The sequence below is a fragment of the Kribbella antibiotica genome, from assembly GCF_004349055.1.
Lineage (GTDB): Bacteria > Actinomycetota > Actinomycetes > Propionibacteriales > Kribbellaceae > Kribbella > Kribbella antibiotica.
Genome location: NZ_SMKX01000018.1, coordinates 1 through 57023 on the forward strand (window position 1 = coordinate 1; position 57023 = coordinate 57023).

Genomic DNA, 57023 nt, shown 5'->3' on the forward strand with positions numbered 1-57023 from the left:
CCCCCCACCTACGCCCCGATCAGCCCTTGCCGCCGGGGCTCGAACGCCTGACATTCTCCGGTAGTCGGCCGACAAGTTTTGGCGGCTGAGGGGACCGCGGACACCCGGTTGGGTATCCGCGGCCCCCAGTAGGTGTGGGTGGTTCAGCGGGTCAGGCCTTGGACCAGCGCTGGTTGGGGTTGTTGGTGCAGGTCTGGACGGATGCGGGCGAGCCGTTGGCGGTGTTGCTGGCGGTCAGGCACAGGCCGCCTTGACCGGTGATGGTGCCGTTGTCGTTGAGGTTCCACTGCTGGTTGGCGCCGCCGGTGCAGTCCCAGATCCGGGACGCGCTACCCGGTACGGCGTTGGCTGGCGCCTCGAGGCATTTGCCCAGCACCTGCAGGGATTGAGCGTTGCGGGTGAACTGCTGGTTGGCGTTGGTGTGGCAGTCCCAGACGACCGTCGCGGTGCCGTTGGCCGAGTTCGCGCCGGTGACGTCCAGGCAGCGGCCGGCGGACTCGCTGCGCAGGCGGAAGCTGGTCGGCGTCGGGGTGGTGTCGCCGGTGAAGAACTTCCACACCTCGCCCTTGACCCAACTGCGGGCACCGCTCTCACACCCCGCGCAACCGTCGACCGGCCCCTGCTGGTGGCCGCCGTCGAAAGCAGCCCAGACCACCGGATACCCAGCGCGGCATCCCGAGTAGGTGGTCGTGATGTGCGTGCGGCTGCCCGACGCCGGTTCGCGCGGACTCTGCGCCGTACAGCCGTTGTTGCGGACGAACCTGTCCCGCAGCCCGCGACCGCCGCCGATGTTGTCCGAGATGCCGTGGATTCCCATGTAGGCAAAGGGTTGCGTGCCGCCACTGCACCCGCTGATACCACCAGGGGCAGCGATTGCGGCGACCGCGCGGAAGGTCGTTGCTCTGGCGCAGGCGAGGGCGTAGCTCATCGCGCCGCCGTAGCTGAAGCCGAGGGCGAAGCGCTGGGTCGAGTCGACGCAGAGGTCGCTCTCGATCCGCCGGATCATGTCGTCGGTGAAGGTGACGTCCTCACCACCGGAGTTGCCCCAACCGTTGTTGAGGCCTTGCGGCGCGACGAAGATCGCGGTGTTGTTCGCCAGCGCCTTAAGGCCGTAGTGGGCGTAGACCTCGCCGTCGCTGCCACCGCCGGCGACCTGCTGCATCGTGCCGCCCAGCCAGTGGAATCCGAAGACCAGCCGGTACTGCGTGTTGTTGTTGTAGTTGTCGGGGACGCTCAGGATGAAGCTGCGGTTCTTGCCGTTGCTCTGGATGGTGTAGGTGCCGCTCCGCAGCGTCGGCGCCTTGCCACAACCGGGAGACCCTGCAAGCGGAACAGCGTCCGAGGACGCCGGCGCTGGCTTGGCTTCGGCCACCCCCGCGCCGGACAGGACCAGCGCGGCGACCGCGAACGGTGCCAGCCAGCGGCGGAGAAGATGTTGTTTCATGAAGTGCTCCTGTTCTCTGCGTCGTCGTTCACGTTCGGCTACGAACCGACACTGGTGAAGAAGTTCCACACCGCTGGGGCGGTCCAGGTCCGCCAACCCTCGCCACCACCGTCGATGGGACCAGGGCCGTGGCCGCCGTCGAAGGCTGCCCAGACCACCGGATACCCGGCTCGGCATCCCGAGTAGTTCGTGATGATGTGCGTGCGGCTGCCCGACGCCGGTTCGCGCGGGCTTTGCGCCGTACAGCCGTTGTTCCGGACGAACTTGTCGCGCAAGGACCGCCCGTTGGAGATGTTCAGCACCGAGTCGTTGATGCCGTGAATTCCCATGTAGGCAATCGGCTGGCTGCCGCCGCTGCATCCGCTCAGTTGCGCGCCGGAGTAGACCGCGACCGCGCGGAAGGTCGTCGCCCGGGCGCAGGCGAGGGCGTAGCTCATACCGCCGCCGTAGCTGAAGCCGAGAGCGAAACGCTTGGCCGTATCGACGCAGAGGTCGCTTTCGATCCGGCGCATGATGTCGTCGGTCAGCGTCACGTCCTCGCCACCGGAGTTGGCCCAGCCGTTGCCGATGCCCTGCGGTGCAACGAAGATCGCGCTGTTGTTCGCCAGCCGCCGCTGTCCGTAGTACGACCAGTTGTAGCCGTCGGTTCCGCCCGAGTCGACGTCACCGGCGGTGCCGCCGCGCCAGTGGTATCCGAAGATCAACCGGTACTGCGTATTGCGGTTGTAGTTGTCGGGCAGCCTGAGGATGAACGTTCGGTTCTTGCCGCTGCTCTGGATGGTTTTCGTGCCACTGGTGAGCGTCGGCGCCTTGCCACAGCCCGCGGACGCGGCCAGCGGAGCAGCCGCTGCGGGTGCCGGCTGGGCTTCGGCAGGCCCAGTACCGCCGAAGATCAGCGCTGCGGCGATGATCGGGGTCCACCATCGTGCACGGCGATGCGTCATGGTCATAGCGGGCTCCTCATGGTCGGGTCCAGCGTTGGTTGGTGCCGCCGTGGCAGGTCCAGACGATCAACTGGGTGCCGTCGGCCGTACTGGCGCCATTGGCGTCGAGGCATTTGCCCGACTGGCTGTTGAGCAGCGCTCCGTTGGCGGCGGCCGTCCACTTCTGGGCGGCGCTGCCGTTGCAGGTCGATAACTGCACCGGTACGCCGTTCGTCGTACCGGCGGCGGTCATGCATTTGCCGAGGGCGCGAAAGGTGTCACCGGCGGCAGCGGTCCATTGCTGGTTGGCGCCGTTGGTGCAGGTCCAGAGCTGGATTTTGGTGCCGTCCGCGGTGCTGCCGCCGCTCACATCCGCGCACTTACCGCCCGGACCGGTGATCGGCCCAGGGACCGGACCGGCGCCGCCAAGCTCCTTGATCCGGACGTTGCGGAACGACACATCGTCGCCGGTCCCGTGGTTCTGAAGGGCGATGTGGCCCGAGGTCAGCGACCGCACCGGGTCGGTGTTGGTGAAATCGTTGATCTTCACGCCGTTCAGGAACACCTGCAGCCGCTCGCCCTCGACGAGCAGTTCGTAGGTGTTCCACTCCCCCGGCGAGTTGAGTGCGGCGTCGCGAGCCGCGAGGTCGGCGCCCTTGACGCCGTAGATCGACCCGGTCGTCTTGTCCGGGGTGTCGGTGGCGTCGATCTGCACCTCGTACCCCTGGGTGAGGGCGGCGTTCGGGTCGCTGCCCGCCGGGAATCCGATCACCACACCGGAGTTGTCGTCGCCCGGCATCCGCCAGTCGAGCTTCAGCGAGTACGAGCGGAACTCCTTGGCGCCGTACCAGAGCATGCCCATCCCACCGGAGGAGGTCAGCGTGGCGTCACTGTTGGCGAAACTACCCGGGCCGGCCTGCGACCAGCCAGTGGTGGATCCGTTGTACAGCGTCGTGTAGCCGGTCTCGGGCCGGCAATCCGCCTTCGTCCGGTTGGCGGCGTACCGGATGCCACCGAGGACCTGCGACCGGAAAGCTGGTTCGGCATAGCTGGCTTGGGTGTGACCGTTGCCGGTGTAGAAGGACCGACCGGCTTGGACGTTCTTGCACCAGGTGATCGGATGGTCGCCGCCCATGGACCCACCCGAGTACGTCGATTCGTCCAGCGTGGCAAGCACTTTGGCCGACGAGCGGGGGTTGGTGCGGAAGTTGTACCACTCGTCGGTGCGAGTCCACGTCTGGCCGAGGTGCGCGGTCGCCGCGTGTGCTCGGCTCTCGACGCGCTCGGTCGCCTGCTGGATCGCAGGATGCGAGGCGAAGTACGCGCCGACCAGCTCGCCGTAGAACGGCCAGTCGTGTTCGGTGTCCGCGGCCGAATGGATACCGACGTAACCACCGCCGCCCCGGATGTAGGACTCGAACGCAGTTTGCTGGGTGGCGTTGAGCACGTCGCCGGTGTTGTTGAGGAAGACCACCGCCTCGTACCGCGCCAGGTTCGACGTACTGAAGGCGTTCGCGTCCTCGGTCGCGGTGACTGTGAACCCGTTGGCCGAACCGAGCTCGCGGATCAGCTGGATGCCTTGTGGGATGGAGTCGTGCCGGAACCCGGCGGTCTTGGAGAACACCAGAACGTCGTACGGCGGATCAGCCGCGGCGGTCGTCGTGCCGAAGGTGAATGCGTCCACGTCGAACAGGTAGCCCGTACCGCTGCCTGCGAACGTCAGGTAGAGCGTGCTGGTTCCGGCCGGGATGTTGGACAGCGAAGCGGAGACGTTGGTGAACGTTTCCCAGCCACCGGTGTTCGGAACGGTCGCAGTCCCCAGTACGGTGCCGGTCGGCGAACCGGTCCGCACCGACAGCGTGCCGCCCGAGCCGGCTGATGAAACCCTGGCGGTGAAGCGGGTCGCACCGGCGAGTGCATAGGGCTGGAAGGCGATCCAGTCACCGTTGTGGATGTCACCGACCGTCTTGCCACCCTCCGCAGTCGCCTTGTCGTACGACCTCGTACCGGACTGGCTGTTGTAGTGCTCCGCCTGGCGATGACGCGGCTGCAGGACGTGCTGGGTGTGGGTGGTGACCGCCGGCTGCCCGTTCGCGCCCTTGTCGGTGTATTCGGCGTCGAACACGGCGTACAGGTTCGCTGCTGTGTCGTGCTCACCGTCCTCAGGAATAGGCAGGTTGCCCGAGCAGCCGTTCTGCGACGTGATGAGGTGCGCATGGCTGTCATGTCCGAGTAGGTAGCTCAGCTTGACCCGGCTGCAGTCGATCGTGCCGTCCTCCGGGTCGGAGACGGTGATCGTGAACGGCTTGGTATCGCCGAAGCTGAACAGGCTGCCGTTCGCCGGGATATTCAGCGTGACCGTCGGCGCGGTGTTGCCGACAGAGATGATCACGCTCGCGTTGCCGGAGCGACCGGCCGGATCCGTCACGGTCAGCGTGGCCGTGAACTGGCCGTTGGCGGTGTAGGTGTGGCTCGGATTCGCCGCCGTGGAGGTGCTTCCGTCGCCGAAGTTCCAGGCGTAGCTCAGCGCGCCGCCCTCGGGGTCCGTGGAACCGGCCGACGAGAACGTCACGGCCAGCGGCGCGGCGCCGGAGGTGCGATTGGCGGCGGCTCGCGCGACCGGTGCCTGGTTGCCGGCCGGGTTGTACTCGATGCGGTAGAGCGCCGAGCTCGCGTCGCCGCTCCCCCAGCCGGTGCCGTAGTCGAGAACGTACAGCGCGCCGTCCGGACCGAAGGTCGAATCCATGACCTGCGTACCGCGCCAGGGGAACGGATTGATCTGTCCGGCCGAACCGTCGGAGTTCACGTCGATGACCTTGAGCCAGCGCCGGCCGAACTCCCCGGCGAAGACGTGGCCGTCCAGGGCCGGCGGGAACTTGACCGTCGACGGATTGGCCGCGTCGTACCGGTAGACCGGCGCGCTCATCGGGGACTCCGACCCGCAGCCGAAGGCCGCGAGCGAGCAGTTGTCGTACTTGATCCACGCCGCGCGCGCAGCGGGCAGGTTGGTCAGGCCGGTGTTGCGTGGCGAGTTGTTGACCGGCGCGGCACAGTTGAACCGCGCCCCGGACGGCCCGGACGGGAACGTGTATTTCACATAGGTCTCGTTGGTGGTGTTCGTGCCGGTGCAGTACGGCCAGCCGTAGTTCCCGGCCGACGTGATCCGGTTGAACTCGACCTGGCCGCCAGGGCCGCGGCTGGCGCTCGTCGTACCGGCGTCGGGTCCGTAGTCGCCGAGGTAGACCACGCCGGTGCCCTTGTCGACGTTCATCCGGAACGGGTTGCGGAAGCCCATCGCGTAGATCTCCGGGCGGGTGCGCGCGGTGCCCGGCGGGAACAGGTTGCCGGCCGGGACCGAGTACGACCCGTTCGCGTTGACCTTGATCCGCAGCACCTTGCCGCGGAGGTCGTTGGTGTTGCCCGCGCTGCGTTGCGCATCGAACGCGGGATTGCGGTTGGTGCGCTCGTCGAGCGGCGCGTAGCCGTCCGAGGCGAACGGATTCGAGTCGTCGCCGGTGGACAGGTAGAGGTTGCCTGCGGCATCGAAGTCGATGTCGCCACCGACGTGGCAGCACATCCCTCGGCTGGTCGCCACGTCCAGTACGGTGACCTGGCTGGCCGTGTTCAGAGTGAAGTCGGCGTTCAGGGTGAAGCGCGACAGCCGGTTCACACCGTTCCAGACCGAGAAGTCCGTGCCGTTCTCCGGGGCGTCACCGCCCGGTGTGGACAGCGGCGGCGCGTAGTAGATGTAGATGAACCGGTTGGCGGCGAAGTTCGGGTCCGCCGCGATCCCCTGCAGGCCTTCCTCGTCGTGCGAGTAGACCTGCAGGTTGCCGATCACGTTGGTCGAGCCAGTTGCCGTCGTACGGCGCAGTGTTCCGTTGCGAGCGGTGTGCAGGACCGACCGGTCCGGCAGCACCGCCAGCGACATCGGTTCGCCCAACTCGGCCACCCCGCGGGCCAGTTCGACCTGCTGGAAGTCGGCGGGGTTGACGGCATGCGCGGCGGCCTCGGGCGCCGCGCCGATCACGTTCGCCGTCGCAGCGGCGACTATCAGAATGGCGGCGGCGAACGCCGCTCTCAGATTGATTCTCATCGCAGGTCACACCCTTGATCTGAGTCGGGCGGGAAGGGTTGATCAGCAGGAGTTCGTCTGGGCGAGCAGGCCCATTCGCCAGGGCAGCTTCAGGTAGTCACCACCGGCACCGGGATCCTGTCCCTGGTAGACGAACTGCAGCCGGCACGGATCGATGGTCAGCGTCTGATCGTTGCTTGCCCGGACCAGTTCGCCGTGGCTGATGTCCTGCGTCCAGGCACCGTTGGGGAAGGTGACGTTGTTGCGGCCGGCAAAGGGTTGGCTCTCGGTCGCAGCCAGCGGAGTCCAGTTGCCGGTGAGGCTGGTGGAGGTGAAGGACCGGAAGTACCGCCGTCCGGTGCCTCCGATCGCCTCCTGCATCAGCAGGAACTGGTTGGACCCGGCCACCTTGTACACGTTGGTCGCTTCGAACAGCGCGAATTTGGAGTCCGACAGCACGATCTGGGTGTTGCCGAACCCGTTCGGGAAGTTGGCCAGGGTGGTCTGGGCCCGATAGATGTGGCCGTTGTCGTCGCTGAAGAACAGGAAGCAGTTCGCGGTGTCACAGATGACCCAGAAGTCGATCCAGGTCCCGTCGCCCTTGTTCTGGCGCACGATGTCGGGCTCCTGGGCGATGAACGTCCGCGGTGCCGACCACGACCGCGGATCGGCCGGGTTGGTGCTCGTCGAGTACGTCGGCGGCGCGGTCTGGTAGACCAGGTACCACAGGTTCTTCGGCGCGAAGTGGAACAACTGCGGAGCCGCCCGATAGCCCGGACCGATCGCCGAAGCCGTGTCCAGGTAGGTGTGCGGAGCCGCCGCGGCCTGCGACCAGTCGCTGAAGTTGAAGTTCACCAGACCCCAACCGTTCGACCCCGCGGTGGTCGCGTAGACCAGCCACTGGTTGTTGTGCCGGACGACCGAGAAGTCCTTGATGGAGTAGCGGTTCGGGTGTTGCGCGTCGGCCTTGGGACCCGCCAGCACACCGCTGGACGACCAGCGGAAAGTGGACGGCAACGCACCACTACTGGTGACGCGAGCCAGCGACCACTGCTGGTTGGTACCGCCGCCGTCGGCACGCTGGACAAGTCTCGCCCCGTCTGCCGTGGATCCACTCGGGATCTCGAGTGCCTTGTTGCTGTTGCGGTTGATCAGCCGCACGTGGCCGTCGGACGAGTCAGCCAGCCGGAACTGCTGATTCGTTCCACTGTGGTCGCTCCACTGCACGATCTCGGCCCCGTCGGCGACCGAGGAGTTGGAGACGTCGAGCGCCTTGCCGGAGTGCCGTGCGCGCAGCCGGTAATAGCCGCCGCCGGAATCCACGAACTGGAACTGCTGGTTGGTGCCGTCGTGGCGCGCCCATTGCTGGGCCGCGGCGCCGTCGGCAGTGCCTGCCCCCGAAATGTCCACTGCTTTGCCACTCGCCCGGTTCACCAGGACGTACCAGGCGTTCGGATCCACGGTGGCTGCGTGGGCGGGAATCGCGCTGACGGCTGCCACCAGGCCGGCCACCAGGCCGGCCACCAGCGTTAGCGCCATTGCGAGCGCCATCGCTTTTATTCGCTGCATGTCAGTCTCCTCCTAGAGCCGCTGGAGCTGGAAGCGCTGGTTGGCGTTGCCATTGGCTGTCCACTGCGAGATGCGGGCGCCATCAGCGGTGGACGCCTCCCACACATCGAGTGCCAGGCCGCTCTGCCGGTTGACCAGACCCACGACGCCGTTGCCGTGGTCGGTGACCTGCCACTGCTGAGCAGTGGCATTCGTGTCCGGCTGCTGCGAGACCACCGCACCCGTGCTCGAGCTCGCCACCTGCAGAACCAGGCCGCTGTGTCGAGCCCGGATCCGGTAGTAGCCACTGCCGGAGTCGAGGAAGTCGAACTGCTGGTTGAGACCGCTGGTGGACGACCACTGCTGCAGTACGGCGCCGGCCGCGGTGGACGACCCGGCGATTTCGGCGGCCTTTCCGCTTTGCTGCGCGACCAGCCGGTAGTTGACACCGACCTGGATCGGGCTGCCGGTGGGTGTGCCGTTCAGCACCGTGAGGACGGCGTCGTACGCCTGCTTCTTGTTGCCGCTCCGGTCGAACAGCAACGGGTTGTCGTTGCCGCGCCAGGAGTCGCTGTCCCGCACGCCCCAGGTGGTGATCCCCTTGCAGCGCGGAACGTTCAGGCAGGCCCGAACGGTGTTGGCGTACGCGTTCGGTGCTGCCTGCGAGATGTCGAGCTCGGTCAGCTGCACGTCGACGCCGAGTGCGGCGAGGCTGGACAGCGTGGTCTGGAAGTTGCTGGGCGCACCACCGTTTCCGAAATGGGACTGCAGGCCCACACAGTCGATCGGCACACCGCGGGCCTTGAAGTCGCGGACCATCCGGTAGACGCCTTGGGTCTTGGCGGCGTTCCAGTCCTCGATGTTGTAGTCGTTGTAGCAGAGCTTGGCGCCGGGATCCGCGGCGCGAGCAGTCCGGAACGCCTCCTCGATGAACCCGGTACCGAGCACGTCGCGGAAGACCGAAGACCGGAGTTGACCGCTGTTGCCGTCGGCGAACGCCTCGTTCACCACATCCCAGGAATGAATCTGGCCGCGGTAGTGGCCCGCCACCTGCGTGATGTGGTTGTTCATCACGCCGCGCAGGGTGTTCGCATCGCGGATGGAGCTCACCCAGCCGGGCAGCTGCCCGTGCCAGACCAGCGTGTGGCCGCGCAGCAGTTTGCCCTGCGCCCTTGCGTGGTTGGCGATCCGGTCGCCGTTGCCGAACGTGAAGTTGTTGCGTGACGGCTCGGTGCTGTCCCACTTCATCTCGTTCTCGGCCGTGATCGACCCGAACTCGCGATTGAGGATCGTCGTGTACTGCGTATCGCCGAGCTTGCCGGCCGCAACCGCGGCGCCGAAGTACCGGCCGGACTGCGCGGCCGCAGCTCCGAGCGTGCTGGCAGCGTCGACGGTCGCGGACGCGTTGGGGACCAGCGCCAGCGTGCTGGCGGTCGCAAGTGCGCCGACCGCGAGGCCGAGCAGTGGACGGCGCCACCATCGGGCGACCATCACATCGGTCCGGGGGATCTGCGGTTTCATACTTCCTCCTTGGTCACTAAGGGCATACGGTGCTGACGGGAGCGCTCCCAAGCTCGCGTGGGCAGTGCAATGCAAGGCGGGGCTAGGACGGCAGCGGCGGGCGGGATCAGACCTGCGCTGTAAGCGAGCGCCTGGCGGCGGCGTCGAGCGGGCCGGTGGCAGCGATGGGCGGTTGAACCATGGGGACTCCCGGGGCGGTGGGTGTCGATCCGATCGGTCAGTTGCAGACCGTACGGGACGCATCACAGACAGCGCAATGCTTCAGTCTTACTGGCCTGGATACTTAAATGATTCAGTCTCATTGCGCCGAATGTTCGGGTCTGAACGTTCGTGCTTGCCTCTGATCAACGGATGGACAGGTCCCCGCTGACGGCAGATATTTCTTGCACATATCGCAACCCTCGAACCGCTCAGAAGGGGCGAGTACATGATCCGAAAAATGCTGAATCTCCTGGTGGTGTCAGCACTCGGGCTGACCGGCGTGGTCGTCACCACGGCGCCGGCCAGTGCTGCCACCAACCAGTTCCACGGCATGAACTGGGCTGTCCTGGGTGACAACTTCAACAAGAATCCGCTCGTCCTCCACGGCCTCAGCCAAAGTGACAGCAACGCGACCGTCCGCGCCAAGGCCAACGCCCTGTACGACGACATGGCGGCGGTCGGGGTCAACACCGTCCGGCTGCCGGTCAACACCCACACCGTAGGCACCGCCTGGTGGGAGGCCTACCGAGGGGCCATCGACGCGGCGACCGCGCGCGGCTTCAAGGTCATCCTGGCCTACTGGGAGGATGCTGCCGCTTCGGGCGGCAAGGTCACGAACTACACCGCCTGGAACACGATGTGGTCGCGAGTGACGAGCACCTACGGTTCCAACGCAGGAGTCTACTTCGAGCCGATGAACGAGCCGCACGGCTACAGCTCGACGGAATGGCGAAATGTCGCCGCCGAGTGGCTCAGGTACCACTACTCGGCCGTGCCCAGCCGGGTGCTGATCGGCGGTACCGGCTTCAGCCAGGATCTGCGGGACATCTGCAATGACAGCCGCTTCAACGGCACGCTGGTGTCCTTTCACACCTACGCCTTCTTCGCCGGCTCGATGACGTACGACGCTTGGCGCAGCTACATCCAGACCCGGCTGGGTAACTGCGGTTCGCGCGCGGTGATGACCGAATACGGCTCGCCGATGTCGAACGGCCTCAACTACGCCAACGCATCCAGCACCGACAACTTCGTGCGCTACCTGCGGGCCGCCACCCAGGTCATGCGGGACAACCAGATGGGTGGTACCTACTGGCCCGCGCTCGGTGGCAAACGCACCGACGGCGGCAGCTTCGACTGGTACTCGATGTTCGCCCTGAGCGGTAGCGGCACCAATCTCAATCTGGCTGTCCGCAACGCCTCCGGCCGCGACCGGATCAGGTACGGCTGGGGTTTGTAGACAGACAGCACGACATCAGAGCAAGGGCAGGTCGGCGAGAGCCGGTCTGCCCTTTCGGTTTCGCCCCGAACCAGGAGGTCGTCATGTATGACCAGCTCACTCCCGCCGACCGGATTCTCTTCCAGCACTACGGACACGGCCGCATCGACCGGCCGGCGTTCGGCCGTATCCACCACGCAATCGAGGCGCAGGCGCGCAACCATCCGCGGCTGACCGCGGTCGAACACCTCGGCGTCCGGCTGACGTACCAGGAACTCGACCAGCAGGCAGATCACCTCGCCAACCGGCTCGCCGTACTGGGAGTCCGGGCGGGTGACCGGGTCGGACTGTTCCTCACCCGCTCACCGCAGATGGTCGTCGGGATCCTCGCCATCCTGAAGGCCGGCGCCGCCTATGTTCCGCAGGACATCCGGATCACTCCCCCGCATCATCTGCGCCACGTCGTCAGCACGGCCGGCATCCGGGTCATCCTCACCACCAGCCAGTACGACGTACCGGCTGAGCTCGGCGAGATCGTCGCAATCGACACGGTCGCGGCCGAGGCCGAGGCCGACCCACCGCGAGCCGAGCAGGACGGCGAAGCAGCCGTGGTGATCTTCACCTCCGGCACCACCGGAGCGCCCAACGGCGTCCAGGTCACCCACGCCAACCTGTGCAACGTCCTGCTCACCGAGCCGGGATCCTTGGGCATCCGGCCCGGTGACCGGGTCGGGCAGTTGCTGAACATCGCGTTCGACATGGCCGCCTGGGAGATCCTCGGCACCCTCGCTCACGGCGGCACCTTGGTTGTCCGAGGCAACGACCTGGCCACGGTCGCAGCAAGTCTGAACGTCGTCATCGCCACGCCGAGCATCCTGGCCGGCCTGGACCCGGCCGCCTGCCCGGCGGTCCGTACCGTCGCCGTCGCGGGTGAACGATGCCCGGAGAATCTGGCCGTGGCGTGGTCGCGACGAGCAGCGTTTCACAACTGCTGTGGCCCGACCGAGGTCACCATCGTCAACACCGTGCAGCGCTACGACGGCGTACTGACCATCGGCCGGCCGGTCCCCAACACGACGGTCTACATCCTGGACGACGACCTGCGCCCCTGCCCGATCGGAGAGATCGGCGAGATGTGGGCCGGCGGCGCCTGTGTCACCGACGGGTATGTGGGTAACGAGGCGCTGACCGCCGAACGGTACCGGCCGGATCCGTTCCTCGGTGGCGCCCACAGGATGTTCCGAACCCGCGACCTGGCCCGGTGGACTCCGGACGGTCAGCTCGAACATCACGGCCGGACCGACGACCAGGTGAAGCTGCGGGGATTCCGCGTCGAGCTCGACGCAGTCACCTCGGCACTCGAGCAGACTCCGGGCTGCGCTCGCGCCGCCGCCGTACTGCACGACGACCGGCTGGTCGGTTTCGTCAGCCCGGCGACCGTGCAGCCGGAGGTGGCCCGGCGAGTCGTCGGGCAACTGTTGCCCTACTACTATTCGCCGACCCTGATCGTGGCGGTCGACAAGCTGCCGGTGACCGACCGCGGCAAGATCGATCGGCGTGCGCTGATGTCTCGGCTGGACACTGTCGCATGACTACTGAGCTCAGTCTCCCGGCCCCAGGACGGTCGTTGCGAGCACAGGTCAAGCGCCGTCCGTTCACCCATCACAACCGGCTCGCCGCCGCCGTCGTACTGATCAATGTCGCGTCGATCCCGATCGCCGATCCGTCGACGATGGTGCTGGCCAACTTCACTCTCGCGGTGCTGATCCGCCAGCAGTACGTGATCAATCTGCTGTTCTGGCTGGCGACCAGCGTGCCCACCCACTGGCCGCTGCGGATCCGGTGGACGATGGGCAAGATCTACCACTTCGGCGGTCTGCACGTCGGTGGATCGTTGTGCGCCACCGCATGGTTCCTCTTCACCGCCCCCTCCCTCGTCCTGACCTGGGTCATCCTGGCGCTGCTGCTCACGATGATCGTGCTGGCACTGCCGTCACTACGGGCCTGGCAGCACAACTGGTTCGAACGAGCGCACCGTTTCGGCGGCTGGTCCGTCCTCGCGCTGTTCGCACTGCACGCAGTGGAGACCGCCAGTACGGCGAGCCTCTGGGTACTCGCGGTCGTCGCTTTCAGCGTGCTGCTGCCCTGGCTGCGGTTGCGGCGAGTGCCGGTCCGGATCGAGCGGCCGTCGCGGCACGTCGCGCTGGTGCGGTTCGGGTACGGCGTGACGCCGTTCGCCGGATCATCCACCGCGGTGAGCCGGAATCCCTTGCTGGAGTGGCATTCCTTCGCCAATGTGCCGACGCCCGGACAGCCCGGGTTCCGGCTGACGATCTCGCGCGCGGGTGACTGGACGGGCGCCCTCATCGACGACGCTCCGCCGTACCTGTGGGTCAAAGGCATCCCGACCGCCGGGGTCGGCAACATCGACAAGCTCTTCCGCAAGGTCGTCTGGGTCGCGACCGGAAGCGGCATCGGCCCGTGCCTGCCGCATCTGCTCGCCGGTGATACGCCGTCACTGCTCGTCTGGTCGACCAGGCACCCACGCCAGACGTACGGCGACGCGCTGGTCGACGAAATCCTCGGCGCCCAGCCGGATGCGGTCATCTGGGACACCGACGCCGCAGGCAAACCGGACCTGCTCGCGCTGACCTACCTGGCCTATGTGCAGTCCGGTGCCGAGGCCGTCATCTGCATCTCGAACAAGTTGACCACCTGGCAGATCGTCGAGGAACTGGAGATGCGCGGCGTTCCGGCCTTCGGTGCGATCTGGGATTCGTGAGGAGCTGAGGTTGGCGCCGGACCACCGACAGCGGCGGTCCGGCGCCAATCTGCCACAGCGATCGTCAGGACAGTGCCCACTGCTGGTTGGCGCCGCCATGGCAGGTCCATAGTTGGATCTTGGCGCCGTTGGCCGTGCCTGCGCCGCTGACGTCGAGACAACTCCCGGATTGCACACCAGTGATGGTGCCGTTGCTGTTGCCGCGCCATTGCTGGCCGGTCGCGCCGCTACAGGCCGAGATGACCACCGGGGTGCCATTCGCGGTCTGGTTGTTCTGCGCCGTCATGCACCGCCGGTCGCCTCCGGTGTAGACGGTCAGCTCGTTCGACGCGGTGCGGGTCCAGGTCTGGTTGGGCCTGCCGTTGCAGTCCCAGATCTGCAGCTGCGTCCCCGGTGTGGTGCTGGCTCCGTTGACGTCCAGACACCTGCCCGCGGACACCGCCCGCACCGCACCGGTGGGCGAAGGCGGTACGTCGGACGTCAGGCCGAAGAAGGCGAGGGCCATAGCGGCCATGCCGGGCCTCGGCAGGTCGTGCCCGACGCCTTGCAGGCTAACGCCCTCGACCGGTGCGGTGCTCCCAGTACCGCCGTACCGAGTGCGGGTCCAGTTGACTTGTGGGCTGTCGGTGTACGTCGGGGTCTGGGTCAGGCCGTGCACGTTGGTCCACTGCTTGATCGCCTCCCCGTAGTTGGGATAGCGCAGCACGTCGTCCGCGGTGCCGTGCCAGAGCTGGATGCGAGGTCGTGGTCCGGTGTAGCCGGGGTACGCGGCGCGGGCCAGATCGCCCCACTGCTGTGAGGTCTTGATGACGTTGCCGCCTGCACAAGCACCGTTCCACGTGTTGGGCGGCGTGGTGGCGAAGCAAGTCGCCGGTACGCCGCTGAACGCCGCACCGGCCTTGAATACGTCGGGATAGTCGGCCAGCAGAACGTTGGTCATCATGGCGCCGGACGACGCCCCGGTGACGAACACCCGATCCCGGTCGCCCGAGCGGTTGGCCACCACCCAGTCGACCATCGACTTGATGCCCACCGGATCACTGCCACCGTCGCGACGCAACGCCTGCTGTGAGTAGACGTCGAAGCAGTTGCCGCTGCGGGTGGCCGTCGGGTAGATCACGATGAACCCGTACCGGTCGGCCAGCCGGGCGAACTCCGTGTTGTTGAAGAAGCTCTGTCCGGAGCCACCGCAGTGATGCACGGCCATCAGAATCGCCGGCTTGGCGGGCCTTTGGTCCGGGACGTAGACATGCATCCGCAGACCGCTCGGGTTGGCGCCGAAATTCGTCACCTCGGCCAAGGACGCCGCCGCGGCGGGCGTGGCCACGTGAACGAGAGCTCCGACGAGAACAAAGAGGGCCGCAAGGCAGCTCAGGATTGCGCGCCTGAGTTTCATGACAAAGTCCACTGCTGGTTGGCGCCGCCATGGCAGGCCCACAGGTGGATCTTGGCGCCGTTGGCGGTGCCGGCGCCGCTGACGTCCAGGCAGCTCCTGGACTGCACACCGGTGATGGTTCCGTTGGCGTTGAACTGCCACTGCTGGTTGGCTCCACCGGTGCACTGCGAGATCACGATCGCGGTGCCGTTGGCGGTCTGGTTGTTGAGGGCCGTCGCACACCGCAGGTTGCCGCCGCTGTAGACGGTCAGCTGACCCGTCGGCGTACGGGTCCAGACCTTGTTGGTCCCGCCGTCGCACGCCCAGATCTGCACCTGTGTCCCTGGGGTGGTGGTGTTGCCCGGTACGTCCAGGCACTTGCCCGCAGCCAGTGCGAAAAGCTCACCGGTGCTCGGACGCAGAGCGGGTTCGATCCCAGCCTGCGCTATCACCTGCTGAGCGGCGGTGGGCCACGCACCGCTCACCTGCACGTTGTCTCTGAGGACATTGTTGTGCGGCGATCCGGTGGCGACATTGATCGAGCCGGTGTTGTACCAGTTGCCGGCGAAGACGTTGTCGTTGGTGTTGTTGGTGGAGCTCGCGTTGGTGAAGGCGAGTACGCCGCTGTCGATCACCACGTTGTTCGACACCGAGACGTAGCGCGAACCCTCGTCCATATAGAGGCCGACCGTACTGCGGTTGTCATAGACGAGGTTGTGGTCGAACGAGCCGCCGGGGTTGGCGGACAGGTTGTAGAGGCTGCCGCCGTCGTGCAGTGACTTCTTGGTGCCGTGGACGACGTTGTACTTCACGACGGTCTCGCGCAGCGTCGTCGGCGTCGTGTAGACCTGCTGGTAGTCGTACAGACCGCGGTTGCGGTAGTCCTGGCTGCCGCCCGGGTCGTTCGCGCCCCAACCCCAGCCGATGTCGATCCCGTCGTACGCGAGGTTGGAGACCTCGTTGTGCTCGATCACGACGCGGGTCGCGTACGTCGACAGGATGCCCGCCATGTCCTTGTAGTCCTTCGCGACATCCGTCACCAGGTTGTTCTTGACCAGGATGTCGCGGTTGAGCATTGCGGGGTTGGACGGGTGGTGCGCGTCCGGCCGGACACCGCCGATCAGGATGCCGCCACCGGACAGATTCGTGAAGGTGTTCTGGGTAACGGTGATGTTCGAGGCGCCGAGACCGACCCCCGACTGGTTCGCGTTCGCGTCGTTGCCGATCCCGAGACCGATCTGGCCGAGGTGGCGGAAGGTGTTGTTGGTCAGGGTGATCCCCGTCGCCGCGGAGACCTGGACGGCGGCCGGGACCTGGCCCCAGCCGTTACGAGTCGCTTCGAACTGCCGGCAGCCCGACTGGCACGAGGTCAGGAAGTCGCCGGGCATCTGGTAGGCGGCCGGGATGAAGGCGCCGCTCTGCTGGTTCGCGTACCCGACATTGGTGCTCGGCTGAAGCCAGGTGGTGTGCTCAAAGACCATGTCCCGCATCGTGATGTCGCGGACCGGGTTCGCCAGGGTCCCGCTCACCTGCACCAACGACGTCAAGCGCGGAAGCACGATGTCGCGTCCCACCGGGGACTGGCCAGGCGCCGTTCGGTAGAAGAGCTTGCTGGCTTGTTTGTCGAGGTACCACTGTCCGGCGGTCCGCAGGAAGGAGTACGCGTTGTGCAGCGTCAGACCACCGCCGGCGAACGGCCTGGCGAGGGTGTCGTAGCCCCAGTTGTTGTTGTTCCAGGCGGGCTGCTGCATGGTGATCGTCGTACCGCTGATGCTCTGGACGGGCGAGTATCGGTCGGTGAACGAGTTGAGGCTCTCCAGCTCGATCCGGTTCTGCTGCGGCAGCGTGGCGAGGTAGTTCAGTGCGGAGTTCAGGATCGTCATGCCGCTGTTGGTGAACCGGACATCGTTGCGCGAGATGGAAATCGATGCCCGCGGCGCCAGCGTCCCGTCCACGTACAGCTGCCGCGAGTCGAGACCCTGCGGGACCGATGCGACCCAGATGTTCTGGCCTGCGTCCTGCTGCGTCCAGCCGGTCACCGGCAGACCGCCGGAAACGCTTGGGGTCGCGCCGGGGCTGGCCTGCCAGGTGACAGTGTGCCCGTTGCGTCCGGAGTCGGCGCTGGTGAGCTTCAACGGTTCGGACAACCGGTGGACTCCGCCTGCGAGCTCGATGATCACGTCAGCCTGGCCGGACTTGGCCCGCGCCAGTTCCTGAGCCTTAGCTAGCGTGCCGACCGGGCTGCCGGCGGTACCCGCGTTGAAGTCGTTGCCGTTGGGAGCAACGACGATCCGCACGACGTCGGCGGCTTGTGCCTGCGGTATGACGATCGCAGTTGGCGCTATCAGCGCCGCCAGCAACAAACTGGTCCTTCGATACATGGAGGTTCACCTTTCCGAGGGGCGGTTGGTACTCGGTGATCCCGTCGTTCAGCTGCCGAAGGGCATCCGGTACGACGGAGGCTGGGATCGCAGGTCGAGCCGCAAGGTCAGGCGAACCCTGGTCGACGGCGGCAGTTCGACGCCGAGCCAGGGGCCATCGCCCTGGATGAGCTGCGAGGTCACCGCAGGTTGCTGGTGTCCGTAGTCGTAGAGGTCGCCGAGCCAGCTCGAGTCCGTGCAGGCGGTGTACTGCACCGACCGGATGGAGTGCTCCGCGAACGCTCCGGCCTGCAGGACAAGGGAACGCGCAGCTTCGGGATCGAGGTTGATCAGTTCGATCGTGGTCGCCTCGGGGTCGATCGAGGAGACCAGCGCTGCTACCGAAGGCGGCAAACCGGGCCGATGGGCGTGAGCGTCGTAGTACCGGATCCGTGCTTGCTGCAGGCCGCCGTTGTAGATGACCTGCGGTCCGCCCCACGTGAGCTGCACCAGCGCCTCGGTGACCACGGGGTTCGATTGCTGCCAGAGGTGGATGTCGGCCTCGGCGACGTCTTCGTGGCGATACCGCTCCATCCGGGCCAGGCGGTGCCGGACCTGAGCCTGTGCGGCGGCCAGGATCTGCTCCGGGTACGTCGGGTTGTCGCCGGCGAGGAAGGCGAGCCAGGGCTCTTCGTGCCCGGCTTCTTCCTTGGTACGGAACGGCCGTACGACGCGCCAGTCGTGGCCGCTGGAAGTTCGCAGCGTTTCGAGGCGCTCTCGGTCAACGGCGCCGGCGGAGTGATGCCACAGAGCGGCCGGAACCGCCAACATCATCGGGTTGTAGTCGAACCAGCCGCGATCGTCGTACCGGAACGGCACGTGCCAGGTGGGGGTGTCGACATCCTCGGCCAGCTGGACAGTCCAGCGGGATCGGAGACTCGAGTCGGCCTCGGTGAACGCGATGGTCTTCCCGCGGCGAATCACCTCGTCGAGGGCGGGCCGGACCAGGTCGAGGAAGGACTCGTCACCGGTTGCCGCGACCGCAGCCAGCGCCGCGACGGTTGCGGCCTGGCCGACGCTGTACCAGCCGTGCGGCCAGGACCAGCCGTAGTGGCCGCCGTACCAGCGTCCCTCCAGAAGTCCGCCGACAGTCCCGTCCGGAGCGACGTTGTCGGGGATGATGCCGCCGTTCCCGACAGCTCGCTCGCGCCAGGCGCCGACGTACTCGGCGATCCAGCTGCGGTATCGCTGCTCCCCGGTGAGCAGCAACGCGTTGAGCACTAGACCGGAGGCCGCCAGATTGACCGCGGTGTCCCCCACCGCCATCCGCCGCCGCATCTCGGCACCGAGCCGCGGATCCTGGTCCCGGTCCGGTTCGCCCGAGCCGGGCGGCAGCGCCCACTCCAGCGGAAAGCCATACAGCTGGGCTTCCTGGGGTAGCCAAGGGTAGGACTTATCGTCGAACAGACCTTCCCGCTGCGGATCGCTGCCGTTGTGCGGCCGGCGGATGATTCTGCGGTCGGGGTCGTAGTTGCCGTGCGCAGGATCGACGTAGAGCTCCGCGAACCGCAGCGCCCGGTCCGCCCAGCGATCAGGCGCCGCCATACACAGGAAGTAGAAGAGCAACAGGCTCTCGCCCTGGTGGAACCAGTCGTAACCGCGCTCGTATTCGCCGTGCAGCAGGCCGAGTTCGGTGAGCTGCTGAGTCACGCCCATCCAATGCCGTTCGGAGGCGGGGAGCAGGTCATCAGCCCCGCCGAGCAGATAGAGCTGCGGCCAGTTGAAGAACGTCTCGTAGAAGTCGTCGACGCCGTCGCGCGAGGTGAGCTGGTCCCGGTAGTTCAGCCGGCCGTCGGGCCCGGTGAAGTCGCACTCGAAACGGCGCCAGGCCTGGTCCAGCAGATCGAACAGCCCGCGTTGGGCAATCGCCCAGTACGGCGGCTCAAGCAAGGGCACCGAGGCGGTGATGGTGGGATACATCCGACGCCCTCCCGAATGTGTCGTACTCATTCGAGCCATGACAGCCTGCGAATCACGCGCAGTCAAGTGGATGAGACTGACTGATCTGGGCGCGCGCTGTATTCTCGGGAGCGGCGACGGTCGCCGCGGGGATGGAGGCAGCAGGTGGACAGCGTGTCCGTTTCGGCCGGCGCATACCGGCCGGGGTACGAGCTCGTGGCCGAGCAGATCCTGCAACTCATCGCGGAGCTCGGCCTACACCCCGGTGACCGAATGCCCACCGAGAACGAGCTGGCCACTCAACTGGGCTCCAGCCGCACCATGGTGCGGGAAGCGGTCAAGATTCTCTCCGCGATCGGCCGCGTCCGGGCTCACAAGGGCCGCGGGCTCTACGTCGCGGACGACGACGGAATGCTGGGCTCGGGCCGGTGGGGCGGCTTCTTCCATCCGACCGACCTCGATCACGTCTACATGCTGTTCGAGTTCCGCCGCGTCCAGGAGACCGCGGCCAGCCGGCTCGCAGCGACCCATGCGACCCCCGCTGAGCTACGAGCCATCGAGGCCGCCGGCGAAACGTGCCGGCAGGGCTATCTGACCGAACAGGTCGCCGTGTTCGATCGCGGCGACGACGACTTCCACCTCGGAATCGCCACCGCGTCGCACAACCACTTCCTGGTCGCCTCAGTCCGCGAGGCCCGCCGCCTGCAACGACAATCCAGCGTCATCGGCCTGCACGGCACTGTCGGCGGTCACGCCACCGAGGCCGTCGAGGAGCACGCCGCCATCTACCAGGCGATCCGCGACGGCGACCCGGACGCAGCAGCCCACGCCACCGCCGTCCACCTGGACAACACCCTCGAAGACTACCGCCGACAGATCCAGCGCCGAGTCTTCGGCTGACAGCACCACCCTTCGATCCCGGAGTCCGGTTGCGCAGCCTTCAACAGCACCCGATCCCACACAGTTGCCTCCAGCAACCGTTTTGCGGATGGCTCCGGTGCCGGGCCGAGTCAGCGGCCGGTCGGCAGGAGCCTGTCGACGCCGAACTCGAGACGTTCGGCGAAGTCTTGACTCGCGAGCGCTGACGCGACGCGCCGGAGCGCCGGGCGATCGCCGACCTCGAGGTCGGCGGTCGATCGGTCTGGCAGCGCCTGCTCCTCTTGCACCAGTCCGAGGGTGAAGTAGACGATGCTCCAGCAGGTCCAGGCCGCCTCCTGCTCAGGCACGCCGCCGTCGAGGATCGCTCCGACCAGCGCCTCGGCAAAGTCGAGAGTTGCCGGTTCGGCGGCGTAGGTGCCGGCGACGAGCGCGGCCCCGTCCCGGTGCGCCAGCAAGGCTGATCGGTAGCGCCGCACCAACTCTGCCGCCCGCTCCCGCCAGGCAACCGGAAGATCCGCGAGCAACACCTCGGCGACGATCGCGTCCGCCATCAAGTCGATCAGGCGCGCCTTGGTCTTGACGTGCCACAGCACGGTATTCATCCGGATCCCCAGGCGGTCGGCGATCGCGCGCATCGACACCGCGGCCAGGCCGTCGGCGTCCAGCACCTCGAGTGCGGTCCGCACCACATCTTCTTGACTCTTGGTCATTGACCTAGTGTAGTTCAGAGCGAAGCATTGGTCAGTGACCTAGGAGGAATCATGGTGGATGTAGTTGTCGTCGGAGCCGGACCGGTCGGCCTGTGGCTTGCCGCAGAGCTGCGGCTCGGTGGGGCATCGGTCACCGTGCTGGAGGCACGACGCGAACGGGACCCGCACTCGAAAGCGCTCACGATCCATCCCCGCGTCCTCGAAATCCTCGACTGCCGCGGCTCCGCGGACCCGTTCCTGGCCGAAGGACTGCGAATCCCCAGTGGGCATTTCGCCGCACTGCCGGACCGGCTTGATTTCTCGGTCCTGGAGACGCCGTACCCCTTCACCTTGGCCCTTCTCCAAGCCCGCACCGAGGAACTCTTCGAGGCCCGCGCCCTGGAGCTCGGTGCCGTCGTACGGCGCGGCTGCCAGGTTGCCGGACTCACCGACGACGGCGTCGAACTGACCGATGGAAGCGTGGTCACCGGCCGCTTCGTCGTCGGCTGCGACGGAGCACGCAGCACCATCCGGACAGCTGCCGGAATCGCCTTCCCCGGGACCGACACGAGCACGTGGGGCTGGCTGGGCGACGTCGTACTGGATGCACCACCCGCGAACGGCATCGCGAGTTTCGCCGGCCTCGACGGCGGTCTGATGATCGTCCCGCTACCAGGCGGCGTGCACCGGCTGGTCGGTGGAGACCCACAGACGGACCAGCCTCAGTGGCCAGGAGAACTCACCCTCGACGAACTACGCGCGACAGTACGCCGAATCGCAGGCACCGATTTCGGCATGCGCGACCCGATCTGGCTGTCCCGCTTCGGCAATGCGAGCCGGCAAGCCGCCACCTACCGCGCAGGCAATGTGCTCCTGGCCGGTGACGCAGCCCACCGGCATTTCCCCGCCGGCGGCGTCGGCATGAACGTCGGCATCCAAGACGCGCACAACCTCGGCTGGAAACTGGCAGCGGTCGTCACCGGCCGAGCCGACGACGCCCTGCTCGACACCTACCACGCCGAGCGCCATCCGATCGGCGCAGAACTCCTCGACCACACTGGCGCCCAGACCTCCCTCTTCAACGCCTACACCTCAGACCTCCAAGCCATGCGAGCCGTCCTGAGCAATTTGATCGCCACTGTCCCGGATCTGTCGCGCGAACTAGCCGAGCGGCTCTCCGGACTCAGCGTCACCTACGCAACCGGCAAACGGGTCCCCAACCACACCTTGCCAAGCGGCGAAACACTCTTCGACAGCCTGCGCACCGGCCGTCACGTCCCAACCGAAGCAGGCCTAGTCCGCCCAGACGGCCACCTCGCCTAGCCGACCGCATGCAAGTAACCGCGTGTGCAGCACAGCCAGAATGACCAGCGGCCCGGTTCTCGAGGAACCGGGCCGCCGTGGTACTGCAGGTGGGCTACTTCTCGTAGTGGTAGCGGGCCGCCAGGACTACCAGGTAGTCACCGTCGACCAGAAAGACGAGTCGATGTTCAGCCACCTCGGGCAGGTGGGAGAGAGAGGCCAGGACGATGAAGAACCGGGTGAAGTCGGTGATCTCATGCTCGGCGGGCTTACGCAGCCGCTGGAGCATCTCAGCCCGTCCGACCGCGGTCAGGCTGAGCACGTAGCGGGCCGCCCCCGCGGCCGGGTCGGCGTACCGCTCGATCAAACCCGCCTTGGCCAGGCGATTGATCGCCGGATACAGGCTGCCCTCACTGACCGGCCGCGCATAGCCGACCAGCTGCGAGATGCGGCGGCGCAACTCGTGTCCAGGCAGGGGTCCACCGAGTCAGTGAGGAACCGTTTCGTCGAGTTCATCAACACGGGCACCGCGGACCTCACCCGCGAGGTCATCTCTCCGGACGCGGTGTTCCACGCGCCGAGCCACCATCCCCGACCTGAAGAAGATCCTGGCAAAGACGAAGCAGGGCTGACCACTCCGACGTCCTCGTCGTGGAACAGATCCAGGGTGCCGACACCGATCCAGGCGGACGGCAACCCGGAGAGATCCTCGCGGCTGGCCACGGCGAAGTACGGTACGACAATCGACTTGCCCTAGGCACGTCGTTCGACTGGCGTAACGAGTTCGGCGAGCAGTGGGAGGTTTCAGGTTCCATGGAAGTGCGCTATTCGCGGCATGTCGCTGCGCTCCTTCCGGCCACAGTGGTGGCCGCCCGCAGGCGCCTGCCTGCGACGTCGCCTGGGCTGCAAGCCACCTCCCAACAGAACGTCGGAAGGACGACCCCGTGACCCGACCGGACACCCAGCAACTGCGGGTCGCCCTTGAGGCCCTGGTCACCGACCGCGTGACTCCCGGCTATGCAGCAATGCTCCGGACGGGCGGGGAAACCGTCGAGCTGTTTGGCGGCACGCTCGACGACGAGGCCGGCTCCGCAGCCCCCGACCGAGACACGGTCTACGACATCGCCTCCCTCACCAAGGTCGTCGCGACCTGGGGGGTGATGGGACGGCTGGTCGCCGACGGGTCGGTGCGACTCCAGGACCCGGTCTCACGCTTCTTCCCCAACGTCCGCCCGGGGTGGGCCAAGCACACTCTGGCCGACCTCCTGCTCCACCGGACGCAGCTACCGACGGCCACGTGGCTCTCGCAGTACGGCGAGGAGCCGGGAGCGATCCGCACTGGGGTGCTCTCGGCCGAGCCGGTGGACCGTCCGTCCGTGCCGGCTCAGTACCTCAACCGGGGTTACATCGTGCTCGGCTGGGTGGTCGAGAACGTCGTCGGTGAGCCGTTCGACCAAGTCGTCGCGCGCGAGTGGTGGGGTCCGCTGGGGCTCGGAGACACCCACTTCAACCCGCTCGACGCGGGCGTCCCCACACGGCGGATCGCTCCCACAGAGCACATAGGCGGCGAGGTCGGCCGACTGCGTGGCGTCGTCCACGACGAGAACGCCCGGTGGCTCGGTGGAGTCGCCGGCCACGCTGGAGCCTTCAGTACCTTGAGCGACCTGAGCCGGTACGCCGGTCTCGTCGTGGGCGACGATGCCTCGTTGCGGCTCGCGCCCGACTTCCTGCGTCTCTCGCAGACGCCGGTCGCGGAATGGACCGACGACAGCTACCGCGCGCTCGGCTGGTGGGTCTCCCGAGACGGTCGCCTGGTCCGCCACGACGGATTCACCGGCACCACAATCTGCCTCGCACCGCACACCGGAGACGTTGGTGTACTACTCACCAACGCCGTCTACTTCGGTCGACGCAACCCTCGGATGTCGGCGGTACGTGGCCTGCTTTCGGCGATCATCAGTGGAGGGCACCACCCGTGACCCACGCAGCCGCAGACCCACCTTCCTGCTAGGTCGCGGCGCGTGCATGCGCGCCACCCCGCCGACCCAACCCACGGCGGTGGTCAGCCGCCCACCGGGCCACCACCGCCGGCCCGGTGGGTAAGGCCATCCGCGCCACAGCGGCCTGCACGGGTGGGCTGCATACCTGTATTGGTTAGCGGCGGCGGCGCCAGGGGCCGGTGATGGCGTAGGTGATGCCGGGGTTGTAGACGTTGAAGAACATGGTGCGGCCGTCGGTGGAGAAGCCAGTGCCCATCATGGACTGCTCCACAGCCGCCTCGTACGCGACCTCGCCAACCTCTATGAACCGAGGCACGCAGGAAGGAGGGCAACACCTCTGGGCACACCTGGCGGACGCGAGTAGTCCATCAGAGGCAGCGCGGAGCTTCCCGTCGGCCGCGGTATCAAAATAGCGAGAAGACCCCAGCCACAAGGCTGGGATCTTTGTTCAGTAGCGCGACATGACCTTCTCAGGCAGCAACTGCGCCGACTCTCTGAGCAAGCTTCCCCAGCTCACCGCTGGTGAGTTCGCGCTGCGCCCGTCGTAACAGATGCCCTACCAACTCCTTGACGATGGCCCGCGTGCGAACCTGCTGCGGCGAACAGAGCTCGGCGCGAAGCAGGGCGGAGATGGCAGCGGAGTAGTTTCCTAGCGCGGCCAGGGCACGCGCCAGCTCCATGAAGTACCGCGACCGCCTGTCATTGGTGACGATCGACTCGGGATTGAGCGTCTTCGCCAACTCGACAACCTCGCGAGAGTTATGCAGCTCGTTGGCTATGGACATCTGCCAGACGATCACGTTCTCGCGACCAAAGCTCAGCTCATAGGCCGAGCCATCCCCAGCGCGCCGGACAGTTTCTACGGCCTCGCGAATGTGCGCTCCAGGGTCCTTGCCTAGGGCAGCGGACGTGAGCGCAGCTTGGAGATGAAGCATGCCGTAGAGCTCAAGTTCAGAGGGCGACGTCAGCTCGGATTGCAGTCGGTCGGCTCCACCGGCCGAGTAGCTCAACGAGGCTGTCACGGCGCCGGCCGTGCCCAGCATGACTTGAGACCGGGCGAACTCGGCGGCGGCCAAACCGCCCGGATCCCCCACCGTTTGCGCCGCCTCGGCTGTTGCCCTCGCCGCGTTCCAGGCCAGGGATGTATAACCAAGGCCCTTGGTGGCCAGGGCAGTCACGAAGGTTGCCCGGGTCAGCTCCTCGTGAGCCCGCCGCTGCGTTAGCTCATCGCCGTCCAACGTGTGCCGATAGAGGTCATTAATCAGGTTGGGCAGTATCCCGCCGAGCGTGGCGTAGTCATTGCTCATCCGGATCTTGAGGGCCCTCTGCGCGTCGATAGCCAGACGCTCGATGGGCGCCGGATCGCCCGCTTGATCGATGTGCCCCTGGCTCATGAGCGCCGCCTCGATGCGGGGCACCGCAGCGTGGAAAGCCGCGACATCCGGATTAGCCTTGTCGTCGGCCTGGCCGGTGAGGTCGCAGACCGTGACCTGAAGTGCCTCGGCAAGGCCATACAGCACAGCCCGGTCGGTAACCGGCCGCAGGCCGCGCTCGTACTGTGCGATAGCACCTTGGGTCTTGCCGACCTTCGCACCGAGTTGCTTCTGCGTCAGGCCGCGTAGGGCGCGGTACGACTTCACCTGCTGCCCGATGAATCGCTCGTCGTCGATCTCGCGCATACCTCCAAGGTACCCGCGTTCGATCGAGTCCGTGAGGGTTGCATTACGGCTGGTAACCCTTTGCCCCCCACAGACGGTTAATCGTCGTTACGGTCTGTGTCATGGCGCTGAACAGGGACGAACAACTTCGGGCCAGCCACTCGCTGACCGAGCAAGAGATTGCCGAGCTGGCGGACCGGTGCCCCATGCCCCAGCGGAAGTTGTTCGAGGGCTGGCTTCGGGGTGAGCGCCAGCTCGACGGCGACCTGATCGACACGGGAGACAGCGGTGCAGGAGACGACCACCAAGGGGGGATCTGAATGGCGAGTGCGGCTGTGGTTCAACGGGTACGCCATCGCGGACTCAACCGTAGACCGGGACCTCGCGCTCAGGCTGGTGCTGCATTACTGGACCCGTTTCGCCAAGTTGCGCGTGACCGTGGTGCCGACCCTCCCGCCCGAGCAGTGATCGAGCAAAAGTGGTGGCGTGTGAAGGTCATGCGCGGTAGCCGGATGGTTGATTGGCGGGACGCGCCAACTGATCACGCCAACGCGTACGCCGTCGCTTTCGGGTTGCTCTACCCCCATGACCTGATCCGCGCAGAGGAGATCTCGCGGCACGAGGCGGCTTACCCACGTAATCGACCGTACGACCCCCACGACTACGCGCGCCGCATGATCTGACGGAACCGGTACCGCTCCTCACTTCCTCACGGGCGAAGGTACCGGTTCCGTCACCACAGACGGAGCCCTCGATGTGACCCCCGTGATCGAGGGCTCCTCAAGACCAGCGGTGGGCGGCCACAGGGCGACTCGTCGCCCACCGCTGTTCCCAACTACCGACGAAGGAGCATCCGTGAAGACCCTGGCGACGACGGTCGGCATGTTTGATCTGACGCCGTTCCGCCGTGGCGAACTGTTCCGCCGTTCGGATGTGTCGGGTGTGAGCGGGACGGGCGTCGTTGCGCAGGTGGTCTTGTTCGGCAATGGCCTGGTCGCGGTTGGGTGGCTCGGCGACAAGCCGTGTGTCCAGGTCTGGCCATGCCTGGACTGGGGTCTCGGTATCCACGGCCACGAAGGCGCGACGGAGATTCGCTGGCTCGCTTCGGACTGGGCGGACTCCTCGCCGACCTGCCGGGATGCCTCTATGTCAATCACCCGAACGCGATCGCCGATGCCGAGTACAAACCCGCCCAACTCTCGGCAGCTTCAGCAGCCGGCCTGACGGTGCCGCCGACGATCATCACGAACGACCCCGGCGAGGCGCTGGCCTTTGCACGGGGCGTGGGACGGATCGTCTACAAGCCGCTCTACCTCGGCATGCACGAGCGCGACGGCGAGCCCGCGAGCATCTGGGTCAAGGAGGTCTTCCCAGCGGAGCTGGACGAGTCCATCGCTGGAACCATTCACCTGTTCCAGGCACGCTGCGACAAGGTGGCGGACCTGCGCGTGACAGTCATCGGTGACCATGTGTTCTGCGTCAGAATCGAGTCCAAGGACCCTGAACTGCTGGACTGGCGGTACGACTACGACACGCTGTCCTACTCGGTGGTTGAGCCGCCACTCGAACTGATCGAGGGCATGCGTACCTATCTGAAGCGATTCGATCTCGTCTTCGGCTGCTTCGACTTCGCCGTTACCCGAGAAGGTGCCCCCATCTTCCTGGAATGCAACCCCAACGGGCAGTGGGGATGGCTGGAAGACGAAACTGGACTCCCGATGACTGCCGCCCTCGCCGATCTACTCGAAAGAGGTACACGATGACCGTCGAACCGGACGACGGCTCGACAAAAGCACTCCGGCTGCGGCTAGCCGACGCACTCGGAAAGTCAGGAGACCTGCGCACCCAGGCATGGCGTGCGGCAGTCGAGACCGTACCCCGGGAAACGTTCATCCCAGGCTTCTTCGAGGCGATCGACGATCCGCGGGAAACGATGTGGCGCCCGGTCACCCCCGACTTGGTCAGTACGCGTGAGCGACTTGAACTGACATACACCAACGAGACCTGGGTGACACAACTCAACCACGAGATCAGCGCCTTCGACACCGACGCGCCAATCCCCGGCGTCCCAACCTCATCGTCCACGCTACCGGGGCTGGTGGTGCGGATGCTGGAGGAGCTTCACGTCGGCAATGACGATCGGGTACTCGAAATCGGGACAGGTACCGGGTACTCGACCGGACTGATGTGCGCCCGGCTCGGTCAGGAATTCGTGACCTCGGTCGAGGTAGATCCCGCTGTCGCCGGCCGCGCCAAACAGGGACTCGCGGCGGCCGGGTTCGCCCCCGACCTAGTCGTTGGTGACGGCCTTGTCGGGCATCAGCCCGGAGCACTGTACGACCGAGTGATTGCCACCTGCTCAGTCCGGCACATTCCCGATGCATGGATCGCCCAGACGCGGCCCGGAGGTCTGATCCTGACAACCATGCTCGGCTGGCTCGGAGCATCGTCCGGGCTGGTCCGGCTGGAAGTAACTGGCGGCGGAAAGGCTGAAGGCGTATTCCTCGGGGGTACGGACTCGTTCATGCCAGCCAGGCCCCACGCCGCGCCGCCGATCAGCGACGACCTGTCCTCCTGGATCGATGATGTCGACACCACCGAGCGCTATACCGATGTCGGCCCTGAGATCCTAGACCCCTGGGACGCAATAACGCCGATCTTCATCGCCCAACTGGCAGCCCCTGCGGCGCAGCTACTCAGCTACAGCCTGGACGACGGACCGATGCTTGATCACGTGGTGGACGCTAGCCAACGGGCCGTCGCCATCCTCTATGCGCCACCCAACGGCTCCGCTGTCGTTCGGCAGGCCGGGCCGGTCAACCTGTGGGACCAGATCGAGATGGCAGTCCTAGAGTGGCTAGCCGCCGGCTCCCCGGCGCTCGATCAGTTCCGGATCAGCATCACACCAGAAGCCCAGATGGTTTGGTACGGCGACCCAAATGGACCGCTGTCATGGAACTTGCCGACGATCAGGTGAGCAAGTAAATACGGCGTAGGTTAGCTACTGCGAGCTGGGAAGGTCGGTACCGAATGATGTGCAAGTACGGCGTGATAATCGGTGTCGTCGGTGTCTCGCGGGCTGACGTGCACGGTGACTGCGTCAAGTTTCGGTAGTTCGTGCAGCAGCCGGTGCTGAGTTTCGTTGGCGATGTTGTGTGCTTGGACGAGGCTCAGGCCGGGATCAACCACAATGCTGACCTCGCCGCGGATCCGGTGCCCTGACCAGCGCAGGCGAACCTCTTCGATGCTCTCGACACCTGTTGTGGTGTTGATGGTCTGCTCGGCGGCATCGAGGAGCGCCGGGTCGATGGCGTCCATCAATCGCCGGTAGATGTCGGTCGCGGCGCCCTTGAGCACAACCAGAATCGCAACCGTGATCACCAAGCCGACGATTGGGTCTGCCAGCGGGAATCCCGCCAGCACTCCAAGCGCGCCGACCACAACGGCCAGCGAAGTGAAGCCATCAGTGCGGGCGTGCAGGCCGTCGGCCACTAGTGCCGCGGATCCGATCTGCCGGCCGACGCGGATTCGGTAGAGAGCGACTAGTTCGTTGCCCGCGAACCCGATCACCCCAGCCACGATCAGTACGCCGAGATGTTCAAGCGGGCGTGGATCGAGCAAGCGACGTACCGACTCGTAGCCGGCAACGACGGCCGACAAGGCGATCATGGCCACGATGAAGACACCGGCTAGGTCCTCGGCTCGGCCAAAGCCATAGGTGTAGCGGCGATTAGCAGGACGACGGGACAGTGCGAAGGCGATCCACAAGGGCACGGCGGTCAGCGCATCGGAGAAGTTGTGGATGGTGTCGGCCAGCAGCGCCACCGACCCGGTGAACACCACCAGAGCTGCCTGCGCGATCGCCGTCACGCCAAGACCAGCGAGGCTGATCTTGACCGCCCGAATCCCTTCCCTGCTGGCCTCCAGCGCCGAGTCGATCGAGTCGGCGGCATCGTGGCTGTGCGGCTTGAACACCGAGCGCACCCACCCCCGCAGGCCGCCAGCTTCACCGTGCTCATGCTCATGCCCGTGCCCATGTCCATGGCCGTGCCCATGATCGGTGTTGTTGTCCATGCCTCTTGCTCCATCCGCAGTGGCGTCGATACGCACGGTCATGATACCTGCATAGTCACGCAGGTACGCAAGTAGGCAGGTAGTTGTAAAGTCGGTCACATGCACGTGTCGATCGATGATTTCGAGATGCCCAACGAGGAGCAGGTACACCTTGCGGCGGAGTCGTTCAGGTTGCTGGGCGATCCGACTCGAATCAAGGTGCTGTGGGCGCTTTTGCAGGGTGAGTCGTCGGTAGCGTGCCTCGCTGAACTGGCCGGTGTCGCACCCACCGCTGTCAGCCAGCACCTCGCCAAGCTCCGCCTGGCCGGACTGGTGAGGGGCCGCCGCGAAGGCACATTCGTGTACTACTCAGCCGCCAACCACCACGTGAAAAGCCTCCTGAATCAGGCTCTGTTCCATGCCGATCATGTCGATCGCGGCCTCGTCGACGAGAACACTTCGACGTAGATCGGTCAGAACAGTACGCCCGAGGGGAAGCTTGCCAGGAGCAACGGAAGTCCGATCAGGATCGATGTTGCCGCGCCCAAGGCGATCAGCGCGGGCGAGGACCGTTCGGGCGGCGGGCCGAGCAGCCGCTCGACGCGAGCCAGCGCCTGCCCGCCAGTGGCACCGAGAGTACCGCTGGGCGAGGCCCGGCCCAGTAACGCGATCGCACCGGCAAGACTGCTGCCGTCGACCAGCCGCCGCGCTCTGTCGTCAGCCAGTAGCTCGACCAGATTCCTGGTCTCTTCGCGGAGCTGATCGAGAACCTTGACGGCGGGAAACGCTCCAGCGAGCAAAGTCGCCCAGCCGACCAGAAGATGATGACGCCCGGCCAAGTGTGCACGCTCGTGCGCGAGCACCGCCGCCAACTGACGTGGCTGAAGGAGCTTGATCGCATGGTCGGTCACGACGATGCGCCGGGTGCCGGCAATGCAATAAGCAGCGGCCACGGTCGCCGGTACGACGGTCGCGTCGAGTTCGGGATCGTGGCGGCCGAGCACGGCCAGCAACTCCATCTGCCGGTCACGTGTCTTCCGATGCCCGCGAAGAATCCGGAGTCCGGTTTTGGTCATCCGGGTTGCGGCGAAGGCGATCAAAACCAACCCGATCGCGAGACCTGCAAGCGTCTCGACCACGGGTATCCCGTGATCATGGTGCTCGGATCGGACGAATGGCAGATACCGGGCAGCTGACACCAGCTTGACCGCCGCAAGCCCGAGCGCAAGGCCAGCTGAACCGATCGAGGCGTGCCACAGCGCGAGGGCCAGCCCCGGCGACCGGGGTGATAGAGCGGGCCTGGACAGTACATGTGGCGCTACGGTCGCGACAGTCGCGGCGTACCCGGTCAGCAGAAGCACGTGTGTGGCGACGTTCATGAGTCGTGGTCGTCCGCTCGCCGACGGTCCAGCAGCGCATCCCGCACCGCACTCGCCTCCTGGTCGGTCATGCTGTCCACGAACCGCAGCAAAGTGGCGACCTCGTCGCCACTTCCGGCGAGGACCTGGCGCATCAGCTCGGCGCTGTAGTCCCGCCGTGAGGACACCGGCTGGTACCGGTAGGCCTTGCCGTCCAGTTCTCTGGTCAGCCAGCCCTTGCGGTACAGGTTGTCCATGACCGTCATGACTGTCGTGTAGGCGAGTTGCCGCTCCGATGCGAGAGTGTCGAGCATTTCGCGAACGGTGGCGGGTCTGTCCGCGTTCCACAGGCGATCCATCACGAGCGATTCCAGATCACCGAATGTCCGCACGACGTCTCCCTATAGCAATGCTCGTCACGACTGCTCACGCCGACGGAAGACGAGAAGCTCCGTTCGTCCGCCACTCAGTGGCACGAAATGGCTGCCCCGCAGCTCCAGCCCCCGGTTGCCGGCGAAATCGAGAAGCCAGTCGCGCGGCGTCAGGGAGTAGATCGTCGCACGCGAGGGCTCGGCGAGCCAGGTCTTCGTCACCGCATCGTCCAGGCAGGCATCGGTGATCACGTCGAACGCGACGACACCACCTGGCCGGACCACACGCGCCATCTCGACGATGTACTCGAAGGCGACGATGAACGGTATGTAGCAGAACAGCTTGTGTGAGTGAACCAGGTCGACCGACGCAGAATCGGTCGAACCAAGCGAGTGACCGTCGGCGTCCCTCACGACAAGCTCGGGACGGATCTGCCGAAGGTAATTCAGCCAGTCCGGCGCCGTCTCGTAGACCTCATATGCGTTTGGGTGCAGCGCATCCATCACCCTCGTCAGGTAGCGGCCTGACCCCGGGCCGATCTCACACACCCGCCCGATATCGCCGCTCAGCTCCCCGAGCCGCAGCATCGCGGCGACGGTCTCCCCCGTCGAGCCCGGCTCCGCACTGAAGTCATCCAGATAGTCACCGACGGACACACCCGCTCGCTTCGCCGCCGCCAACGTCTTTCGTGCGGGCAGGAACGGGCTGATGCCCGGATCGCTGCTGTACCCCCGAACAAGCTGCATACCCGTCGGGCGCAGCACCCGATTGACCCCCGCACGCGCAGTTCCTAGCAAAGACATACCGCCCCCTGATCCAGCGGCCACCGGTGGCCGCACCCCGCCCGTCGCAAGTCCCCACCAGGACGAACCCTTACCTACTATGCAGGATAGTACTAACCGGCATAGTTGTGGCAAGGTGTTCCGCGGTCCGACCCCGGCGCGACAGCACAGGAGCCTTCAGTGATCTCTCTCGCCGACCCGACCGCGCCACCTGTCACGCCGCCGGAAGGCCACCACGGCCACGGGCACGCGCACACCGGCGTACCCGTGCAGCAATCGTTCGGCGATGTCGCAGGCTGGAGCGACCTGGCCACCTGGCGCCCCAGCCTCGGCTGGCTCCTCTTCATTGCCGTCCTGGCCGGCGGCTACTTCCTGGCCGTCCTCGCCCTCCGTCAGCGGCAAGTCCGCTGGCCCATCGGCCGTACCATCGCCTGGTACGCCGGACTCCTCGGCCTACTCGCCATCACCTGCACAGGCCTGGCCGAACTCGGCATGATGCTGTTCAGCATCCACATGATCCAGCACATGCTGCTGTCCATGATCGTCCCGATCGGCCTCATTCTCGGCGCCCCCATCACCCTCGCCCTACGCGCCCTACCCGCCGCGCCAGGCCGGTCTGGCATGGCGCGCCGAATCCTTCTCGCCGTCCTCCACTCCCGCTTGGTCCGCGTCATCGCGCACCCGATCGTCACCGTGACGCTGTTCGTCGTGAGCCTCTACGCCCTCTATTTCACCAGCCTGCTAGACAAAGCCATGGCCACCCACGTCGGCCACCAGCTCATGCTGATCCACTTCCTCGCGATCGGCATTCTCTTCTTCGGCCCCATCCTGGCCGTCGACCCTTGGCCCCACCGCGCAAGCCCCGGAATACGTCTGGCCGAACTCCTCGCCGCCGTACCCTTCCACGCCTTCTTCGGCGTCATCCTCATGCAAACCACCACGCCGCTGTCACCGCGCTTCGCCGAAATGACCCGCCAACTCGGCCTCGACCCCAGCACCGACCAGCTCCTCGGCGGAAGCATCGCCTGGGGCAGCGGCGAACTCCCCGTTGTCATCGTCACCGCCGTCGTATTCCGCCAATGGATCGTGACCGACGCCCGAGCCGCCAAACGCCTCGACCGCCAAGCCGACCGCGACAACGACGCCGAACTGACCGCCTACAACGCCTATCTCGACCGCCTCCGCCAACACGCCAGCCGCGGATAAGCTACGCGGAGGCAGCCCCGGAACGAGCCAACTCTGAATATTCTTGCAGCCGACTGCATGCCCCAGAGTTACCGGTGATGGGGGTTATTGGTGGTGCACCGGCCTGATGGCTGATGAAGCCGAGGGCGGCTGAGACGGCGTGAAAGCCCAGGTCAGCTGAGGGTTGGTGTACTCAGATGACCTGGGCTGGTATTCGCGACTTCTAATCCGTTGATCGCAGGTACGAGCTTGGCGCAGCTCTTCGTCAAGCGAACACCGCGTCGGCGGTCAGCTGCCCACCAGGGCCAGCAGCCGCCGGCCCGGGTGGGTAAGGCCACCCGCGCCACAGCGGCCTGCACGGGTGGGCTTGCCTCCTCAGCCGAGTTAGCGGCGGCGGCGCCAGGGGCCGGTGATGGCGTAGGTGATGCCGGGGTTGTAGACGTTGAAGAACATGGTGCGGCCGTCGGCGGAGAAGCCGGCGCCCGTCAGCTCGCCGTACTCGGGGTCTTCGGGGGTGCCGGTGTTGACCGTGTTCTTGGCGAACTTGAAGACCTTGCCGTCTTCGGTGGTGCCGAGGATGTGCTGGTCGCCGATGCCGTCTTCGCACATCATCAGACCGCCGTACGGCGACATGGTGATGTTGTCGGGGGCATCGAACTCGGGGTTGTCCGAGCCGGGCTTGTCGCGCTTGAAGATGACCTCGAGGCGGAGCGTGCCCTTGCGGGGGTCGTAGCGCCAGACCTGGCCGTCGTGGTCGATCTTCGGGCCTAGCTCGGTGCGGGCGAAGGAGGAGACGAAGTAGACGCAGCGGTCGCGGGTGCCCCACCAGCAGCCTTCGAGTTTGTAGCCGCCGGTGATGGGCTTCTTGTACGCCTGGGCGCGGACCGACTCGGTCTTGGCGAGCGGGTCGGGGACCTTGACCCACTGGACGCCGTGGAAGATCGTGCCGGCTTCCTGGACGGTCGACATGTCGAGGAGGCCGGGGATGTGCATGGCCTGGAGTTCGCCGCCGTGGCGCAGGGAGCCCCAGCCGCCGCGGGGGCGGTTCGGGAGGAAGCGGTAGAAGCCGCCGAGGGGCGCGACGAAGGCGTCTTCGGTCTCGTAGACGATTCCGGTTGCCGGGTCGATCGCGACGGCCTCGTGCTGGAAGCGGCCCATCTCCTTCAAAGGAAAGGGATTGTTGTTGCGGCGGTCGTCGTACGGGTCGACCTCGAAGATGAAGCCGTGGTCCTTGGTGTAGCCGCTCTGACCGGCCTTGAGCTCGGTCTCTTCGCAGGTCAGCCAGGTGCGCCACGGGGTGATGCCGCCGGAACAGTTGATCGCCGTACCGCCGAGGCTGACGTACTCCTTGGTCGTTCGGTGGTGCCGGTTCACGACCAGGCTGCTGGTGCCGCCGGCAGCGCCCGGGTCGTACGTCCGCTCCGGCGGTGCGACGACCTTGATCGTCGAGGTCGGGCTGCACTCGTGGTTGCGGACGAGGCGCGAGCCGCCGTCGCGGTCCGGGAAGGTACCCATGCCGTCGAAGCGGCTCGGGACCTTCAGCCCGTCCGGGCGGACTGTGCCTTCACGCGACAGGATGTCGTAGCGGAAGCCGCGCGGCAGGTCGAGCATGCCGTCCGGGTCCGGGATCAGCGGACCGTAGCCGATCTTCGGCCCGGACGTACCGAGCGCCGGCTGCGCGGTGAACAGCGCTTCGACGGATCCCGCCACAGTGACCGCGGCTCCGGCCGCTGCGGCGGTACCGACGAACTGACGCCTGGACAAAGACGAGGACATTGGCGGCCTCCCGCTAGATAGACAGGTCGCCAGTGAACGTACGGTAAAGCTAGGACAAACATCAAGAGAACAAGATCACTACCTGAAAGTACAAACTTGCTTAGGGTGACCTCACCGCGGCGACGCCATCACTGGTAGCAGGGCTTGGTGAACTCGTGCTTTTCCGCCGTCTTTCCGGTGAAGAAGTCCTTCTCCACCTTCACTCCGGTCGGGGCGGACGGGTCCACCTTGGAGATGATGCTCTGCCGGAACACCCGCTCGGCCGGCGTCCCACTGAACTTGCCGGCCGCTGGCGGCAGCATCCCCTCATAGTCGACGGTCTCCAGCGACTTGACCGCGGCCAGCAGGCCGGCCCGGGTCAGGTCCTTGGCGTCAGCGGCCTTCTGCAGGGCTGCCTTCATCGGGTAGGCCCAGACCCAGCCGGCCGTGTAGCCGTCGTTCGGCGCCGCTTTGAAGGTCGCCTCGTCCAATGCTCCGGCGAGTGCTTTGTGGCCGGCCGTATCAGTCCCGTACGGCGCCCATGGTCCGGACTGCCGGTAGAGCGCAGTCAGCGCCGGTGCCGCCGGACTCTTCAGCAGCGCGGGATTCCAGCTCGGGCTGGTGCCGATGAACTGTCCCTTGAACCCGTTCTGGGCAGCGCCGCCGACAATGGTCGCGGCCTCGGTCGGGCCCGTGCTCAGGATGACGAGATCGGGTTTGGCGGCGAGCAGCTTCTGGATCGCGGCTCCCTGGTTCTCCTGCCCCGGCGCGGTCGGGATGTCGGTGAACGTCATCCCGTTGGCCGTGGCCGCGATGTTCGTCCCGGCCGCCGCGTCGTCGCCGTAGTCCCCCGGGAAGTGCACCGCGGCGACGCTCTTGGACTTCAGCGTCTCGGCGGCGAAGTCGACCGAGTTCATCGACTCGAAGCAGTAGTTCGTGCCCGACTCCAGGATCACGTCCTCGAACGCCCAGGCCGAGGTCCACGACGCCGGTACGGCGACCACGTTGCTCGACTTGAGATCGCCGAGGATGGCCGCGGTCGTCGGCGAACCCAGGGTCTGGGTCAAGCCCAGGACGTCGGGCTTGATCTCGGCGTACACCTCGTTGTGGATCTGCGGGTTGTACTTGTTGTCCTTGACGTACTTGGTCGCGTCGATCTCGAAGCCGCCGATCCCGCCGGCCTCGTTGACCCGCTTCCAGAAGGCCTTCTGGCTCTCGGTGATCGGGACGCCGAGCGCCTTGAACGGCCCCTCGGTCAGGTCCGAGATCGAGCCGAGGTAGATGCAGCCCTTGGCCTTGTCGACCGCGGCCGGGCACGGCTCCTTGGTGACCCCGACGTCGAACTTGACGCCCGTTCCACCTTCCTGGGTCTGTGGGGCGTCGTTGCGGCACCCCGCCAGCACGACCATCGACGCAGCCAGCGCGATGGTGATTCCTCTCCGAACGCTCATCGAAACTCCTTCAGTGCGAGAAGGGCCAGGACTTCCAGTAGGTGCGGAACCGGATCCAGATCCCGAACAGCCCCCGCGGCTCGAAGATGAGAAAACCGATGATCAACAGGCCGTAGAGAATCGTCTCGACCTGGAAGACCGTGATGCCGCCGGAGCCCGAACTGGTGCTGATGAACGGCAGCACGGCCGGGAGCTCGCGGGTGATCCGCGGCAGCAGCGTGATGAACAGGGCACCGAGCACCGAACCCGAGATGGTGCCGACACCGCCGATCAGGATCATCGCGATGTACTGCACCGACATCCCGAGGTTGAACGACCCGGGCTCGACGAAGCCGATCATCACGTACAGCAAGGCACCCGCGACGCCGGCGTAGAACGACGACACCGCGAAAGCGATCATCTTGTACCGCGTCACATCGACGCCGATCACCTCGGCGGCCAGATCGCGATCCCGGACGGCGGCCAGCGCGCGTCCGGTCCGGGACCGGACGAGATTGCGGGCCAGGACGCCGAAGATCACCAGCAGCACGAGCATCAGCAGGTAGAGCTTCTGTGCCTTCGTGAACATCGCGCCGTCGACCGCGAACTGAAAGCCGAACAACTCCGGTACGGCGGCCGGCCGCCCGACCCCGACTCCGCCGGTGAGCTCCCGCCAGTGCTTGAACAGGTGCTCGCCGATGAACACCAGCCCAAGTGTCACCACAGCCAAGTACAGTCCCCGCAACCGGGCGGCCAACGGCGCGATGATCAGCCCGGCCAACCCCGCGACCAGGCCGGCCGCGAGCAACCAGATCGGCAGCGAGGTGATCCCGAACCCGATCAACCGGGTGCTGTCGGGGTCACCCGAGATCGCTGCCGCGGTGTAGGCCCCGATCACCAGGAAGAACGCGTGCCCCAGCGACACCTGACCGCCGTACCCGGTGACGATGTTCAGGCCGATCGCGCCGATCGCCGCGACACAAGCAGTCGCCAGTACGACGAGCAGGTCGTCGGTGAGCACGAATGGCAAGGACACCGCCCCAACTGCCAGCGCAAGGGTCCAGCCGCGCTTCGCAGGAGTGTTGAGCAAGGCCATGTCCTGCTGGTAGGACAGGTAGAGCAGCGGTCGGCTCATATTCTCTCGACCTCCCTGGTGCCGAAGAGGCCGTACGGTCTGACCAGCAGGACGACCAGCATCAGCAGGTAGGGCACGACCAGGAAGAAGTCCCCGCCGAACACCGGATGCAGGTCACCGCCGTAGCTGCCGACCAGCGCCTCGACGACACCGATCGACAAGCCGGCGACCACCGCCCCACCGAGTGAGTCCAGCCCGCCGAGAATGATCACGGGCAGCGCCTTGAGCGCGGTCAGCCAGAGGTTCTGTTCGAGTCCGATCCCGGTCGACAAGAACACCCCGGCCAATCCAGCCAGTGCCGCTGCGAGCGCCCAGGACAGCGAGAACACCCGTCCGACCGATACGCCCTGGGCCAACGCGACCTCCTGGTCCGACGACGCCGCCCGCATCGCCAGACCGGTCCGCGACCAGCGGTAGAACGCGAACAGAGCGGCCACCACGATCAGTGTCGTCACCAGCGTGGCCAGGTGCCGCTCGTCGATCTTCACGCCCAGTACGCCGATCTGTCCGAGCCCCCACGGGTCGCCCATCTGGCGGATGTCCAGGCCGATGAACGAGTTCACGACGGTCCGGAGCACGATGTCGACGCCGAGGGTGATGATCGCGATCACGAACACCGGCTTGCCGATCATCGGCCGCAGGGCGACCCGCTCCACGCCGGCGCCGAGCAGCGCGGTCAGCAGCAGCGCGATCACGACGGCGGGGAAGAAACTCATCGAACCGACGAGATAGCTGACCAGCAACGCACCGGCCATCATGAAGGCCGGCTGGGCGAAGCTGATCACCCGCATGGACTTGTAGACGATCACGAAACCCAAGGCCAGCAAGGCGTAGATCGATCCGCTGCCGAGCCCACGGATCACCGTCGCGACGAAATCGTTCACCGTGCACCCCCGGCGTACATGGATTCGATCAGCTCGTCGAACGACCGCATGACCGCGTTGCGCTTCAGCTTCTGGGTCGCGGTCAGTTCGCCGTCCTCGTGGTCCAGCAGCTTGGGCAGCAGCCGGAACGACCGCACCTGCTCGACGGTGGCCAGCCGGGTGTTGACCTCGTCCACGATCCCTTGCACCAGCGTGATCACCTCGGCCTTCGCGGACAGGTCGGCGTACGTCGAGTAGGGCAGCCGCCGTTGCTGTGCCCAGTGGCCGACGGTGTCGGGCTCGATGCCGATCAGCGCGGCGATGAACCGGCGCCGGTCACCGACCACCAGGACTTCCTTGATGTACGGCGAGGCTTTCAGCGCGTTCTCGATCTCCGACGGGGAGATGTTCTTGCCGCCCGCGGTGATGATGATGTCCTTCATCCGGTCGGTGATCCGCAGGTGGGTTCCGTCGACCCACTCCCCCACGTCGCCGGTGCGCAACCACCCGTCCGGGCCCAGTACGGCGGCAGTCGCGGCCGGGTCCCGCCAGTAGCCCGCGAATGTTCCGGCGTGCCGGGTCTGGATCTCGCCGGTGATCTCGTCGATCCGCACCTCGACGCCGGCATGCGCCTCGCCGACCGTGCCGACCTTGACGCGGCCCGGGCGGTTCGCGGTCGCCACAGCGGTGTTCTCGGTCATGCCGTACACCTCGTGCATCGGCAGACCGAGTCCCATGAAGAACCGCAGCACCTCGGGCGCAACCGGCGCGGCACCACAGGCGGCGTACCGGACCTTGCGCAGCCCGACGCGATCCTTCAGCGCCCGGTAGCAGAACAACCAGCCGACGGCGTAGACCGCGCGCGAAGCCGGGGTGTGCCGGCCTCCGTTGGCGGTCAGGACGGCGCCGATCCACTCCGCGCGACGGAGCCAGAACCCGCCGATCCGGCGCTTCACCGGGTCGGCGGACTCGATCCTGATCTGCACGCCGGCCGCAATCTTCTCCCAGATCCGCGGCACCCCGAACAGGACTGTCGGCTGGACCTCGTGCAGGTTGGCGGCCACGGTCTCGATCGATTCGGCGAAGTGCACGCAGACTCCGGCACCGGCCCCGAACCAGCAGCTGAAGATCCGCTCGGCGACGTGGCACAACGGCAAATAGGACAGGACGCTGTCGCGGGACGAGGGTGGCGGCGCTGTGAATCCGCCGCGCTCGACCAGCTCCTGGATCGCGAAGTCAACGTTCGCTGCCGTGAGCATCGCGCCCTTGGGTGGGCCGGTGGTGCCGGAGGTGTAGACCAGCGTCACCACGTCTTCTGCTGCGGCAGCATCCATCCGCTGGGTCACGGCATCCGGATGCTCGGCGCGATGCTGCTTGCCCAGGGCAAGGAAGTCGGGCCAGGCGAGCAGTCGTGGGTCGTCGTAGGCGTTCCGGATCCCGCGCGGCTCGACGTACACGATGTGGGTGAGGTCGGGCAGGTCATCGATCGCGAGCGCTTTGTCGACCTGCTCCTGATCCTCCGCGATCAGGACCTTCGCGCCGCAGTGGCGCAACAGGTAGCCGACCTCGGCGACCGGGTTCGTCGGGTAAAGACCGACGGTGGCCGCGCGGACGGCGACCGTCCCGACATCGGCATACAGCCACTCGCGCCGGTTCTCGGAGTGGATCGCGACCCGGTCGCCAGGTTCGATGCCGAGGGCAAGCAAGGCATGTCCGGTCAGCTCGGCCTGCTCCCAGTACGCCGCCCAGCCGACCTGCTGCCAGATGCCCAGATCCTTTTCCCGCAAGGCGATCGCGGCCGGCGTGGCGACGGCGCGTTCCCGGACTCTCATGGCAATCGTCCTCATGACTCCACCCGGTGCTCTTCGCCGAGGTAGGCGCGGATGACGTCAGGGTCGGTCGCGACCTCCGTCGGCGTACCGGTACGGATCGGGCGGCCGAAGTCGATCACCATGATCCGGTCGGCCAGGTCCATCACCAGGCCCATGTCGTGCTCGACCATCACCATCGGCAGCCCGAGGTCATCGCGGATGTCGAGGATGAACCGGGCCATGTCCTCGGTCTCCTCCTGGTTCATCCCGGCGACCGGCTCGTCGAGCAGCAGCAACTTCGGTTCGGCGGCCAATGCGCGGCCGAGTTCGACCCGCTTCTGAACGCCGTACGGCAGCAGGCCGACCGGGTGCCGCCGCCATTGCGCCAGCTCGAGGAAATCGACGATCTCCTCGACGGCGTGCCGATTGGCCAGCTCGCTACGGCGGGCCTTGCCGATCCAGCCGAACGCCGCGAGGACGCCGTACGGGTGATGGTGGTGCCGGCCGAGCATCAAGTTGTCGAGCACGGTGAGGTTGGAAAACAGCTCGATGTTCTGAAAGGTGCGCGCGACCCCGAGACGGGCGATTTGGTGCGGCCGGCGGCCGAGCAGGCTCACACCGTCGAATCGCACCGTGCCACGCTGCGGTCGATACACACCCGACAGCACGTTGAAGATCGAGGTCTTCCCCGCGCCGTTGGGACCGATCACCGCGAACAGTTCGCCCGGATCCACGCTGAAGCTCACGCCGTCCAGCGCCCGTACGCCGTCGAAGCTGAGCATCACATCGTCGAACGTGAGGATGCTCATGACAGCCACCGCTTCCGGCGGCGATAGTGCTTCACATCGCGGAATGACTTCGCCGCCCCCTCCGCACCGAGGCCCAGGTAGAACTCCCGTACGTCGCCGTCCGCGAGGAGATCGGCGGCCGGCTTGTCCATCACGATCGAGCCGTTCTCCAGCACATACCCGTGCTGCGCGATCGAGAGCGCCATCGCCGCGTTCTGCTCAACCAGCAGCACGGTCGTGCCCTGCTGGTTGATCTGGACGATCACATCCCGGATCTGCTGCACGATCATCGGCGCCAAGCCGAGACTCGGCTCGTCGAGCAGCAGGTATCTCGGGTCGGACATCAACGCACGCCCGATCGCGAGCATCTGTTGCTCCCCACCCGACAGGTATCCGGCAGGCCGATGCCGCCGTCCCGCGAGGACCGGGAACAGCTCGTACGTGCGATCGAGGTTCTTCCGGATCGAGCGCGGCGTGACGTGACCGCCGATCCGCAGGTTCTCCTCGACGGTGAGATCGGCGAGAATCCGCCGGCCCTCCAGGACCTGTTTGATGCCCAGGGCAGCGATCCGGCTGGCGCCGTAGCCGTGGATCGGCTCACCGTCGAGAGTGATCGACCCGCGTCGTACCGCACCGTCGTGCACGTCCAGCAGGCCGGACAGCGCGCGCAACAGAGTGGACTTGCCGGCGCCGTTGGCCCCCAGCAGGGCAACGATCTGCCCTTGCGGGACCTCGAGGCCGACGCCCCGCAGCACCAGCATCACATCGTCGTAGACGACCTCGAGATTCTTCGCTGCCAGCACCCGGCCTCCCGGATCCCCAGTGTTCCCATCACCTTGGCGAGTGAGTGTGGCACCGCCATTGGGTACTGAGAAGGGCTGGCAGCCCGGAAAGCGGACACGCTCCCCAAACCGTGACCGACCGGTCAGGGGTGAAACCAGTTAGACCACTGGTACTACAGGGAGCGGACCCAGTTCTCCAGGACTGTCGCGCCTGCGTCGCCGGACTTCTCCGGGTGGAACTGGGTGGCGGTCAGCGGGCCGTTCTCGACCGCGGCCACAAAGGCATCACCGCCGTACGTCGTCCGGGTGACCAGCGGCGTGACCGACTCGCGGGTGTCGTTGAGCTCCCAGGTGCGGACGCCGTACGAGTGGACGAAGTAGAAGCGTTCCTTGTCGACACCCTCGAACAACCGCGTGCCGGCCGGTACGTCGATGGTGTTCCAGCCCATGTGCGGAACCGGCTGACCCTCGGTCGGCTGGAGGCGCTCGACTGTGCCTGGCCACTGGTCGCAACCGTCGGTCTCGACGCCGTGCTCGATACCGCGGGCGAACAGGATTTGCATGCCGACGCAGATGCCGAGGACCGGGCGGCTGCCGGTCAGGCGGCGGTCGATGATCGCGTCGCCGCGGACTGCCTTCAGGCCGGCCATACAGGCGGCGAAGGCGCCGACGCCGGGGACCAGGAGGCCGTCGGCGTTCAGCGCTTCGTCGTAGTCCGAGGTGACGGTGACATCGGCGCCAACCCGTTGCAGGGCTCGCTCCCCGGACCGGATGTTGCCCGATCCGTAGTCGAAGAGGACGACCTTCTTGCTCACAGGGCGCCCTTGGTGGACGGGATCCCCGGCTGCCGCGGGTCGAGCTCGGCGGCGGCGCGCAACGCGCGGGCGAAGGCCTTGAACTGTGCCTCGACGATGTGGTGCGGGTCGCGGCCGGACAGCACCCGGATGTGGATGCAGATCGCGGCGTTGAACGCGAGCGTCTCGAAGACGTGCTGGGTCAGCGAACCGGCGTAGTCGCCACCGATGATCGCGTAGACCTGACCGTCGGGCTCGCCGGTGTGCACGCAGTACGGGCGGCCGGACAGGTCGACCGTGCAGTGCACGAGCGCCTCGTCGAGCGGCACGGTCGCGTCGCCGAAGCGCCGGATGCCCTTCTTGTCGCCCAGCGCCTCTTTCAGCGCCTGGCCGATACCGATCGCGGTGTCCTCGACCGTGTGGTGCGCGTCGATCTCGAGGTCGCCGACCGTGTTCACGTGCAGGTCGAGCAGCGCGTGCTTGGCCAGCGCGTTGAGCATGTGGTCGTAGAAGCCGACCCCGGTCGAGATGTCGGCCCGGCCAGTCCCGTCCAGGTCGAGCTCGATCAGGACCTTGGACTCGCTCGTCTCGCGATCGATCCGTGCAGTGCGGGTCATGACAACCTTCCCGTGTCTGTCTTGAGGATGCGCTCCAGTGAAGCGCGGAACGCGGCCATCTCCTCGCCCGTGCCGATCGAGACCCGCAGCCAGCCGTCCGGGCCGGTCTCGCGGATCAGGATGCCGTCGTCGAGCAGCGTCTGCCAGACCGCGTGCCGGTCGGCGAAGGTGCCGAAGAGGACGAAGTTCGCGTCCGAGTCGACCGCGCGCAGACCAAGGCTGCGCAGCCAGTCGACCGTTTCGTCGCGCTCGATGCGCAACTGCTCGACCCGGCCGAGCAGCTCGTCGGAGTGCCGCAACGCGGCCCGGGCGACCGCCTGGGTCACGGCGGACAGGTGATAAGGCAGCCGGACGATCCTCAACGCGTCGACCAATTGGTTGCTCGCGGCAAGGTATCCGACCCGGCCGCCGGCCAGGGCGAACGCCTTCGACATCGTCCGCGCGACGGCAAGATTCGGGTACGACGGCAACAACGAGAGCGCGCTCGGAGTCCCGGTCCGGCGGAATTCGCCGTACGCCTCGTCGACGACCAGTACGGCGCCGGTCGCGGCCGTGCGAGCCGCCAATGCCTCGACGACCTGGATCGGGAGCGCCGTACCGGTGGGGTTGTTCGGTGAGGCGAGCAGCACGATCGACGGGCGGTGTCGCGAGATCGCGGCGAGCGCCTTGGACTGGTCGAGCGTGAAGTCCTCGGAGCGGCGGCCCGTAACCCAAGCAGTGTTGGTGTTTCGGGCGTACTCCGGGTACATCGAGTAGGTCGGCGCGAAGGACAGCGCCGTCCGGCCCGGGCCGCCGAAGGCCTGCAGGATGTGCAGCATGACCTCGTTGGAACCGTTCGCCGCCCAGATCTGCTCGGGCGCCAGCTGCGCTCCGGACTCACGGCCGAGGTAGGCGGCGAGGTCGGCCCGCAGGTCGAGAAATTCGCGGTCCGGGTAACGGTTGAGGCCGCGTGCGGCGTCGGTCACCGAGGCCGCGATATCCGCGACGACCGCCTCACTCGGGCTGTACGGGTTCTCGTTGACGTTCAGCAGGATCGGTACGTCGAGCTGCGGGGCGCCGTACGGCTCAAAGCTTTTGAGCTCCTCGCGGATCGGTAATCCGTCAAAGCGACTCATCAAATAGCTCCGGGGAAGCGGACGGAGACGGCTGCGCCGTGGGCGGGCAGGTCTTCGGCGTTGGCGAGGGCAACTACGTGGCCGGCGACCTCTTCGAGGGCGTCGCGCGAGTAGTTGATGACGTGCATGGCCTTCAGGAAGCTGCGCACGGACAGGCCGGACGAGTGGCACGCGCAGCCCGCGGTCGGGAGAACGTGGTTCGATCCGGCGCAGTAGTCGCCGAGCGAAACCGGCGACCAGCCGCCGACGAAAATCGCGCCTGCGTTGGTGATCCGGGCCGCGCGCTCCTCGGCGTCGACGGTCTGGATCTCCAGGTGCTCGGCCGCATACGCATCCACGAGCGCAGTGCCCTGGTCGAGATCATCCACCAGTACGACGGCCGACTGCTGACCGTTGAGTGCCTCGAGCACGCGCTCGCGGTGCTTGGTCTGCGCGACCTGGATCGGCAGCTCAGCCTCGACTGCCGCGGCCAGGGCCTCGCTCGGAGTGACCAGGACCGACGCGGCCATCGGGTCGTGCTCGGCCTGGCTGATCAGATCCGCGGCGACGTGCTGCGCGTTGGCGGAGTCGTCGGCGAGGATCGCGATCTCGGTCGGGCCGGCCTCGGAATCGATGCCGACCTCACTCTGGAGGAACCGCTTCGCGGCAACGACGTAGATGTTGCCGGGGCCGGTGACCAGGTTGACCTTGCGGCAACCGTCGAAGCCATACGCGAAGCCGGCGATCGCCTGCGCGCCGCCCATCGCGTAGACCTCGGTGATGCCGAGCATCTCGCACACGGCGAGCACAGTCGGGTGCGGCAGGCCACCGAACTCCTTCTGCGGCGGCGATGCCACTGCCAGCGAAGGCACACCGGCAACCTGCGCCGGGACGACGTTCATGACAACGCTGGATGCCAGCGGGGCGCGCCCGCCCGGGACGTACAGTCCGACGCGCTGCACCGGAACGAAGCGCTGGACGACTCGGCCGCCCGGTGCCGGCTCGGAGGCGATATCGGCGGTCTTCTCGTCCTCGCTGACCTCGCGGACCCGACGGATCGACTCCTCGAACGCCGCCCGCACGGTCGGGTCCAGCTCCGCCAGCGCGGTCTTCAGCGCCACCGCCGGAACCCGGATGTCCTCCACCCGCACATGGTCGAACTTCTCGCCGTACTCCCGGATGGCCTCGAGTCCACGATGGCGGACGTCCAGACACAGGGGTCGGACGACGTCGAGAGCCTTCTCGACGTCGAACACGGCTCGGGGGACGAGGGCGTTCACTTCGGCTTGGAGGTCGGAGACCTCACCGGCCGCCACTCGGCCCCGCAGGTCGACGCGGCGAATCATGGGCCCAGTCTAGTGCTGACGCGTCGTGCCTCCGACCGCATATCCAGTGTTCGAGCGTCACGCCCCGTCACGCCACGTACTGAGATGAGTTGTCCACTAGGGCATGCCTGGCGGTCCCGCGCCGTAGCGAGCATGTGCTCGGTGCGGTAGCTCGGCGTGCTGGGGCGAAGGCCTCGATGCTTTTCCATCGTGGCCTTTGCACCAGCGCGGCGAGGTGCCGTGCCGAGTGCAGCGCAGTAGGCGTGGGACCGCCAGGCATGGCCTAGGCTCCTTATATGGACTCCCGCCTGCCGCTGCTCACTGTCGACACGGTGATCTTTCCTGGGCTGGTGCTCCCGATCCCGGTCACCGACGTCCAGGGGCGCGCGGTGATCCGCGACCTGGTCGAGAACGGTGGCGAGATGGCCTGCGGCGCCCTCGCCGTCCGCGACGGCTACGAGCTCGGCGAACGTGTCTTCCGCTCTCTCTACGGCACCGGCTGCTCGGCCACGATCTCCGAGATCCGCCTGGACGCCGACGACGACGGCCCGGTCGAGATCACGCTGACCGGCAATCGCCGCTTCAAGGTCGCCGAACTCGACGGCGGCGGCGACTACCTGGTCGCCGACGTCGAATGGCTCGACGAAGAGCTCGGCGAGGACCCCCTCGGCGCCGCCACGATCGCGGTCGGCCGCTTCCGCAAGTACGCCGAAGCCGTCTCCGCCATCAGCCGCCCCGGCCTCCACCTAGGCGACCTCCCCGACGACCCCAGCACCCTGTCCTACCTGATGTCCGCCGCCATGACGCTCCTAACGCCGGACCGCCAAAAACTCCTCGAAGCCACCGACACCACCAACCGTCTCACCCAGCTGGTCGGCTTCCTGGACTCGGAGCTCTCCGCCATCACCGCGCTCCCCTCCCTCCCCGCCACCGACCTCAGCTGGTCCAGCATGTCGCCGAACTGAGCCGCGACCGCTACCGAAGTGAATCCCGGGGCGGTATGGTTTTGGTATGAGCAAGCAGATTACGGTGCGGCTGCCGGATGAACTCGTGGAGTTCATGGACCAACTGGTGGCGACGGACAAGGCGACGAGCCGGGCTTCGGTGGTGGCTCGGGCGATGGAGCGTGAGCGGCGGCGGGAGCTGGCGACGCGCGATCTGGCGATTCTGGCGGAGTACGGCGAAGATCCCGAGCTCGAGGGATTGGCGTCGGCCGTGTCCGGGACCGCGTTGAACGACCTCGACTGAGATGCGGCCGCTGCACATCGCCCGGCTGGACAAGCCGCGGCCGGTGGTCGTGCTCACGCGCGAGCTGATTCGCCCGCGGTTGACCAATGTCACCGTTGCGCCGATCACCAGCACCATCCGTGGGCTCTCCACCGAGGTGCTCGTCGGCCCGCAGAACGGGCTCGACCACGCGAGCGCCATCTCCTGCGACAACATCCAGACGATCCCGAAGTCTCACCTCGGCCGCCTGATCGGCTACCTGCACCCCGACCAGGAACCAGCCCTGGCCGAGGCCATCAGTCTCGCCTTCGATCTGGAGATCTAGGGACTTGGAGATTTAGCCGAGCTTGCTGACATCCCGTACGGCGCCCTTGTCGGCGCTCGTCGCCATGGCGGCGTACGCGCGGAGCGCCTGCGACACCTTCCGCTCGCGGTTCTTCGGGGCGTAGACACCGCCCAGCGCCGTACGGCGGACTTCCAGCTCGGCGTCGTCGACCAGCAGCTCGATGGAGCGGTTCGGGATGTCGATGCGGATCTGGTCGCCGTCCTGGACGAGCGCGATCGTGCCACCCGAGGCGGCTTCCGGAGAAGCGTGCCCGATCGACAGGCCCGACGTACCGCCGGAGAACCGGCCGTCGGTCACCAGGGCGCAGACCTTGCCCAGGCCGCGGCCCTTCAGGAACGACGTCGGGTAGAGCATCTCCTGCATCCCCGGCCCACCCTTGGGACCTTCGTAGCGGATCACCACGACGTCACCCGGCTGGATCTGCTTGGCCAGGATCTTCTCGACCGCTTCGTCCTGCGACTCGCACACCACCGCGGGGCCCTGGAAGGTCCAGATCGACTCGTCCACACCGGCGGTCTTCACGACACAGCCGTCGACGGCCAGGTTGCCCTTCAGTACGGCGAGTCCGCCGTCCTTGGAGTAGGCGTGCTCCAGGTCGCGGATGCAGCCACCGGCCGCGTCCGTGTCCAGCGTCTCCCAACGCTCCGACTGCGAGAACGCGGTCGCGGACCGCTTGCAGCCCGGCGCCGCGTGCCACAGCTCAACGGCCTCGGCCGACGGCGAGCCGCTGCGCACATCCCAGTTCTTCAGCCAGTCACCGATCGATGCGCTGTGCACGGTGTGGATGTCTTCGTTCAGCAGGCCGGCCCGGTAGAGCTCGCCCAGGATCGCCGGGATGCCACCAGCGCGGTGCACATCCTCCATGTAGTACGTGCCGCCAGGAGCAACGTTCGGCGCGACCTTCGCCAGGCACGGCACCTTGCGCGACACCGCGTTGATGTCGTCCAGGTCGAAGTCGACCTCGGCCTCCTGCGCCGCGGCCAGCAGGTGCAGGATCGTGTTCGTCGATCCGCCCATCGCGATGTCCAGCGCCATCGCGTTCTCGAATGCGAGGCGCGAGGCGACGGTCCGCGGCAGCACGGTCTCGTCGTCGGTTTCGTAGTACCGCTTGGTGATCTCGACGACCGTGCGGCCCGCGTTCTCGTACAGCGCCTTGCGGGCGGTGTGCGTGGCCAGCACCGAACCGTTGCCGGGCAGCGCCAGACCGATCGCCTCGACCAGGCAGTTCATCGAGTTCGCGGTGAACATGCCCGAACACGACCCGCAGGTCGGGCAGGCGTTCTCCTCGATCCGCTGGATGTCCTCGTCGGAGACGTTCTCGTTGACGGCCTCGGACATCGCGTCGATCAGGTCGAGCTTGCGCACGGTCCCGTCGACCAGCGTCGCCCGGCCGGCCTCCATCGGGCCACCGGAGACGAACACGGTCGGGATGTTCAGCCGGAGCGCGGCCATCAGCATGCCCGGGGTGATCTTGTCGCAGTTCGAGATGCAGACCAGCGCGTCCGCGCAGTGCGCCTCGACCATGTACTCGACCGAGTCGGCGATCAGGTCCCGCGAAGGCAGGCTGTAGAGCATGCCGCCGTGCCCCATCGCGATCCCGTCGTCGACGGCGATCGTGTTGAACTCGCGCGCGATGCCGCCGGCCTGCTTGATCGCCTCGGAGACGATCCGCCCGACCGGGGCGAGGTGCGTGTGGCCGGGGACGAACTCGGTGAAGCTGTTCGCCACCGCGATAATCGGCTTCCCGAAGTCCCCACGGTCTACGCCGGAGGCCATCATGAGGGCGCGGGCGCCCGCCATGTTGCGGCCGTGGGTGACGGTACGGGACCTCAGATCAGGCACGAGAATCTCCAAGTTCTAGAGCTGGACGAACTCAGTCCATGGTGCCACTCGTCGTCCGAATGCCGAAACGCCGGTCCCGTATGACGGATTCCTGACGCTCCTGAGCGGGGTGAACCGGTGCCGCTATCGTGTTGTTCATGGACGACTCCGAGCTGGTGCGGGCGGCGCAGGCGGGCGACATCAGTGCGCTCGGCACGCTGCTGGCCGGGCACCGCGCCCGGATGGCGGCAGTTGCGATCGCGGTCGTTGGCGCAGGAGCGGATGCGGACGACGCAGTGCAGGAGGCGATGACGGTCGCGCTCGCCCGGATCGGCGACGTACGCGATCCGGCTGCAGTCGGCCCGTGGCTGCGTCAGGTGGTCCGCAACGCTTGCCTCACGTACCTGCGCGCCCGGCAACCACTCCCTCTCGACGAGCAACTGCACGCCGTACTGCCGTCGACCGAGCCCGACCCAGCCGAGCTGCTGGAGCGCCATGCCACACGGGACTGGGTCTGGCGTGCGCTGGAGGACCTGTCGCCACCGCTGCGGCTCGTGATGATGCTGCGGCACTTCAGTGGCGTGACGGCGTACCAGGACATCGCTGACGCCTGCGGCATCCCAGTGGGCACAGTGCGCAGCCGCCTGGCCAAGGCGCGCGGTCAGCTGAGCGCCAGCCTGCTGGCCACGGCCGACGACTGCCATAGCGACGTGAGCGCACTAGCCGCCGTACGGCGCAGTGAGGTCGAGGAGACGTTGGCTGCGGCGGAGCGGGGAACGCTGGCTGAGGTGCTGGCGGCGCACTGGTCGCCCGGCGCGACTTACACCTGGTCAGGCGGGCAGGGCGACGCCAACTCTTTCCTGCGCGGCATGTACGGCGACATCGCCGACGGCGTCCGTGGCCGGATCACCAATGTGCTTGCCAGCCAGGACGTCACGGTCAGCGAGATCAACCTGATCAACCCGCCCGAGGACCCGCTGCACTGCCCGCCGACCGTGGTCTGGGTGCAGCACCTGCGAGACAGCCAGGTGTGTGACCTGCGGCTGTTCCACCAGCCCCGGCTGGAGAACGCCCTTTCTGCGTGACGCAGACCACAAGCAATCCCGCGAACTCCTGACCTGCTCACGCATCCTGTTGGTGTGAGCAACCAAGACGATCAACTCGCACGCTTCGCTCTTGCCGGAGAGGCCCGGGACGTGGTCAAGGCTTGGGTCGACGGCGCCCAGGTCCTGTCCCTCGTGACCGCGCTCCGCGACAAGGGCTGGACGACGTACCTCACCGAACCGCGGACGCTCGAGGCGCTGACCGACTTCTCCGGTCTGCCGCCGCAGCGCGTGGCTGACCTCGTCGGCGCGCTTGAGGCGAACGGCGTCGTGACGTACGGCGACACAGTCCAGCTGACCGATGCGTTCGCAGCACTCGTGGCTGACGACGCCTACATCAGTCTGGACGATGCGCTCGACCAGGCGGAGCTGCTGACTCGCATGGTGCGGACTGCGGCCGAGGAGCCTGGTGCGCTGCCGCTGTCTGATGCGGACGCGCTGGTCACCGCGCGTGCCACCGGCGGGAAGGGCACGCCGATCACGGCGGCGCTCTACGACAAGCTCTTTCTGCCGCAGATCCCGGAGCTGGCAGAGCTGATCCACACCGATCGCTTCCTCGACGTCGGCTGCGGTGTCGCCGGTGCGACCACGACGCTGGCCGGACTGTTCCCCGACCTTCGCGGTACGGCGATCGAGCTGATCCCCACCGTGGCTGCCGAGACACAGCGCCGGATCGACGTACTGGGCGTGGGCGATCGAGTCGACCTCAAGGTGATGGATGCGCGGGACTTCGACGAGAAGGACGTGTACGGCTCGGCCTTCTGGGCGCAGCCGTTCTTCCCGGCCTCGACCCGGCAGGCCACGCTCGAGATGATCCTGCGCGCCCTACGGCCGGGCGGAATCCTGTTCGTCCAGGAGATGGAACCACTGCCCGATGACGCTGGGCGACCGTCGTACACGCTGCGTCGGCTGGTCGCTCAGGGTTGGGGCGTGCCGTTCGGCAGGACCGCCGAGGAGCTGACCGCGGAAGCAGTGGAGGTCGGGTTCGAGCTGGTCCGGATCGCGCAGACCGACTTCGGACGCATGGTTCTTGTCCGTAGGCCCCTCTAGATTGGTGGCATGGCAGGGTTCACGCACGTTCATCGTGAAGTGCACCCCGCTCTGCGCCCGTTTGTCGGCGATCTGAGCGGCTATGCGTACGACGGTGAGCCGCCGGCGCTGCATCGCGGCCTACCGTCGCAGTATCTGACGCTGGTGATCACGATGGACGAGCCGCTCGGGATCACCTGGCCGGGTGAACCCGCCGGCAAGTACGACGCCGGCGTTGGTGGGCTGCATTCGCGTGCGGTCCATGTCGGCGGGTCGCCGAGCCGATCCGGCGTTCAGATGGCGCTGACACCGGCCGGGTCGCGGGCGCTGCTCGGATTGCCGCCTGGTGAGCTGGCGTGGCGGGTGGTCGAGCTGGACGAATTCATTGGGCCCTCGGCGCGCATGCTGGTAGAGCAGATGCGCGAGGCCGGGAGCTGGGCGGCGCGGTTCGATCTGCTGGAAGACGCGTTGCTGCGGCGATGGGCCGCTCCCCCGGCGTGCGCCCGTACTTCGATGACGCCGCGGGCGGAAGTTGATTGGGCCTGGCGGCGGTTGCGCGAGACGCATGGTGGGCTTGGCGTGCAGGAGCTGGCGACCGAGGTCGGGTGGAGCCGGCGGCATCTCACCGATCGGTTCACCGCCGAGTTCGGGCTGGCGCCGAAGGTGGCAGGCCGGGTGCTGCGCTTCGAGCAGGCGGTCGCGCGGTTGCGCCGAGAGCCCGGAGTGCGGCTTGCGGAGCTGGCGGCCGAGCTCGGGTACGCCGATCAGGCGCATCTGACGCGGGAGTGGCAGGCGATTGCCGGATGCTCGCCGCGGCAATGGATCGCGGAAGAGCTCCCAAACGTTCAAGACCTGTCGGCCCTGGAGGTTGCACAGTCAGGGGTATGACATCTCTGACGAAGACAGTCGGCGTCTGGCCGACCCTGGTGTATCTCGACGGCCAGGCTGCTCTGAAATTCCTGACTGATGGACTCGGCTTCCAGCTCGTCGCGTCGTACGCCGGTACGGCGGAAGGCTCGGTGGCACACTCCGAACTGCTGTGGCCGGCTGGTGGTGGCGTGATGGTGAGCTCGACCGATGCGCAGTCCGAGCCGAACGAGTTCACGTTGCTCGCCGACCAGGCCCAGTCGGTCTATCTCGTGCACGACGACCCGGACACGTTGATCGGACGAGCGATCGGGGCGGGAGCGATCGTCGTACGGGGTCTGCAGGACAGCGACTACGGATCGCGAGGGTTCACGGTGCGCGATCCGGAGGGGAATCTGTGGAGTATCGGAACGTATGCGGGCGAGTAAGGGGTTTCCGGCGATTCGGGCTCGGCGAGCTGCCTAGAATCGCGGGGTGACAGAAACGACTGACGCTCTGCCCACCGAAGCTTTGGAAGTGTTGCGCCGTACCTTCGGGTACGACGCCTTCCGTGGCGAGCAGGGCGACATCATCGACACGGTGATCGGCGGCGGCGACGCGCTGGTGCTGATGCCGACCGGTGGCGGGAAGTCGCTGTGTTACCAGATTCCTTCCCTCGTGCGGTCGGGTGTCGGCGTCGTGATCTCACCGCTGATCGCGCTGATGCAGGACCAGGTCGACGCCTTGACCGCGCTCGGTGTCCGGGCCGGGTTCCTGAACTCGACGCAGGACTTCGAGCAGCGGCGGGAGGTCGAGCAGGCGTTCCTGTCCGGTGAGCTGGATCTGCTCTACCTCGCGCCCGAGCGGCTGCGGGTCGAGGCGACGACCCGGTTGCTCGACCAGGGCAAGATCGCGCTGTTCGCGATCGACGAGGCGCACTGTGTGTCCCAGTGGGGCCACGACTTCCGGCCCGACTACCTGATGCTGTCGGAGCTGCACGAGCGCTGGCCCGACGTGCCGCGGATCGCGCTGACCGCCACGGCGACCGAGGCGACCCATCAGGAGATCGCGACCCGGCTGAACCTGACGGATGCCAAGCACTTCGTCGCGAGCTTCGACCGGCCGAACATCCACTACCGGATCGTGCCGAAGGACAACCCTCAGCGACAGTTGCTCGACCTGCTGCGGACCGAACATCCTGGCGACGCGGGCATCGTCTATTGCCTGTCCCGCAACAGTGTTGAGAAGACCGCGGCCTTCCTGACCCAGAACGGGATCGAGGCCGTTCCGTACCACGCCGGTCTCGACAGCCGGGTCCGCTCGCGCAATCAATCGCGGTTCCTGCGCGAGGACGGGCTGGTCGTGGTTGCGACCATCGCGTTCGGGATGGGGATCGACAAGCCGGATGTCCGGTTCGTCGCCCATCTGGATCTGCCGAAGTCGGTCGAGGGCTACTACCAGGAGACCGGCCGCGCCGGTCGTGACGGCCTGCCGTCGACCGCCTGGCTCGCGTACGGCCTGCAGGATGTCGTCCAGCAGCGCAAGATGATCGACACCTCCGAAGGCGACCTCGCCCACCGCCGCCGCCTGAGCGCGCACCTCGACGCGATGCTCGCGCTGTGCGAGACCGTGTCCTGCCGGCGTTCCCAACTGCTCGCGTACTTCGGTCAGCACGGCGACGCCTGCGGCAACTGCGACACGTGCAACACGCCGCCGGAGTCGTGGGACGGCACGATCCCTGCCCAGAAGCTGCTCTCGACCATCTACCGCCTGCAGCACGAGCGGAACCAGAAGTTCGGCGCCGGCCAGGTGATCGACATCCTGCTCGGCAAAGAAACCGAGAAGGTCAGACAGTTCCGCCACGAACAACTCTCCGTCTTCGGCATCGGCACCGAGCTGAAGGACACCGAGTGGCGCGGCGTCATCCGCCAGCTGCTCGCCCAACGCTTCCTCACCGTCGAAGGCGACTACGGCACCCTCGTCCTCACCGACGACAGCGCCGAGGTCCTCGGCCGCCGCCGCGAAGTGATGATGCGCCGCGAGCCCGAGCGCACCAAGTCGAAGTCCCGCTCCAGCAGCGGCAAGAAGTCCCCCGCCGCCGACCTCCCGGCCGAGCTGGTCCCGGTCTTCGAACGCCTCCGCAGCTGGCGCGCCGCCGTCGCCAAGGAACAAGGCGTCCCCGCCTACGTCATCTTCCACGACGCCACCCTCCGCCAGATCGCCATCGACCTGCCGACCAGCCTGTCCGCCCTCGGCACCATCAGCGGCATCGGCGAAAACAAACTCGCCAAGTACGGCGACGGAGTCCTGGAGGCCCTCGCCGAGGAATAGGTGTCGATTCGGCGTGCTCCCCGCCGCCACCCACATCCGCTACCGGGTCCTCAGGTGAGGGGTCCAATCGATGGTGTCCGCGAGGGCGGCGAAGTCCTGGATCGCGCGGGAACGCCGAGACGCGAGCCAGGCCAGGCAAACCTTGTTGGGGCCGATGTCGTTCACCGGTACGGCGCTCACGTCCGGCCGCTGGTAGTAGGCCGCGACCGAGACCGGCAGGATCGAGATGCCGCGACCACTCGCGACGTGTTCGAGCTTTTCCTCCACGCTGTTCGCCGCGGGCACCGGCCGGGGCCGGCCGGACCGTAGTTCGAGCGCGATGTCGCGCCACTCCGGCACCTGGTCGGGGTGCTGCAGCAGGTGCTCGTCGGCGAGATCAGCGATATCGAGCGAGGTCTTGTCCGCAAGCCGGTGATCGGCGGGCAGCACGGCCACCCGTGGTTCGTCGAACAGGGGCCGGACGCTCAGCCCACGCTGCTCGATCGGCAGCCGGACCACGCTCACGTCGGCACGGCCGTCGTACAGGACCTGGATCTGATCGACCCAGGTCGTCCGGAGCACCTCGACCTCGGTTTCGGGCCGGAGCGCCTCGAACGCCCGCACGGCCGGGGTCACGGTCAGGCCCGGCATGAAGCCGATCGTGAAGGTCTTGGGGCCGCGGGCCGTCTGCGCGACACGGCGACGGAGGGCCTCGGCTGAGCTGAGCAGCGGCCTCGCGTCGTCGAGGAGTTGGCGGCCGGCTGGAGTGAGCTCGGTTGAGCGTTTGGTGCGGGCGAACAGTTGGGCGCCGAGCTCATGCTCGAGAGCCCGGATCTGCCGCGACAGCACGGGCTGCGCGATATGCAGACGCTCGGCCGCGCGCCCGAAATGCAGCTCCTCGGCGACCGCGACGAAGTACCGCAGCTTGCGGAGATCCACGTCCGTCATACCTTCAGGGTATTACAGACGCCCGAACAGGTCTTGGACCGCGACCACCCCGCGGGCGCATCGTGGCAGGGAACCCCAACCACGAAAGGCTCATCATGACTTTGCAGGACCAGCGCGTCGTCCTCCTCGGCGGTACGTCGGGCATCGGGCTGGCCACCGCCCGCCTCGCCGCCGACCACGGCGCCACCGTGATCGTTGCCTCCAGCAACCCTTCGTCGGTCAAGAGAGCACTGGCCGAGCTGCCGGCGACCGCCTCCGGTACGGCGGTCGACCTGACCGATCCGGCAGCCGTCACCGACTTCTTCGCCGGGCTCGACCCGTTCGACCACCTCGTCTACACCGCCGGTGAAGCCCTGAGCCTGCTCGAGGTCCGCTCGCTGGACCTCGCCCGCGCCCGGCAAGCCTTCGAACTCCGGTACTTCGGCGCCCTGCAAGCCGTTCACGCAAGTGTCAGCAAGATCCGCCCGGGCGGATCCATCGTCCTCACCAGCGGTACAGCGGCCGATCGCCCCGCCGCGGGCTGGTCGGTCGCGGCCAGCATCTGCGGTGCCGCCGACTCACTCGTTCGCTCTCTCGCCGTCGAATTGGCGCCGCTGCGCGTGAACGCAGTCAAGCCTGGCATCGTCCGCACGCCCTTGTGGCCCGACGGATTCGACTACGACGCCGCCGCCGAATCCGTCCCGGTCGGCCGGATCGGCGAGCCCGAGGACATCGCCGAGGCCTACGTCTTCCTGATGAACCAGCACTACGCCACCGGCTCCATCGTCACTGTCGGCGGCGGCAACGTGCTCGTCTAGTCCTGTACGACGTACAACGTGTTGCCGTCGAGGTCGCGGAAGCTGAACATCGGCGGCACCCCGGGCCAGGACAGCAGCTCGCTCGTGCTCACCTGCTCGTCGACCAGGTGCTGATGAGCGACCGCGGCATCCGGCGTACCGAGACGGATGCCTGTATCGACAGACCCAGCCCCAGGCGTGAGCGCAAGATTCGCCCCGCCATCGGGAGCCGCGACGACGATCCAGCGGCCGCCGAGCTGCGGCAGGGGTGCATCCACCACCAGCGTGAAGCCGAGGGTCTTGGTGTAGAACTCCAGCGCCCGGTCCTGGTCGGTGACGGGGATGCCGACGGTGTGCGCGCTCGTGAAGTGGTTCATGGTCTCTCCTGTGGGGTGAAAGGTGCTGTCACCACAGAGGTAGAAGCCGGCCGGGAGATTTCGACATCATGCCCACAAGAAAACCCCGGACGACCGCAGGTGCGGCCGTCCGGGGCTTGCAGTCAGTGTTACTTGGCGACGACGCGGAGCGTGAACTCGCTCTC

General features: G+C 66.8%; 53 protein-coding genes (1 of these 53 running past the window's edge). 22 read left to right on the forward strand and 31 right to left on the reverse strand.

What is annotated here, in order from left to right; all coding sequences use genetic code 11:
• Positions 1-151 precede the first annotated feature (151 nt).
• From E1263_RS08555 to E1263_RS08575, 5 genes are read right to left on the reverse strand one after another with little or no spacing between them, the layout of a single operon-like run.
• Complete coding sequence (locus tag E1263_RS08555; protein WP_132166653.1) at positions 152-1444, reverse strand: ricin-type beta-trefoil lectin domain protein; 1293 nt, start codon at positions 1442-1444, stop codon at positions 152-154.
• A 38-nt stretch (positions 1445-1482) separates the two neighbouring features.
• Entirely contained in the window at positions 1483-2394 is a 912-nt protein-coding gene (locus E1263_RS08560; protein WP_202868786.1) for a CE1 family esterase, read from the reverse strand.
• Positions 2395-2404: 10 nt separating this feature from the next.
• Entirely contained in the window at positions 2405-6463 is a 4059-nt protein-coding gene (locus E1263_RS08565; protein WP_165956550.1) for a ThuA domain-containing protein, read from the reverse strand.
• A 42-nt stretch (positions 6464-6505) separates the two neighbouring features.
• Positions 6506-8011 (reverse strand): non-reducing end alpha-L-arabinofuranosidase family hydrolase, encoded by a 1506-nt coding sequence (locus E1263_RS08570; RefSeq protein WP_132166654.1) that lies wholly within the window; start codon positions 8009-8011, stop codon positions 6506-6508.
• A gap of 12 nt (positions 8012-8023) precedes the next feature.
• The gene (locus E1263_RS08575; RefSeq protein WP_202868787.1) at positions 8024-9511 is read right to left on the reverse strand and encodes a glycoside hydrolase family 10 protein; all 1488 of its coding nucleotides are present in this window, start codon (positions 9509-9511) and stop codon (positions 8024-8026) included.
• A gap of 439 nt (positions 9512-9950) precedes the next feature.
• Here E1263_RS08575 and E1263_RS08580 point away from each other — a divergent pair, with 439 nt between their 5' ends.
• The 3 genes from E1263_RS08580 (at position 9951) to E1263_RS08590 (ending at position 13710) form a co-directional block, all read left to right on the forward strand.
• Positions 9951-10949 carry a glycoside hydrolase family 5 protein gene (locus tag E1263_RS08580; protein WP_202868788.1) on the forward strand — a complete coding sequence of 333 codons (999 nt, stop codon included), beginning with the start codon at positions 9951-9953 and terminating at the stop codon, positions 10947-10949.
• 83 nt (positions 10950-11032) lie between these two features.
• On the forward strand, positions 11033-12520 hold the full coding sequence (locus tag E1263_RS08585) for an amino acid adenylation domain-containing protein (protein ID WP_132166656.1): 1488 nt from the start codon (positions 11033-11035) through the stop codon (positions 12518-12520).
• Positions 12517-13710 (forward strand): ferredoxin reductase domain-containing protein, encoded by a 1194-nt coding sequence (locus tag E1263_RS08590; RefSeq protein ID WP_132166657.1) that lies wholly within the window; start codon positions 12517-12519, stop codon positions 13708-13710. Before E1263_RS08585 ends, E1263_RS08590 begins: the two co-directional genes overlap by 4 nt.
• 64 nt (positions 13711-13774) lie before the next feature.
• Here the strand turns inward: E1263_RS08590 and E1263_RS08595 are convergent, their stop codons facing one another.
• Genes E1263_RS08595 through E1263_RS08605 form a run of 3 tightly spaced genes read right to left on the reverse strand, consistent with a single transcriptional unit; the run spans position 13775 to position 19425 of the window.
• A complete protein-coding gene (locus tag E1263_RS08595) occupies positions 13775-15106 on the reverse strand; it encodes an extracellular catalytic domain type 1 short-chain-length polyhydroxyalkanoate depolymerase (RefSeq protein WP_132166658.1) in 1332 nt (443 codons plus the stop codon).
• On the reverse strand, positions 15103-17466 hold the full coding sequence (locus tag E1263_RS08600) for a ricin-type beta-trefoil lectin domain protein (RefSeq protein ID WP_132166659.1): 2364 nt from the start codon (positions 17464-17466) through the stop codon (positions 15103-15105). The genes E1263_RS08595 and E1263_RS08600 overlap by 4 nt, the downstream gene beginning before the upstream one ends.
• A gap of 48 nt (positions 17467-17514) precedes the next feature.
• Positions 17515-19425, reverse strand: a complete 1911-nt coding sequence (locus E1263_RS08605) for a DUF8034 domain-containing protein (protein WP_132166660.1) — start codon at positions 19423-19425, stop codon at positions 17515-17517.
• 153 nt (positions 19426-19578) lie between these two features.
• On the opposite strand from E1263_RS08605, the gene E1263_RS08610 reads away from it, so the two are divergent.
• On the forward strand, positions 19579-20304 hold the full coding sequence (locus tag E1263_RS08610; protein ID WP_202868789.1) for a FadR/GntR family transcriptional regulator: 726 nt from the start codon (positions 19579-19581) through the stop codon (positions 20302-20304).
• A gap of 110 nt (positions 20305-20414) precedes the next feature.
• Here E1263_RS08610 and E1263_RS08615 read toward each other — a convergent pair whose 3' ends face one another.
• A complete protein-coding gene (locus E1263_RS08615; protein ID WP_132166661.1) occupies positions 20415-20993 on the reverse strand; it encodes a TetR/AcrR family transcriptional regulator C-terminal domain-containing protein in 579 nt (192 codons plus the stop codon).
• 51 nt (positions 20994-21044) lie between these two features.
• On the opposite strand from E1263_RS08615, the gene E1263_RS08620 reads away from it, so the two are divergent.
• Entirely contained in the window at positions 21045-22295 is a 1251-nt protein-coding gene (locus E1263_RS08620; protein WP_132166662.1) for an FAD-dependent monooxygenase, read from the forward strand.
• Between the two features lie 94 nt (positions 22296-22389).
• Here E1263_RS08620 and E1263_RS08625 read toward each other — a convergent pair whose 3' ends face one another.
• Positions 22390-22749 carry a helix-turn-helix transcriptional regulator gene (locus E1263_RS08625; RefSeq protein WP_132166663.1) on the reverse strand — a complete coding sequence of 120 codons (360 nt, stop codon included), beginning with the start codon at positions 22747-22749 and terminating at the stop codon, positions 22390-22392.
• Positions 22750-22764: 15 nt separating this feature from the next.
• Between E1263_RS08625 and E1263_RS43185 the strand changes: the two genes are divergently transcribed.
• Complete coding sequence (locus E1263_RS43185) at positions 22765-23031, forward strand: hypothetical protein (RefSeq protein WP_202868791.1); 267 nt, start codon at positions 22765-22767, stop codon at positions 23029-23031.
• Positions 23032-23218: 187 nt separating this feature from the next.
• Positions 23219-24253, forward strand: coding sequence for a serine hydrolase domain-containing protein (locus tag E1263_RS08635; protein WP_132166664.1), 1035 nt, complete (start codon positions 23219-23221; stop codon positions 24251-24253).
• A gap of 175 nt (positions 24254-24428) precedes the next feature.
• On the opposite strand, the gene E1263_RS42640 is transcribed toward E1263_RS08635, so the two are convergent.
• Both E1263_RS42640 and E1263_RS08640 read right to left on the reverse strand, forming a co-directional pair.
• Entirely contained in the window at positions 24429-24590 is a 162-nt protein-coding gene (locus E1263_RS42640; protein WP_165956549.1) for a hypothetical protein, read from the reverse strand.
• Between the two features lie 154 nt (positions 24591-24744).
• A complete protein-coding gene (locus E1263_RS08640) occupies positions 24745-25953 on the reverse strand; it encodes a helix-turn-helix domain-containing protein (RefSeq protein WP_132166665.1) in 1209 nt (402 codons plus the stop codon).
• A gap of 101 nt (positions 25954-26054) precedes the next feature.
• Between E1263_RS08640 and E1263_RS08645 the strand changes: the two genes are divergently transcribed.
• The 4 genes from E1263_RS08645 (at position 26055) to tgmC (ending at position 28909) form a co-directional block, all read left to right on the forward strand.
• Complete coding sequence (locus tag E1263_RS08645; RefSeq protein WP_132166666.1) at positions 26055-26252, forward strand: hypothetical protein; 198 nt, start codon at positions 26055-26057, stop codon at positions 26250-26252.
• Positions 26253-26787: 535 nt separating this feature from the next.
• Complete coding sequence (locus E1263_RS08655) at positions 26788-27156, forward strand: hypothetical protein (RefSeq protein WP_132166668.1); 369 nt, start codon at positions 26788-26790, stop codon at positions 27154-27156.
• A 2-nt stretch (positions 27157-27158) separates the two neighbouring features.
• Entirely contained in the window at positions 27159-27695 is a 537-nt protein-coding gene (locus E1263_RS08660; RefSeq protein WP_132166669.1) for an MvdC/MvdD family ATP grasp protein, read from the forward strand.
• Positions 27692-28909: an ATP-grasp peptide maturase system methyltransferase gene (tgmC, locus tag E1263_RS08665; protein WP_132166670.1), complete on the forward strand. Its 1218-nt coding sequence runs from the start codon at positions 27692-27694 to the stop codon at positions 28907-28909. The genes E1263_RS08660 and tgmC overlap by 4 nt, the downstream gene beginning before the upstream one ends.
• 20 nt (positions 28910-28929) lie before the next feature.
• On the opposite strand, the gene E1263_RS08670 is transcribed toward tgmC, so the two are convergent.
• Positions 28930-30048, reverse strand: a complete 1119-nt coding sequence (locus tag E1263_RS08670) for a cation diffusion facilitator family transporter (RefSeq protein ID WP_238161131.1) — start codon at positions 30046-30048, stop codon at positions 28930-28932.
• Positions 30049-30105: 57 nt separating this feature from the next.
• Here E1263_RS08670 and E1263_RS08675 point away from each other — a divergent pair, with 57 nt between their 5' ends.
• Complete coding sequence (locus tag E1263_RS08675; RefSeq protein WP_132166671.1) at positions 30106-30453, forward strand: ArsR/SmtB family transcription factor; 348 nt, start codon at positions 30106-30108, stop codon at positions 30451-30453.
• A 5-nt stretch (positions 30454-30458) separates the two neighbouring features.
• Here the strand turns inward: E1263_RS08675 and E1263_RS08680 are convergent, their stop codons facing one another.
• Genes E1263_RS08680 through E1263_RS08690 form a run of 3 tightly spaced genes read right to left on the reverse strand, consistent with a single transcriptional unit; the run spans position 30459 to position 32518 of the window.
• Positions 30459-31364, reverse strand: coding sequence for a M56 family metallopeptidase (locus E1263_RS08680; RefSeq protein ID WP_132166672.1), 906 nt, complete (start codon positions 31362-31364; stop codon positions 30459-30461).
• A complete protein-coding gene (locus E1263_RS08685; RefSeq protein ID WP_132166673.1) occupies positions 31361-31735 on the reverse strand; it encodes a BlaI/MecI/CopY family transcriptional regulator in 375 nt (124 codons plus the stop codon). The genes E1263_RS08680 and E1263_RS08685 overlap by 4 nt, the downstream gene beginning before the upstream one ends.
• Before the next feature lie 24 nt (positions 31736-31759).
• On the reverse strand, positions 31760-32518 hold the full coding sequence (locus tag E1263_RS08690) for a methyltransferase domain-containing protein (protein ID WP_132166674.1): 759 nt from the start codon (positions 32516-32518) through the stop codon (positions 31760-31762).
• A 159-nt stretch (positions 32519-32677) separates the two neighbouring features.
• Here E1263_RS08690 and E1263_RS08695 point away from each other — a divergent pair, with 159 nt between their 5' ends.
• A complete protein-coding gene (locus tag E1263_RS08695; RefSeq protein WP_202868792.1) occupies positions 32678-33703 on the forward strand; it encodes a cytochrome c oxidase assembly protein in 1026 nt (341 codons plus the stop codon).
• A gap of 363 nt (positions 33704-34066) precedes the next feature.
• Here the strand turns inward: E1263_RS08695 and E1263_RS08700 are convergent, their stop codons facing one another.
• From E1263_RS08700 to hisD, 11 genes are all read right to left on the reverse strand, one after another.
• Positions 34067-35458: an alkaline phosphatase PhoX gene (locus E1263_RS08700; RefSeq protein WP_132166675.1), complete on the reverse strand. Its 1392-nt coding sequence runs from the start codon at positions 35456-35458 to the stop codon at positions 34067-34069.
• Positions 35459-35586: 128 nt separating this feature from the next.
• Positions 35587-36888 carry an ABC transporter substrate-binding protein gene (locus tag E1263_RS08705; RefSeq protein ID WP_132166676.1) on the reverse strand — a complete coding sequence of 434 codons (1302 nt, stop codon included), beginning with the start codon at positions 36886-36888 and terminating at the stop codon, positions 35587-35589.
• Positions 36889-36898: 10 nt separating this feature from the next.
• Complete coding sequence (locus tag E1263_RS08710; protein ID WP_132166677.1) at positions 36899-38002, reverse strand: branched-chain amino acid ABC transporter permease; 1104 nt, start codon at positions 38000-38002, stop codon at positions 36899-36901.
• The gene (locus tag E1263_RS08715; protein ID WP_132166678.1) at positions 37999-38886 is read right to left on the reverse strand and encodes a branched-chain amino acid ABC transporter permease; all 888 of its coding nucleotides are present in this window, start codon (positions 38884-38886) and stop codon (positions 37999-38001) included. Before E1263_RS08715 ends, E1263_RS08710 begins: the two co-directional genes overlap by 4 nt.
• Positions 38883-40697: an AMP-dependent synthetase/ligase gene (locus tag E1263_RS08720; RefSeq protein ID WP_238161132.1), complete on the reverse strand. Its 1815-nt coding sequence runs from the start codon at positions 40695-40697 to the stop codon at positions 38883-38885. The genes E1263_RS08715 and E1263_RS08720 overlap by 4 nt, the downstream gene beginning before the upstream one ends.
• 11 nt (positions 40698-40708) lie before the next feature.
• Complete coding sequence (locus E1263_RS08725; protein WP_132166680.1) at positions 40709-41485, reverse strand: ABC transporter ATP-binding protein; 777 nt, start codon at positions 41483-41485, stop codon at positions 40709-40711.
• Positions 41482-42267, reverse strand: coding sequence for an ABC transporter ATP-binding protein (locus E1263_RS08730; protein ID WP_132166681.1), 786 nt, complete (start codon positions 42265-42267; stop codon positions 41482-41484). Before E1263_RS08730 ends, E1263_RS08725 begins: the two co-directional genes overlap by 4 nt.
• A 152-nt stretch (positions 42268-42419) precedes the next feature.
• Entirely contained in the window at positions 42420-43061 is a 642-nt protein-coding gene (hisH, locus tag E1263_RS08735; protein WP_132166682.1) for an imidazole glycerol phosphate synthase subunit HisH, read from the reverse strand.
• Positions 43058-43657: an imidazoleglycerol-phosphate dehydratase HisB gene (gene hisB, locus E1263_RS08740; RefSeq protein WP_132166683.1), complete on the reverse strand. Its 600-nt coding sequence runs from the start codon at positions 43655-43657 to the stop codon at positions 43058-43060. Before hisB ends, hisH begins: the two co-directional genes overlap by 4 nt.
• Complete coding sequence (locus E1263_RS08745) at positions 43654-44772, reverse strand: histidinol-phosphate transaminase (protein WP_132166684.1); 1119 nt, start codon at positions 44770-44772, stop codon at positions 43654-43656. The genes hisB and E1263_RS08745 overlap by 4 nt, the downstream gene beginning before the upstream one ends.
• Positions 44772-46097 carry a histidinol dehydrogenase gene (gene hisD / locus E1263_RS08750; RefSeq protein ID WP_132166685.1) on the reverse strand — a complete coding sequence of 442 codons (1326 nt, stop codon included), beginning with the start codon at positions 46095-46097 and terminating at the stop codon, positions 44772-44774. Before hisD ends, E1263_RS08745 begins: the two co-directional genes overlap by 1 nt.
• 275 nt (positions 46098-46372) lie before the next feature.
• Here hisD and E1263_RS08755 point away from each other — a divergent pair, with 275 nt between their 5' ends.
• The 3 genes from E1263_RS08755 to E1263_RS08765 are packed head-to-tail and all read left to right on the forward strand — an operon-like array spanning position 46373 to position 47628.
• Positions 46373-47041 (forward strand): LON peptidase substrate-binding domain-containing protein, encoded by a 669-nt coding sequence (locus E1263_RS08755; protein WP_132166686.1) that lies wholly within the window; start codon positions 46373-46375, stop codon positions 47039-47041.
• A 46-nt stretch (positions 47042-47087) separates the two neighbouring features.
• Positions 47088-47324, forward strand: a complete 237-nt coding sequence (locus tag E1263_RS08760; protein WP_132166687.1) for a ribbon-helix-helix domain-containing protein — start codon at positions 47088-47090, stop codon at positions 47322-47324.
• Between the two features lies 1 nt (position 47325).
• The gene (locus E1263_RS08765) at positions 47326-47628 is read left to right on the forward strand and encodes a type II toxin-antitoxin system PemK/MazF family toxin (protein WP_132166688.1); all 303 of its coding nucleotides are present in this window, start codon (positions 47326-47328) and stop codon (positions 47626-47628) included.
• Positions 47629-47640: 12 nt separating this feature from the next.
• Here the strand turns inward: E1263_RS08765 and ilvD are convergent, their stop codons facing one another.
• Positions 47641-49491, reverse strand: a complete 1851-nt coding sequence (ilvD, locus tag E1263_RS08770; protein WP_132166689.1) for a dihydroxy-acid dehydratase — start codon at positions 49489-49491, stop codon at positions 47641-47643.
• Positions 49492-49628: 137 nt separating this feature from the next.
• On the opposite strand from ilvD, the gene E1263_RS08775 reads away from it, so the two are divergent.
• From E1263_RS08775 to recQ, 5 genes are read left to right on the forward strand one after another with little or no spacing between them, the layout of a single operon-like run.
• Positions 49629-50555: an RNA polymerase sigma factor gene (locus E1263_RS08775; protein ID WP_132166690.1), complete on the forward strand. Its 927-nt coding sequence runs from the start codon at positions 49629-49631 to the stop codon at positions 50553-50555.
• A gap of 54 nt (positions 50556-50609) precedes the next feature.
• Positions 50610-51623 carry an SAM-dependent methyltransferase gene (locus tag E1263_RS08780; RefSeq protein ID WP_132166691.1) on the forward strand — a complete coding sequence of 338 codons (1014 nt, stop codon included), beginning with the start codon at positions 50610-50612 and terminating at the stop codon, positions 51621-51623.
• A gap of 9 nt (positions 51624-51632) precedes the next feature.
• Positions 51633-52490 (forward strand): AraC family transcriptional regulator, encoded by an 858-nt coding sequence (locus tag E1263_RS08785; RefSeq protein ID WP_132166692.1) that lies wholly within the window; start codon positions 51633-51635, stop codon positions 52488-52490.
• On the forward strand, positions 52487-52897 hold the full coding sequence (locus tag E1263_RS08790) for a VOC family protein (protein ID WP_132166693.1): 411 nt from the start codon (positions 52487-52489) through the stop codon (positions 52895-52897). The genes E1263_RS08785 and E1263_RS08790 overlap by 4 nt, the downstream gene beginning before the upstream one ends.
• Positions 52898-52943: 46 nt before the next feature.
• Entirely contained in the window at positions 52944-54779 is a 1836-nt protein-coding gene (gene recQ, locus E1263_RS08795) for a DNA helicase RecQ (RefSeq protein ID WP_132166694.1), read from the forward strand.
• A gap of 39 nt (positions 54780-54818) precedes the next feature.
• On the opposite strand, the gene E1263_RS08800 is transcribed toward recQ, so the two are convergent.
• Positions 54819-55706, reverse strand: a complete 888-nt coding sequence (locus E1263_RS08800) for a LysR family transcriptional regulator (RefSeq protein WP_132166695.1) — start codon at positions 55704-55706, stop codon at positions 54819-54821.
• A gap of 95 nt (positions 55707-55801) precedes the next feature.
• Between E1263_RS08800 and E1263_RS08805 the strand changes: the two genes are divergently transcribed.
• Positions 55802-56503, forward strand: coding sequence for an SDR family oxidoreductase (locus E1263_RS08805; RefSeq protein ID WP_132166696.1), 702 nt, complete (start codon positions 55802-55804; stop codon positions 56501-56503).
• Here the strand turns inward: E1263_RS08805 and E1263_RS08810 are convergent.
• Entirely contained in the window at positions 56500-56859 is a 360-nt protein-coding gene (locus E1263_RS08810; protein ID WP_132166697.1) for a VOC family protein, read from the reverse strand. The genes E1263_RS08805 and E1263_RS08810 overlap by 4 nt on opposite strands.
• Before the next feature lie 128 nt (positions 56860-56987).
• Positions 56988-57023: the final stretch of a DUF3352 domain-containing protein gene (locus tag E1263_RS08815; RefSeq protein ID WP_132166698.1), read on the reverse strand. Its footprint extends 1611 nt past the window's final position; only the last 36 of its 1647 coding nucleotides appear in the window; its start codon lies off the right edge, out of view — the gene reads right to left on this strand; the stop codon is at positions 56988-56990.

Bases quoted from the DNA above. Each gene is read 5' to 3' on its own strand.
- E1263_RS08805 (WP_132166696.1), top strand. From the start codon at position 55,802: ATGACTTTGCAGGACCAGCGCGTCGTCCTCCTCGGCGGTACGTCGGGC.
- E1263_RS08790 (WP_132166693.1), top strand. From the start codon at position 52,487: ATGACATCTCTGACGAAGACAGTCGGCGTCTGGCCGACCCTGGTGTAT.
- E1263_RS08565 (WP_165956550.1), bottom strand. From the start codon at position 6,463: ATGAGAATCAATCTGAGAGCGGCGTTCGCCGCCGCCATTCTGATAGTC.
- E1263_RS08570 (WP_132166654.1), bottom strand. From the start codon at position 8,011: ATGCAGCGAATAAAAGCGATGGCGCTCGCAATGGCGCTAACGCTGGTG.
- E1263_RS08595 (WP_132166658.1), bottom strand. From the start codon at position 15,106: ATGAAACTCAGGCGCGCAATCCTGAGCTGCCTTGCGGCCCTCTTTGTT.
- E1263_RS08800 (WP_132166695.1), bottom strand. From the start codon at position 55,706: ATGACGGACGTGGATCTCCGCAAGCTGCGGTACTTCGTCGCGGTCGCC.
- hisB (WP_132166683.1), bottom strand. From the start codon at position 43,657: ATGACCCGCACTGCACGGATCGATCGCGAGACGAGCGAGTCCAAGGTC.
- E1263_RS08580 (WP_202868788.1), top strand. From the start codon at position 9,951: ATGCTGAATCTCCTGGTGGTGTCAGCACTCGGGCTGACCGGCGTGGTC.
- E1263_RS08775 (WP_132166690.1), top strand. From the start codon at position 49,629: ATGGACGACTCCGAGCTGGTGCGGGCGGCGCAGGCGGGCGACATCAGT.
- E1263_RS08700 (WP_132166675.1), bottom strand. From the start codon at position 35,458: ATGTCCTCGTCTTTGTCCAGGCGTCAGTTCGTCGGTACCGCCGCAGCG.
- E1263_RS08705 (WP_132166676.1), bottom strand. From the start codon at position 36,888: ATGAGCGTTCGGAGAGGAATCACCATCGCGCTGGCTGCGTCGATGGTC.
- E1263_RS08785 (WP_132166692.1), top strand. From the start codon at position 51,633: ATGGCAGGGTTCACGCACGTTCATCGTGAAGTGCACCCCGCTCTGCGC.
- E1263_RS08745 (WP_132166684.1), bottom strand. From the start codon at position 44,772: ATGAGTCGCTTTGACGGATTACCGATCCGCGAGGAGCTCAAAAGCTTT.
- E1263_RS08600 (WP_132166659.1), bottom strand. From the start codon at position 17,466: ATGTATCGAAGGACCAGTTTGTTGCTGGCGGCGCTGATAGCGCCAACT.
- E1263_RS08585 (WP_132166656.1), top strand. From the start codon at position 11,033: ATGTATGACCAGCTCACTCCCGCCGACCGGATTCTCTTCCAGCACTAC.
- E1263_RS08720 (WP_238161132.1), bottom strand. From the start codon at position 40,697: ATGAGAGTCCGGGAACGCGCCGTCGCCACGCCGGCCGCGATCGCCTTG.
- E1263_RS08755 (WP_132166686.1), top strand. From the start codon at position 46,373: ATGGACTCCCGCCTGCCGCTGCTCACTGTCGACACGGTGATCTTTCCT.
- tgmC (WP_132166670.1), top strand. From the start codon at position 27,692: ATGACCGTCGAACCGGACGACGGCTCGACAAAAGCACTCCGGCTGCGG.
- E1263_RS08680 (WP_132166672.1), bottom strand. From the start codon at position 31,364: ATGAACGTCGCCACACACGTGCTTCTGCTGACCGGGTACGCCGCGACT.
- E1263_RS08760 (WP_132166687.1), top strand. From the start codon at position 47,088: ATGAGCAAGCAGATTACGGTGCGGCTGCCGGATGAACTCGTGGAGTTC.
- E1263_RS08605 (WP_132166660.1), bottom strand. From the start codon at position 19,425: ATGTATCCCACCATCACCGCCTCGGTGCCCTTGCTTGAGCCGCCGTAC.
- E1263_RS08690 (WP_132166674.1), bottom strand. From the start codon at position 32,518: ATGTCTTTGCTAGGAACTGCGCGTGCGGGGGTCAATCGGGTGCTGCGC.
- E1263_RS08555 (WP_132166653.1), bottom strand. From the start codon at position 1,444: ATGAAACAACATCTTCTCCGCCGCTGGCTGGCACCGTTCGCGGTCGCC.
- E1263_RS08765 (WP_132166688.1), top strand. From the start codon at position 47,326: ATGCGGCCGCTGCACATCGCCCGGCTGGACAAGCCGCGGCCGGTGGTC.
- E1263_RS08620 (WP_132166662.1), top strand. From the start codon at position 21,045: ATGGTGGATGTAGTTGTCGTCGGAGCCGGACCGGTCGGCCTGTGGCTT.
- E1263_RS08575 (WP_202868787.1), bottom strand. From the start codon at position 9,511: ATGAAACCGCAGATCCCCCGGACCGATGTGATGGTCGCCCGATGGTGG.
- E1263_RS08710 (WP_132166677.1), bottom strand. From the start codon at position 38,002: ATGAGCCGACCGCTGCTCTACCTGTCCTACCAGCAGGACATGGCCTTG.
- E1263_RS08615 (WP_132166661.1), bottom strand. From the start codon at position 20,993: ATGACCAAGAGTCAAGAAGATGTGGTGCGGACCGCACTCGAGGTGCTG.
- E1263_RS08645 (WP_132166666.1), top strand. From the start codon at position 26,055: ATGGCGCTGAACAGGGACGAACAACTTCGGGCCAGCCACTCGCTGACC.
- hisD (WP_132166685.1), bottom strand. From the start codon at position 46,097: ATGATTCGCCGCGTCGACCTGCGGGGCCGAGTGGCGGCCGGTGAGGTC.
- E1263_RS08560 (WP_202868786.1), bottom strand. From the start codon at position 2,394: ATGACCATGACGCATCGCCGTGCACGATGGTGGACCCCGATCATCGCC.
- E1263_RS08670 (WP_238161131.1), bottom strand. From the start codon at position 30,048: ATGACCGTGCGTATCGACGCCACTGCGGATGGAGCAAGAGGCATGGAC.
- E1263_RS08675 (WP_132166671.1), top strand. From the start codon at position 30,106: ATGCACGTGTCGATCGATGATTTCGAGATGCCCAACGAGGAGCAGGTA.
- E1263_RS08590 (WP_132166657.1), top strand. From the start codon at position 12,517: ATGACTACTGAGCTCAGTCTCCCGGCCCCAGGACGGTCGTTGCGAGCA.
- E1263_RS08725 (WP_132166680.1), bottom strand. From the start codon at position 41,485: ATGAGCATCCTCACGTTCGACGATGTGATGCTCAGCTTCGACGGCGTA.
- E1263_RS08640 (WP_132166665.1), bottom strand. From the start codon at position 25,953: ATGCGCGAGATCGACGACGAGCGATTCATCGGGCAGCAGGTGAAGTCG.
- E1263_RS08810 (WP_132166697.1), bottom strand. From the start codon at position 56,859: ATGAACCACTTCACGAGCGCGCACACCGTCGGCATCCCCGTCACCGAC.